Genomic DNA, 57,671 nt, shown 5'->3' on the forward strand with positions numbered 1-57,671 from the left:
ACACCCTATAATCGATCCACAACAAGTTGCTTCTCTAAGAGCGCGATATACAGACGTTCGATCCATCGAATGAACCAAACCGCCCACATATCTCTTCAGTAATTATCAATGTCAAAGAGCGCTAAATCAACAAAAGCCAACCTAGACAGAGCCAAAAATAAAACCGATGCGCTAAATCTCTCCAGCGCGCCCGCTTAACTTAAACCTCTGATTTTCCTAAACTTCCCAGCTTCTCAGCCGCTCCGTCCGTCCCCTCAGCAACCTCGTCGCTTCCGGTAAGGGGGGTTCTAAGGTTACCAACACAAAGCCGCAAGACCTTTTTATGGTTTAATATTCATTAATCGAAAAAATTCGATTAACACATTAATATCATTATATTTATTTCAAGGCCCAGCTTCATATTACTGTCACAAGGCATAGATTTCGAGACATTCGGAGCGCCGCGAGAGGTGAATCGGGCGTCATATCCCCCTGTGCCACAGCAAACAGCACTCAAATGCGAGTCGGGTTGAGGTGAATCGCCGGATAAACTCACACATCCCCCGATAAAAGAGAATCGAACTTAGGCTTTGAACTCTAGGCAGACAGAAATGCTCTTCATAATCACGGTCTATGTCGGTCAAAAAACACCTACATATATATGTAGCCCCAAACACGCACAGACACCGTGGCAACGGCGCCTTGAAACAGACCAATCCCAACTGCTTTCTAAATTTGCTTGCCCTTGCCAGTCTGCTATCAAGACCTCTCAGTCTGAATGCACGCTTGGGATAGTATGCCACACCACTCGTATCAATTTTCATGGTCGCCCAAATGTGGTCTGTGCCCCAGCACAGCGTCGGCGCAATTACACTATGACGCGGTTTGCGAATTGCGCGCTGCAATCACTGCGGGGCACTCAATCAACTTGCGACGCGGGCATCCGATTGCACTGAAAGATGGCAAGGCCCAGTTGTTGTGTGAAACGGCAGGCAGCACGGGTACGCCTAAGGTGATCGTACGCAGCCAAAGATCATGGATCGCAAGCTTTGATACCAATCGCGAGATGTTTGGCATCACCCCAGATGACTGTGTGGCGGTGTTTGGTGCGCTCGTGCATTCATTGGCGCTCTATGGCGTGGTCGAGGCCGCGCACATTGGGGCAGATATTTGCATGCTGGCAGACCTGCGCCCCAACACGCAATGCGATCAACTGATCCGAAACGGCGTTACAATTTTGTACCTCACCCCAACACAGCTGCGGCTATTATGTGCCACGCAGACCCTTATGCCCAATGTGCGCCAGATCATCGTTGGCGGCGGCATTGTACATGACAGCTTACGGCATGAGACCCAAAAGAGCTTTCCAAACGCGGCGCTGACGCAATTCTATGGCGCCTCGGAAACCAGTTTCATCACCCTCGCGAATGATACAACCCCTATGGGTTCGGTCGGCGCGCCCTACCCGCATGTGACACTAGAACTCAGAACACAGGATCAAATCCGCTCTGCATGCGCTGGAGAGATTTGGGTGAAAAGCCCCTATCTGTTTGCCGGCTACGCCCAAGGCGATGGCCGCGATACGCAGATCAAAGACGGTTTTGTCACCATCGGTGAATTTGGCCGCATGGACGACGATGGCAATCTGTTTTTGCTGGGCCGCAAAAGCCGCATGGTCACGATCGCCGATCAAAACGTTTTTCCCGAAGACATTGAACGCTATATTGCGGACAGGTTTCTGCCCAAAGATGTGGTTGTCATGGCAGAACCTGATCCGTTGCGCGGGCATCGTTTGATAGCAATCGTGCAAGGCAGCACCGAAACCGAAGATACCATGTTGCAGGCCTGCCGCGCCCATCTCGGCCCTTTGAAATCTCCGCGTCGCGTGGTGTTTATCGAACACCTGCCCTTGCTGCCGTCTGGCAAGCCCAATCTCATCGCCCTGAAACACTGGCTGGACACACAAGAATGACATGCTCTTATATCATCGCCGCCAAACGCAGTGCCGTGGTGCCTCGTGGCGGAGCCTTTGCCGCATTGGCCCTGCATGACATCGCATCCCCTGTGGTCCTCGATTGCTTGGCTGCGGCAAGTATTGCGCCGGAACAGGTCGACGAAGTCATTGCGGGCAACGCACTGGGTGCTGGTGGTAACCCCGCGCGCCATATCGCATTGGCCGCGGGGCTATCAGAACAGGTCGGCGGGCTGACGATTGATCGGCAATGTTGCGGCGGACTGGATGCGCTAAATTTGGCGGATGCGATGATCCGTGCAGGACAAGCCAAAATCATCATCGCAGGGGGCGTTGAAAGCTATTCACGCGCACCACTCAGAGCTGAAACATTTGCCGACGGACGCCCCGCACGCAGCTACACACAAGCGCGATTTACCCCTTGGCCAGACCGCGACCCAGCCATGCAAGACGCCGCCGCACGCTTGGCGCTCCAGCTGGGCATTTCACGCGCAGACCAAGATGCATGGGCGATCTTAAGCCATCACAAAGCACGCTTGGCGCAACACCGATTGTCGCAAGAAATCACCTCTATAAATGAACAAACATCTGATCCATTCACCCGTAATTTAACGCCAGCACTCGCGGCACGGGCCAAGCCACTGTCTGACACAATTACGGCAGCGAACACCTGTGTTGCTGCCGATGGGGCCGCGTTTTGCCTTGTCGTGTCCGAAGACATCGCAGCGCACTATAAAGGACCAAAAGCACGCATAATCTCAGGGTGCACAGTGGGTGGCACGCCTGACATGCCCGGTTTGGCCCCCGTCGCTGCGATCAAGAAGGTGCTCGGGATGGCACGGATCACGCCAGACCAATTGACTGTATCTGAAATTATGGAAGCTTATGCCGTGCAGGCCATCGCTTGCATCCAAGGGGCGAACTTACGCGAAGATACGATCAATATTGGCGGGGGCTCTTTGGCGCGCGGACATCCGATTGGCGCGTCTGGTGCCATCAATGCTGTGCGATTGTTTCACGAGATCACTCAGCACGGCGGGCATGGGTTGGCTGCGATTGCCGCCGCTGGTGGACTTGGGACAGCCCTGCTTTTGCACGCATAGCCAATTCGGCCAACCCAGTGTCAATGTGGCCAATCTAGTCGGCCTGAAAACCACGGAAACTCGCAAAGGTTTCCAAAGCATCGCGCTGGGTGCGAAATTTATTCACAGGGGCGTTCGTGTCTTCACGTCCCAAAGCAACACCGCAAACCACCAATTCATCTGGCGCCAGTTTCAAAGCTCTGTGTACAACGGGGCCAAAATTGGCGATTGCGCCGATGCCGGTCGTACCGTAGCCCAAATCCTCAGCCGCCAAGAATAACGCCATCAAAGACATGCCCAAGTCCATGAAACAGCCTTTGCCCATGTCTTTGTGGATGGTGACAACGATGCCAACAGGTGCATCGAAAAAGCGGTAGTTTTTGTCGAACTGTGTGCGGCGCCCCGCAAGATCGCGGCGTTCAAGACCCAGCGCTTGATACAATGCAAACCCAGCGGCTCGCTGTTTTGCCTTAAGCGTGGCGGGCATGGGATTTGGGAAATAGGAATATTCTGACGTGATCGGCTGAGTGTACGCCGCGGCGGTCAAAGCCTGCGACACATCCGCAAGCGGTGCCCCTGTCAAAGCATAAAATCGCCCCGGCTGTAAATTGGCACCGCTGGGCGCACATCGCGCGGCTGTCAAAATCCGTGCCACATCACTGCGTGGCACGGACGCCTTCAGATAGTGGCGCACAGATTTGCGCGATCTTAGAGCGTCTATGATCGCGCCATCTGTCATACGCGGGACAAAACGCTTTTCGGACGCGCTTTATACAAAGCAACTGTCACAGCACCAGCCACGATGGCTTTGATCAAATCACCTGGAATAAATGCCGTGACCAACATTGTGGCCTCAGGAATGGTTTTGTTCAGCGTGTACGACATGCCGATCACGCCAAAGATATAGACAACAATGATGCCCCCCACGACCGAAGCAATCGCAGCCGTGACGCCCAACGAGGCAAAGCGCAGCTTTTCAACCATCAGGCCTGTCACAAACGCGCCCAAAGGCCAGCCGATCAAAAAGCCCACAGTTGGTGATGCAAACACCCCAAGACCGCCGCGCCCGCCAGCCAACAAAGGCAAGCCGAGGGCAATCAACAGCAAGAACAACAACGTGGCCAAAGTCCCACGCTTGGCGCCCAAGACAGTGCCACACAGCATAACGCCTAGAGTTTGTGCCGTAATTGGCACGCCAAAACCAAGCGTGAATTTCGGGATCAACCCAAGGGCTGCAATTAGCGCTGCAAAGAGAGCTATCAGTGTCAAATTACGTTCCATCGTGCGTCCTTATATGTCTCGTTATTCTAACCCGCCGCGTGCCTTTATGGCATCCGCAACGTATTCTGCATCATCAAGTGCCAACACGGCAAAGGGCACGACAATGCGCCAATTGGGCCGTTTGTGCGCCCGAGCACGCCACGCATAAGACAGGTACGTGCCCTTTTGCGCTAGGACTGGTGTAAAGCGCACCACCAACGCGATGCCAAGTTCTAATTGCATTGTCCGCACGCCGATACGGCGCAACGGGGCGGCAAGATACCGGACCACATCTATCATATCTGAAAGTTTTGTCGTGAGCGTCACCAGATTGGCCAAGGCCACGGCGCTAAGCAAACGCAGTGCGATAACGCTGCCCATCTCAAGATCGCGCGTCACAGCATGCCAGATCAAAACGATCGCAACAAAAGGCCACAGCACCCGAAGCCTGCGCAAACCAAAGCGTAAAAACGTTGTGCCCGCCATGGCATAAATTCCTAGCGTCATGGCAAAAATAGCCATATGCGCCCATAGGCTTGTCAGCGCGAACAAAACCATCGTCGCGGCACACAGTCCCAAAAGCTTTGGCCCAGCCCGCCAGCCGTGCGCACGAGTTTCAATCGGTGAATTGAGCGAGATCATCGGCCTCTCCAATTCTTTCCATCTCACCGATGAAGGCTGGCAAAACTGCCTCTGCGGAGCCTTGCATACGCAAAGCCCCCTCATCAATCCACAAGACACGGTCGTAAGATTTCAGATGCTCAGGGTCGTGCGAAATGTGAATAATAGCGGAATCGATTTTAGTGAAAGCCCGCGCAAGCTGCATCTTTGTTGGCAGGTCCAGACCGGAAAATGGTTCGTCCAAGATCACAATTTTGGGGCGCATCGCCAAAATAGACATCAAGCACACCAGTTGCTTTTGGCCTTGCGAAAGTTGATGCACCGCCGCTTTGGCCCAATGCGCGCGATCAAAATCTACCAGAGTTTTGCGCACCAAATCTGCGGCGTCTTTTTTACTGTGACCTTGCTGCAAAAGCCCAAAGGCGATTTCTTCTTCCACCGTTGGGAAAATGATTTGATGATCTGGATTTTGAAACAATATTCCGACCGTATTGATCGCTGCTTTGCGGTTTTTGGCGGGATCAATTCCACCGATTTCAACATGCCCCGATGTGACCGCAACCAACCCAGAAAGCACACGGGCCAGCGTTGTTTTTCCCGAACCATTGCGCCCGACAATACCAATACGCCGTGCGTTTTCTCGCACGGTCACATCGCGCAAAATAACCTTGTTGTCTTGCGTGAGGCACACATTTTGCAGCGCAAAGGTGACTTGGTTTTGGGTCTCGTTGATCATATTTTTGTACAAAGCAGCATTGATCGAAATGAGCAACTCCGTTTTACGCGGGCCACCGCCAAATTTGATCAGATCAGGCTTTGAAACCATCAAGTGACGTCATATATCCAAGCGCTTTGCGTCAGTGTTAAAAGTCGAGCCCAAGATCCACCGTGCGCGCGGAATGCGTCAGAGCGCCCGATGAAATATAGTCGATACCCGTTGCGGAAATCGATGCGATGCGGTCAAGCGTGACGTTGCCGCTGGCTTCGGTTTTCATGCGACCATCGACCATGGCCACAGCTTTGCGCAACATGTCGTTATCCATGTTATCCAGCAAGACAACGCTGGCTCCACCGACTTCAAGAACCTCAGCCAATTGATCCAGACGGTCCACTTCAATCTCGACCGCCATCATATGACTGGCATGGGCTTTGGCGGCTTCTAAAACCTGACGCACACCGCCTGCTGCGGCGATATGATTGTCTTTGATCATGATGGCATCGGACAAAGAATAGCGGTGATTGAACCCGCCGCCGTGCAACACGGCCAGCTTTTCGACAAGGCGCATATTGGGCGTGGTTTTACGCGTACAGGTCACGCGTGCTTTGGTGCCTTTGGTCTGAGCTACGAACCCAGCCGTTTTGGTGGCAATCCCAGTCAGGCGCCCCGCATAGTTCAACGCAACACGTTCCGCGGACAAAATTGACGCGGCAGAGCCCTTGATCGTCATCAAGCTATCGCCTTTTTTGCAAGGCTGACCATCGGCAATCAGCACCGCAACCTCAAGGCTTGGATCGACCAAACGAAATGCCAAAGCCGCAACCTGCAGACCAGACACAATCGCGTCTTCGCGGGCGTTGATATGGGCGTCATACGTGGTATTTGCAGGGATCACAGCACGGGTCGTGACATCGCCATAACTACCTAAATCCTCAAGCAACGCGTTGCGTACCATTGGTTCTAAAATGAGATCGGGAACTGTAGAAAAGCTCATGCAGCATCCTTTGCAATTTGGGCACGCAGCGCCAATGCCTCGGACAAAAGCACAGTCGAACGCTTGCCTTTGCCTGGAAATGTATCGGGGAAATCAGAGCGCTCGTGCGCCCCCCGGCTTTCTTCGCGCAGCAAAGCGCAAACGGCAATCATCGTGGCCGTGGCGCACATGTTTAGAAACGATGGGCTGTCCGCATGAGCCGTTTCCAACCCATCAAGAATGCACAGCGCTTGCTTCAAACCATCCGCCGAGCGCACAACTCCGACCAGCGAAGTCATCGTTTGGCGTAGGGTCATCACCGCATCGGGATCAGGGGCGACACCGCCAGTTTCAAACTGAATATTCAAGGGCGTGTTTGGCGTATTTGTCACAATGGCGGGCACATCAGCATTGATGCCCTCGGCACAAATGCGCGCGTAAACCAGCGCCTCAAGCAAGCCATTTGACGCCAAACGGTTCGCCCCGTGCAGACCGGTCGAAGACGCTTCTCCGCAAACCCAAAGCCCATCAAGGCTCGCGCGCCCATCGGTGTCAGTGGCAATCCCGCCCATGTGATAATGCGCAGCTGCGGCCACGGGGATCGGATCAACAGCTGGGTCAATTCCATTACGTGCGCAAGCCTCTGCCACGGCAGGGAATTGCGTTTTCACATGCGCACCCAGCGCCTGACGAGTGTCAAGCATAGGCCGCAAGCCACTTTGCGTTTGCGAAAAGATGGCACGCGCAACGACATCTCGCGGCGCAAGTTCGGCATCTGGATGAATGGCTTGCATAAATCGCTCACCATTTTTGTTGATCAAAATAGCGCCTTCGCCGCGCAACGCTTCGGTCGCCAAGGGGGCAGGATCTTCGCCCACGTCCATTGCGGTTGGGTGGAATTGCACGAATTCTGCATCCGTAATTACAGCACCAGCACGGGCGGCCATACCAATGACTTGACCGCGAATGCGTGGGGGATTTGTGGTCAGCGCATAGAGCCCGCCAGAACCGCCACCCGCCAATAAATACGCAGCGCCGCGCAGCATAATCGGGGCTGATCGACTGACATCAGAATCTTGGATTGCGATACCTGTGACTTTTCCGTCGCTTGTATCCAACCCCACGGCCATCGTGCCCTCAAGCACTTGGATAGAGGGCGTGTCGCGCACTTGTTCGATCAGCGCTTTCATGATTTCTGCGCCAGCTTGGTCGCCTTTGACGCGCACAACGCGGGCAAAACTATGAGCTGCCTCACGCGACAAAACGTAACCGCCATCATCCGTGCGATCAAAGGGCGCGCCCAAACGGGTGAGATCCAAAATGTAATCGCGCGCGTGGCGTGTCACCAGATCAGCGACCTTAGGGTCCACTGTGCCAGCGCCCGCTTTGACTGTGTCGGCAGCGTGATTTTTGGGATCGTCTTTTTCATCCATCGCGGCAGCAACGCCACCTTGGGCCCAAGCAGAACTTGCCCCCTCGCCCAATACCTCGGGTGAGATCATCACAACAGGCCGAGGGGCCAATTTAAGTGCAGCGTAAAGCGCGCCAAGGCCCGCGCCAACAATGACAATTCGGTCTGTTGTGATCTCTTTCATGGTTTACTTTACAACCCCAGTTCGCGGGACAAATCGATCATCCGCGTCACAGACAGTTTGGCTTTCTCAGCCATATCGGGATCAATTTCGACTTGGCCTTCCATGGTGTGCAATGCGTACAGGATTTTCTCAAGTGTGATTTTTTTCATATATGGACAGGCATTGCATGGCTTGGCGAATTCCACCTCGGGCAATTCATCTGCGATATTCGCAGCCATCGAGCATTCGGTGATCAGCATCGCTTTTGCGGGTTTATTGTCATGCACCCACTTAATGATACCACTGGTGGAGCCTGTAAAATCGGCCTCTGCCACGACTTCGGGTGTACATTCAGGGTGCGCGATAATTTTAACTTCGGGATCATTTTCGCGGTAAGCGCGCAAATCATCAGCTTTGTAAAGCTCGTGCACGATGCAAGACCCCGGCCAAAAGACGACCTTTTTCTTAGACAGGTTCGCCACATTTTGCGCCAAGAATTGATCCGGCGTCATGATGACTGTATCGCTTTCCATCGCATCAACGATTTGCACAGCGTTCGAAGACGTACAACAAATGTCTGACGCGGCTTTCACTTCGGCGGTGGTGTTGACGTAAGACACCACTGGAGCGCCGGGGTATTTGGCGCGCATTTCTTCGACGCCCTCTGCCGTGATGCTTTCGGCCAAAGAACAACCAGCGTCCATGTCAGGCATCAAAACGATTTTATCGGGGCTGAGAATTTTGGATGTCTCAGCCATAAAATGTACACCAGCTTGGACGATCACATCGGCTTCAACTTCGGTGGCTCTGATTGCCAATTGCAAGCTATCCCCGACAAAATCAGACACGCCATGGAAGATTTCGGGCGTCATGTAGTTGTGACCCAAGATCACCGCATTGCGTTTGACCTTTAATTCATTGATTGCTTTGACATAGGGCGCATAAATGGCCCAATCCACTGGCGATACAACGCGGGACATTTTATCATAGATGTCTTGCATAGACGCCGCCAATTCTGGCGAGGGAGCAAGATCATAGTGATCAGCGAGAACAGTTTTAACCTTGGGCATATCGAGCACTGGGACAGTCTCCGTTGATGGCAGTTCGTCCTTAAATAAGGTGTTTTCAATCGGAAGCCCACTCTTAAAGGGCATTTTGTTCAAGAGTGTCACAAAGGCACTCAAGGGCATGACAAATACCGCCAAACGGCTACCCCCGCACGCAAGAAAATCCACGCTTTGTTTGCCCCTTTTTACTCGCATTTTTAAAGAGTTGGCGTATAAATGCCGCAAAAAGAGCGTGGTCACTTTGTGAATATTCCCATCCGCATCCCGCAAAAAACGCCTCAAACGACTTTGGCTTTGGCTATAGGCACAGCTGGCGGTGCCAGCTTTTGGGCGCTCAACCTGCCTTTGCCTTGGATGCTTGGGTCCATGTTGGCCTGTTTTTGTGCCGCTCTTGTCAAAGCCCCTGTGCACGCCCCCAGTGCGCTGCGACCCTATGTCATTCCTATCATTGGTGTGATGCTTGGGTCAGGATTTGACACTCAAACTTTTTCTCACTTGCTTGAATGGGCACTCTCGCTGGCTGGCTTAATTGCCTATATCGCCATTGCCGCTGCTGTGGTTGTGCCATTTTACATCAAAGTAGGGCGTCTTGATCCCGTGACCGCATTTTTTGCCGCGATGCCGGGTGGTCTGAATGAAATGACAGTGATCGGCGGAGAACTGGGCGGGGACGAAAAGCGGATCATCCTATCGCACGCAGCACGTATCGTCGTGTCTGTGTCTTTAATCGCTGTCTATTTCAGGTTGGTTTTGGGATATGACGTGTCGAACACAAGCTTGCCAAATGGTATTGATGCCACTCTTAGCCTCAAAAATGGCGCTATTTTACTGGGTTGTGCCGTCATGGGCGTCTTTATGGGGAATGCTTTAAAACTGCCTGCCGCCAACTTACTGGGGCCACTGATCCTATCGGCCGGCGCACATATGACTGGCCTCACACACTCGGCCCCGCCCCCTATTTTGGTGACGTTTTCGCAGGTCATTTTGGGCACCATGATGGGGTGCCGCTTTATGGGCGCCAAACCCCGACTGATCATTGAAACTCTCGCACTCAGTGCTGGCGCGACGACTGTGATGCTTGGCATCTCTTTGATTTTTGCCGTCACGCTGCACAGTCTTTTTGGTCAGACAACCGAACAAGTTCTACTGGCCTATGCACCAGGCGGATTGACTGAAATGTCGTTGGTCGCCATCGCGATGGATGCAGATGTTGCCTATATTGCACTGCACCATCTGGCACGCATCGTCATTTTGGTCGCCATTGCCCCCACTATTTTGGCACGGTTGGCGCAGTATTTAAAACACTGACGCCGCAGCCCTAGGCCAAAACGACAGCCATGCGGCGCAATGCCAATTCATATCCTTGCACTCCAAATCCAGCCATCACACCGTCAGCGCGCAGCGAGACATAGGAATGGTGGCGAAAGGATTCGCGCTTGTGCACGTTGGAAATATGCACTTCAAACACAGGGCCCTCAAACGCATTAAGCGCATCCAAAATAGCCACTGAAGTGTGCGTGTAAGCCCCGGGATTGATGATGATGCCCGCCGCCTGTTCGCGTGCTTCATGGATCATTTCAATGATGCCACCTTCGAAATTGGACTGTTTCAGTTCAATGGTCAGCCCCAAATCCGCCCCTAAGGCGGCACAGTTGGCAGCAACATCATCAAGCGTGTCATACCCATAAATCTCAGGCTGGCGTTTGCCTAAAAGATTCAAATTTGGTCCATTTATAATAAATACCTTTTGGGTCATGTAGCGCCTCATATTGTTTCAGGCCACAAGCGGCCCACGCCTTTATGGCGCGAGAGCAAGCTGTTCGGCAAGAGCGGTAATTTCAGTGTCAAAATGAGACCGCAAAGCAAGGCACGCGGCTTGCTCATTGCCCGACAAAACATTGGATGCAATTTTGGCATGCACACGCCAAGCGTTTAAATATGAGGTGGATGACGGCGCAAGCTGACGACGGTAGCGATCTTGCAAGTCGTGCAAGTTCATACAAAACGCAATCAACATCGGCATGTCGCAGCCACAAACCAAAGCCTGATGAAACTCAGTGTGTGCGATGGACCACTTTTCTTCAAAGTGCGGGATGGTTTCGTCGCGCGAAATGGAATGAAATTCGACCGCACATGATCTCACCTTTTCGATCCAATCAGATCCACCATGCGCCATAGATTCGCGCAAAGCAAAGATGTCGACCTCCCGGCGCAGTCGTCCGATTTCGTTAATTTCGCTAAGCGTGAGGGGCGCAATTGTTGAACCACGTTGATCTTGAGTTTTGACCAACCCATCCACAGCGAGACGTGTCACAGCTTCACGCAAAGGCGAAAGCGATACCCCATACTGATCGCGCAACCTATCCAAATTGACTTTCTGGCCCGGCTTTAGGTCACCACGTAAAATCGTAGCACGCAAACGCGCGGTCAGGTCACTCGCCCGTGTCGTTTTTCCACCAGGCGTGACTGAACAACGCCGGATGTATGCTTTGTAATTATCTAACATCAATACTCTATTTTACCCAACGACGTGGCATCACGCGCTCATTTTTTGCAGCGCTGTCGTCAGAGCCTTTCTAAATTTGGGTCCACCACGCCGCGCCAGAACTGCCTTGCAATAGCGTGCAATCATCCAAGGGCGTCCGTCTTTTTGCAGCCTGTCTAACATTTCACGCTGAAATCTTGGTTCTTCACGACGCGCTCTCAACATTTTGTAAAATGCTGGCTCAGTCAATGTTCCCGCAATGGATTGCTCAACAATTGGCTTTAAAATACCGAGTTTGATCCACATAGATGCAATTCGATGCCCAAAATACCGACAGCGCAACTTTACAACGTTGTCACCGCGAAATAACGCAGCATGCATTGCATCCAACGGTGCCAATGGATCGTAGAATACGAATACCTTTTCTGCCGTTTTTATCATGTCTGGTGCATATCCATAGGCGTTTGAAAAATCACGCCTCCACGCCTTATGATAGCGCGTTTCCCAACTGGCATCTGTCCGTGACAATGTAGCTTGGGGCGAAATAGCAACCACAATCGCCCCCGGACAAGCCGCCGAAAATGCCGCTGCAGCGTAGCCCCCCATTGAGGCACCGTAAAACACCACCCGCTCAAAACCATCGAAAAACCCGTCTGATTTCAGTCGATCAAAAAAGGCATAAACATCTTCGTCGCGATACCACGTCCAATCATGTGCCATCAGTCCAAGCATCGACCATCCGCGTTTAGTAACGAAATCATAGCCCCATGGCATCTTGTCTGCGCCACCTTCAAAAACGTGATCCAGATTTTCAAAGGTGACAATCAAAGTGCTGCCACGCTTGATATGCAGCGCTGTGTGTAGTTCACCAAGCTCTTGGTAAAAGCCTTCTGCCGCGCCAAGCGTGCGCATCGCATCGCGCCAGTCCGCCTTTTCACTCGTATCAGCGACATCCATCACGCGTCACTCTCAGCGCCAAACAAACTGGCCGCGTTTTCAGAGATCGTGTCGCGACACTGTTTGACGAATTGTTTCTCGACCAAAAAATCACGACACAACTTGTCCATCGACGCATCGCCTTTGAGCGCAGCAAGGCCAATTTTAGCTTGGAACTTAGGATCATCCACAGGTGATTTGGCATTGGGTTTTTTAGGCGCAATGGGCGCTTTGGCGGGATCAATACCGTGCTTTGCCAAAAGACCGTGCATAAAAGAGCCACGGCGTGGCACGTTGTTTTCTTTTTCTTCAAGACGTGGCTTCATCCGGCGGGCCCAAAAATGGACGCCACGGGTGTCATCTGTAAAGCGCTCTTCGACATTAAAGCGACTTTGAATCATGTGATTGCGGTCAGGAAAGCTCACGGGATAAAAGGCGGGTTCGGGCAGCGCGTGTTCAATTTCGCCAGTGGCAATCAAGAAATGCGTCACTGACGCAGGCCCTGTGAACCCCCAATTTTGCGCTGTGATGTGAACAGGACGCCCCGCGTCCCGCTCGGCCTCAAGTTCACGGATCTGCCAGTCTTTAAGCCAAGGCGCTATGGCGTATTCATCTTTGAAAAAATCAAGCAGCGCGTCTAATGTTTTGCTGTCACGCGGCAATCCCAAAACGGCATTGCACACAAGCCCCTCTTTTTCCCAACCATAAACATAAGGCGAGGTGTAATCAAAAGGACGATAGCAATACATATCCGCATCGACCCAAATCTTGTCCGTCTGCTTTAGCAAATTGAGCCGCCACATATCCGCATGGATCGCAGGGCTGCCAGTGCGCGCATGGCGCAACATCGGCTCACCGGGATAGATGTCTTCCGCATCAGCGGTCTGCACGCCCTCGGGCACATTTGGGATCGGTTCATAGGAATACAGCGTTGTGTGATGGCCCGCGTCTGCAAAGCTTTTAAGACACAATTGTTCAAGCCAACTAAGACGCCCGCCAATCCACAATGACGCAATTTCGGGAAGTTCTGACATAACCTGTATCCTCGGGCGCACACTGCCCTTTTACCTATCTTTACGTAAGCATATCACCATAAACCATGACTGCTTTAAGGGTAAATCTTAACCATACGGCCCCCATCCGTCCAGCACCCATGGCACCACTCAAACCGTGCAAAAATGTGCCGAAACCTTGACTTTAGCATGTTGATATGAAAGCAATTTAGGAAAGATTGTCAGACATAAAGTTTGAATAAAGCCGCGCATCGGTCGCAGGTAGGTCCGGGGTAATTGGTTTGAACACAGTTGGGATCACATGCATCCGCGACGAAGGGCCTTGGGTGCTCGATTGGATCGCACATCACTTGGCGGCTGGCTTTGACCACTTCTTGATCGCATCACACGACTGTACAGATGGCACAGATACGCTGTTGAATGCGCTCTCTGCTGCGGGGATTGTAACACATATCCCGTTCTCACCTGACAAAAGTGCCTCGGTGCAATGGCAGGCAATGAAACTATTGAGCCGACACAAGCATTACAAAACAGCTGATATTGCCTTGTTTTTTGATGTAGATGAATATCTCGTTCTGGATGGTTTGCAGATAAGTGATCTCGTGGGCGATGCTGACGCTGTGCCACTGCGTTGGCATCTGTTTGGCCACAGTGGGCACAGCACATGGGACGATAGCCCTGTTACGAAACGCTTCACCCATGCCGCGCCAGATGGCATTTCACTGCCACTCGCGCATTTTTTCAAAACCCTGCACAGACCATCCGCATTTCGCGAGTTGGGCATCCATCGCCCCAAAGGCAAAGATGCCACTTGGGTCAGTGCTTCGGGGCAACATTTACCCCCCGCATTCGCAGCGCAGCAATCGCGGATCAATCTATTTGGTGTCCCCCATCACGATGAGCGCGCATGGCTTAATCATTATTCCGTGCGTTCCATCGAAGAATTCATTTTGAAATCTGCGCGGGGTCTGCCTAACCACACGGAAAAACGGGTCAAGACAGGGTATTGGGCCGAACGAAATTTCAACACGGTCCAAGATTTGCGCATTCAACCGATGACTTCTGCAGCACAATCCGCGCGGCAAAGCCTTGATGCGTTTAACACCTTACATGAAGCCTGCGTGACACATCATCGTGCGGCTCTTACTGCGCTTAAAGCCAAAAAACCTGTGGTTGACTTGATTTGGCAGCTTGAACTTTTAGCAGGATCAACGCCGCCCACACGGTCTCAACTGAATGCCCATATCGGGCGGCTGAAACCCCTTGCCTCTGAGGATCAAAATGGCTGAACTCATCACGCGCCGCATCGAGGCGAAAACCTTTGGCAACATTACACTTTTAGATGCTGTCTATGCGCCAAGCGATACGGTCGATCTGTTTTTTGATCATACAAGCTTTCTAGCAAGCTCTATCGCAACAGACATTTTTGACGATGGAAAATTTCAAACCGTTGGCAATGCACCTTGGATCGTTGGTACGCCCAAATCAGCGGTGATCACCGCGACTTTGGCCGGACAAGACCGCCACATCACCCCGTGCCAGCCAGAACCCGATCTGATGGCAGGACGCAATGTGGCCTTGGCCACGCGCAATGGCGAAACGGCAGCTACAGTGCTTGAATGGCTCGCCTTTCACGTTCAACACCAACAGCTTACAGGCGCTGTGATTCTGAATCGCGCTGCGCCAAATACTGACCTCGACTTTTACACCGACCTAAACGATGGCTTAGCCGCAATGCAGGTGGATTTGACTGTCGTTGTGGTCGACGCAACAGTCCCATTGGGCAATCGTACATCCCCATCAGAAAGTCACCCTTTTGCGACCCCCGATGCGCCGGGGAAAGACCGCATGGCCATCCCAAATCCTGATCCATGGGGATCGCCGTTGGCGGATGTATTGATCTATGAAATTTTGCGCCGCCGATATTTAGAAAATGCACGCGGCGTGGCGAACATAGAGGTATACGACCTAATCCCGCGCACTGGTGACAAGACCGTGTTCGATCTGGCGCAAAGCACGCAAAATGGCGTTGTGCAACTGGCGGGCAGTCAATGCTACCCGTGGCGCGCGCGAGATTATGATGCTGTACGCTTTGCTGATCATATCTGCGTCCAGTTTGACGAAAAAAAGAAACGCGGGCGGTGGTGCGTGGCCCCAGCCGAACTGCCCGATGGCGCCGTGTTCCGGTTGATCCGTGTTGGTGGCGCTGAAGCCAAGGTGAGCTATCCGTTCTTTCGCTATATGGGCCTGCGCCATGTGGCTAAAACTGTATCAAAGATTGTCCCCAAAGCGTCTCTCATTGAGAATGCGCAACTGATTGAAATGTCCAACAAAGAATGGGGCTACAAGCCGATTTTCATGCCGACCGAAGACGTAATAAAACCACCGCGAGGTGATAATTCGGTGGCCATTGTGACCTGTATGAAAAACGAAGGTCCGTTCATTTTGGAATGGATCGCTTATCACCGCGCCATAGGGGTTGAGGGATTTTTAGTCTACACCAATGATTGCACCGACGGCACTGATACGCTTTTGGAATTGCTGCAACAAAAAGGCTATGTGCAGCACCGCAACAATGCGTTTCATGGTACGGGGCTAAAACCGCAACACCATGCGCTGCAACAGGCCGAAACCGAAGATATTTACACCAATTCCGATTGGGCGATCTCCATGGATGTCGATGAATTTATCGATATTAAAACGGGCAACGGAACCATGACAGCGCTGTTTGATGCCCTGCCTGATGCCAATTTGATTTCGTGCACGTGGCGGTTGTTTGGCAACAATGACATGCATGAATATGCAGACAAATTTCTGCTGGATCAATTTACCAATTGCGCGCCTGAGTTTGCCAACAAACCGCACCAAGCGTGGGGATTCAAAACTCTCTTCAAAAACATCGGTCTGTTCAAAAAGTTGGGCGTGCATCGCCCCAAAGGGTTGAAGCCACAAATCTGGGACAAAATTCGCTGGTACAATGGGTCAGGCAAACCAATGCCGCGCGAAGAATACCGCAACGCATGGCGATCTAACGCAGAGACATACGGTTATGATTTGGTCCAGCTCAACCACTATGCCGTGCGCTCTGCCGAAAGTTTTCTGGTCAAACGGGATCGCGGGCGTGTGAACCATGTCGATCGCGATCAGGGCTTGGCGTATTGGTTCCGCATGAACAACAATTACGTCGAAGAACGCTCAATCCAGCGTATGATCCCCAAGCTGCAAATCGAATACGATAAGATGTTGTCTGACCCAGATATCGCTGCCCAACATGCGGCCTGTGTCACAGCACATCGCGAGAAAATTGACGCTCTGCGTACCACGGAAAACTATTCTAAGTTTTACGGCGAACTCACAGGGGCGCGCATGGAAAAGCTAGCACGGATGCATCATCACTTTGGCGCGAATGTCTTTTTGATGGGGCCAGGGTCTGTACCTGACACGATAATCGAAGCAGATCACGATGAAAAATTCTTCTTCACTGTTGAGCGCGGGGAAACTGCGCACTAAAATAGGCGTGACACATGTCACTCATCACAGGTACCAAAGTTAGGTCGTATTATGCGGATATCTCTTCACATCGGCGCACATTACACACGCACGCCACGCCTTATTGGTACACTGAAATCAAATGCACGCGCCTTTGGACGGTTGAAGATTTTATCTCCAGATCCAGATAATTACCGCCCAGTTCTGACTGCAGCATTGAAGCGTCTTGATGGTTTGCCACCGATCCGTGAGGAAGAAGACGCCATTTTGGCCGAAATTCTGCAAGACAACACCGCAACCCAACATCTGATTATGGTCAATGAAAATTGGGCGGGCGGGCGCAACATGATGTTTCAAGGCGGACAGCTTTATACGGACATTGGCCCTACGGTGTCACGCATTGTCGAATTGTTTTCACAGCATGATGTGCAGATCTCAATGGCAATTAGAAATCCTGCATTTTTGATAAGCTCGGCCCTGACATCCTCAGCATCCCCACTGTCATTGAAATGGTTTTTAGACGCAAACGACCCGATGAATTTATCATGGGTGAGCCCCGTAAATGATCTACAAAAAGCGATGCCCAACGTGCCTATCACCATGTGGTGCGAAGAAGACACGCCGCTCATTTGGCCTCGTATTATACGTCAAATCGCAGGCATGGCCGAAGACGCCCCCATTCGCAGTACCTTGGCCGCAGTGGCCGAGGCGCTTCAACCCGAAGGGACAACGCGGCTCAGAGCCTTTTTGCGCAATCATTCTTTGTCCACGCCGCAACAGCATGAACGAGCTGTGCTGGCATTTTTAGACAAATATGCGAATGAAACCATCACAAACACAACCTGCGACGTGCCCGGATGGACGGCGCAAACCGTGCATGATATGTCTTTGAATTATGAAGATGACATTGCTGAGCTTTCGCAGCGCGAAGGAGTGAATTTCATTCTTCCCGTGACCCAAGACGCCCAGTAATCTGAGGCCTTGGATCGTCAGAAAAAAAGCCAGAAAGCCGACTTTTTCCCAAAGAAAACCACAGCCACTAGATGCTAAAGTGCGCCTTTTGTTGCCGCGCGGATCGCTGCAATGTTGTCCCCATATGGGGCAGGATTGCGCACTGACCCACCTTTAAACACGGCAGATCCAGCGACCAAAACATCAGCCCCTGCAGCGGTCACAAGTGGCGCTGTGGTTGGATCAACGCCACCATCAATTTCGATATGAATCGGGCGATCCCCAATCATACTGCGCAATGTACGAACTTTTTCGATCTGTGACTGAATGAATTTCTGCCCACCAAATCCAGGGTTTACAGTCATAATACACACCAGATCGACCATATCTAAAAGAGAGCCAATGCCTTCAACCGGCGTACCGGGGTTGAGCGCGAGCCCTGCTTTGGCACCAGCCCCCCGAATGGCTTGCAGTGTACGGTGAATGTGCGGGCCAGCTTCCAAATGCGCTGTGATGAAATCAGCGCCGGCCTCGGCAAAGGCATCGATATACGGATCGACAGGAGCGATCATCAAATGCACATCCATGATCGTTTTAATATGCGGGCGTATCGCTTTGCACATGTCCGGCCCAAAGGTGATATTTGGCACAAAGTGACCATCCATCACATCAACATGAATCCAGTCCGCGCCTTGGGCTTCGACGGCTTCGATCTCTTGACCGAAATTTGCGAAATCGGCAGCCAAGATAGATGGCGCAATCTTGATGGATCGATCAAAAGAAGATGGATTTGACATGATGTCCTCTTTGGTTTTGGTGTGCTGTTCGGGCTGTATTGGGTTCGACACTGGCTGTCATGCGGTACGTCTCAGCGCTATTTCCGCAGATTGGAAAACCATCCTTTGACACCGCGGGCTTTGCTGCGCGCGCTATCGGCAAAGGCGTCGGCCTTGTCATCCACCGCATCCCATGCCTCGCCAGCATCTTCGACCAGTGGATCAATAGTGCGTTCGCGAAATTGCACCCACATGCGCCAGATCAACAAAAGTACGATGGCGAAAAAGGTCAAGATGATGATGTTTACCCATGGCACGACTTTGGCGTCAGCGCCGGACACAGGCTTGATCGCGATGGCATTGGGGAAAATCGACAACACCTCGTTGCGCCATCCGTAATGAGTGATCGAATACCATTCTGGATTGGCTTTGTTAGAAACCGCGTCAGACGCTTCTGTGTACAAGCTTGAGGTGTCGAACTTGAAATAAGGCGGCCAGCCCCAGCCTGTGTCCTCGTTGCGGTATTCCATGGTTTTGCCGTTGGTTTTCACAGTTTGGATAAACTGCACATCACGCGTGGGTTCACCGGATGACCAAAACATAGCCCTATTGCTGGCAATAATAGTGCGTTCTGTATTGGTGCCAACCACGCGCACGATATCATGCTGCGGCAATGTATAGTGAACAAAACTGCCCACTATAAGCACGATCAAAGCGATCAAGGTCCATTTCACATAGCGCATCTTTTGCAGCCTCACATAAAGTTCATCATATAGAAAACCACGCAAAACGTGATCAACGGCAAGATATAAACCCCAAGTAACAGTTTGGGGCGAATGGACTGGGCATAGTCCTTCATGCCCTGCTCTACATAATCATCGCGTATGCCATTTGAACCCATCTCTTCCCATTCTTTTTCCAACCGCTCGCGGGTCAATGAACGCACATAAACGCTCAACAGCCCGTACAAAACAGTCAGGCCGACTAAGCCTATTAGAAAGAATTTTAGAAACCCAAGCATTGTGGCCCACACCGTGATGCGCTGGCGTAAAGCCAGCTTTTGCCATAGGATATCCGTTCAGACATCAAAGCACGAGGGGCTAGTACAATTATTCTACCTGCGTGTCATTTCGCCCGTGCTGGCCGATAAAACCCCTTTGCCGCATTTCAAACCCGCCATTTCACACCCTATTGCAGGAACGCTTTGCGCATGACCTCTGCCAATCGCGCAATACCTAAGTCGATCTTTGCCTCGTCAGACATAGAAAAGTTCAAGCGTATCGTGTTTGTCGTCGCCCCATCTGCATAAAACGCAGAGCCCGGCACAAAGGCCACCCGCGCGTCCAACGCTTTTTCCAGCAGATCACGCCCATCGACTGATTTAGGCAAAGTCACCCAAACGAACATGCCCCCTTGGGGTTTTGTCCATGTCACGCCATCAGGCATGTGTTTGTCCAAAGCCGCGAGCATGGCCGCAAGTCGCGCACCATAAACGCCCCGAAGGGTTTCAACATGAGACGCGAATACAGAGCGTGCCACATGATTGACCGCAATCTGATTGATCGTCGCGGTTTGCAAGTCGGCAGCTTGTTTCAGCAAGACCATCTGAGCAATCACAGGTTTCGCCGCAACAACCCAGCCCACCCGCAAACCGGGCGCCAAAGTTTTGGAAAACGAACCACAATAGATCGTGCGGCACGCCTCAAGAGTGCCTTTTTGCGCAAATTCTAATGCAAGAAGTGAGGGCACATCATCGCCAGCATAGCGCAAAGCCTGATATGCGCCGTCTTCAATCACAGCACAATCCAAAGCATCTGCCTGCGCCAAAACCGCCAAACGTTCAGTGCGGCTTAAAGTTTTCCCTGTGGGATTGGCAAAATCAGGTGACAGATATGAAAACTTCACACATCCACCTGCGGCACGCGCCGCATTTTGAATTTCATCAGGCGTTCGATTTTCACCAGCGTTCAACCGATCAAAGCGCGGCTCATAGGCGTTGAATGCCCCCAAAGCGCCTAAATATGTCGGCCACTCGACCAACGCGGTGTCGTCTTTATCAAGATAGAGTTTCCCCAAGTAATCAAGCGCTTGCTGTGACCCTGCCGTAATGATGATGTTATCTATATCGCAGGTCACACCCAGCGTTTGCATATAGTCTGCAATCCATGTGCGCAGCGGACCGTAACCCTCTGACGCCGCATATTGCAGCGATGTCCCCGCTGATGTCTCATCCAGCGCAAGGCTCATCGCTTTGGCAAAGGCATCGCGTGGGAAATGCGCAGGATCGGGAATACCGCCCGCAAAAGAAATGATATCAGGCTGATCCAATAGCTTAAGAAGCTCTCGGATTTCCGATGCTTTCATTGCTTTGGTGCGTTGTGCAAAAAGATCACTATGGGCCATGTGCCTCTCCCTTGAATTGGGACAGGAGTGCATCATTTACACTTTTATGTCAACTATGCTGACATAATTTTCAATTCACAAATCTGAAACAAAAACTTTGCGCTCCTGTTAACATTTAAGCGCACACCCCACCCATATTTTGGACAAGGGGATCCTCAAATGAAATCGAATTTGCTATTTGCAGCCTCCAGCCTCGCGCTCATCGCAGGCGCGGCGCAGGCTGACATGACATTCAACCGCATCGCATCCTTCGAAACCGTGACCAACATGGCCGCTGGCGAAGACACGGCGCGCGAGACATCCGCAGAAATCATCGCAGCGTCAGCTGACGGCATGACGTTGATCTACACGGATAGCCCTTTGAAATCTGTCGGCCTTGTGGACATTACAGATGCCAAAAACCCACAGCCTTTGGGGAATATCGCTTTGGATGGTGAACCGACCTCAGTTGCGGTTGCTGGGCACTTGGCTTTTATCGGCGTGAACACATCCGCAGATTACATCAACACCTCTGGTGATCTGGTCGTAATTGATATGAACACCAAATCCATTGTTTCCAGCTGCCCCCTTGGTGGCCAGCCTGACAGTATTGCGATTGCCAAAGACGGGTCGTTCTTGTCCGTTGCCATCGAAAACGAGCGTGACGAAGACTTGGGCGATGGCCGCACAGGTCAGATGCCAGCAGGCTTTCTTGTGATGGTTTCCGTCACAGACGGCGCGCTAGATTGTGCCACGACCAAAACCGTCGATGTGACAGGTTTGGCCGAAATCTCTCCTGAAGATCCAGAACCCGAATTCGTCGATATCAACGAAAACGGCGAAACGGTTATGACTATGCAGGAAAATAACCACATCGTCATCGTGTCCAAAAACGGCGAGATTTTGAATGATTTCTCTGCGGGTACCGTAGACTTGACCGAAATCGATACCATTGATGAACGTGCGGCCCTGACATTTACAGGCAGTCAAACAGATCGCAAACGCGAACCTGATGCGGTCAAATGGATTGATGCAGATCACTTTGCCATCGCCAACGAAGGCGACATGGACGGCGGCTCACGCGGCTGGACGATCATGAACAAAGATGGGTCCGTCACATATGAAGCGGGCAACACATTTGAACATGCTGTGATCCAAGCAGGTCACTACCCTGACAAACGTTCCGATGCCAAAGGCGCAGAGCCAGAATCAATCGAAACGGGCGTCTTTGACGGCATACCTTATGTGTTTGTTGGCGCAGAACGGGCATCACTTGTGGGTGTCTACAACGTGTCCAATCCAGCTGCGCCAGTGCTGGAACAGGTCCTGCCTTCAGGTATCGCGCCAGAAGGCTTTGTTGCGTTGCCTGCTCGCAATCTGCTGGTGTCAGCCAACGAAGCTGATTTGATCGAAGACGGCGGCGTGCGTGCCCATGTCATGGTGTTTGAACGCAGCGATGCGCCAGCACAATACCCAACACTAACCTCTGCGGGTGCAGATGAATTGATCGGCTGGGGTGCAATTTCCGGCATGGTTGGCGATGCTGACGTGGCCGGAAAACTCTACGCCGTGAACGACAGCTTTTATGGTTACCAACCAACGATCTTTACCATCGATGCGACGCAAACTCCTGCGAAAATCACCGATGCTTTGCGCGTCACACGTGGCGGTCACATTGCCCAAAAGCTGGACATGGAAGGCATCACGCTTGACGGAAAAGGCGGATTTTGGATTGCTTCCGAAGGTCGCACAGACCGTGTGATCCCACACGCGCTGTACAACGTGAACGCCAAAGGCGAGATCGAAACAGAGATCGCTTTGCCTGCAGAATTGCTTGCCGTTGAAAAACGTTTTGGGTTTGAAGGTATCACTAAAGTTGGCGACACGCTTTGGATGCCCGTTCAACGCGAATGGAAAGATGATCCGAAGAACACAGTGAAACTTGTATCTTACAACATCGAAACCCAAGAATGGGGTGCCGTGCGCTATGAAAAAGCCGAGCCAGAAAACGGTTGGGTTGGATTGTCTGAAATCGTTGCATCAGGTGATTATTTCTATGTCGTAGAGCGCGACAACCAAATCGGATCAAATGCGATCATCAAAAAAATATACCGTATCCCAGCGGCAGATATGGTGCCTGCACCTCTTGGTGGTGATCTGCCTGTTGTGTCCAAAGAAGAGGTCCGTGACTTGGTTCCCGACCTCAAATCTTTCGGCGGGTATGTTGTTGATAAAGTCGAAGGCCTTGCTATCGATGCTGCAGGTGAAATGTTCGTATCCACCGACAATGACGGCGTAGATGACAGCTCTGGCGAGACATTCTTTTGGTCCATCGGCAAGATGTAATCTGGCTTTTACAGCCCTTAAAACAAAAAACGCCCGGAGAATTCTCCGGGCGTTTTTCATTCAAAATGGGTCAGATTTTTTAGACATCGATCGTTTCGATGGCCTGCGTTTCAACCGCTTTTTTAGAGGCAATTTCAATCCGTCGTGGTTTCAGCGCCTCAGGCACTTCGCGCAGTAAATCGACATGCAGCATACCGTTTTCATGGCTTGCCTCAGTCACCTTTACATGATCGGCAAGATGGAAACGACGCTCAAACGCGCGTGTTGCGATCCCGCGATGCAAATAGGTTTTGTCTGTTTCACTGCCGTCATCATTGGGCTTGCGCGCAGCAATGATCAACGCATTCTCACGCTGTTCAATCACGATATCATCGGTTGAAAACCCCGCGACAGCCAGCGAAATACGCCAAGCATCTTCGTCGGTTTTCTCGATATTAAAAGGGGGATAGCTGGGTTGGCTGACATCTTGCCGTATCACCCGATCCATCAGATCAGTGATTTGGTCAAAGCCAACAGTGGCACGGTGTAGTGGTGTAAGGTCAAAATTTCGCATGGGTATCCTCCAGTGAGCGATCCAAATCTATGCCTTCCCATCGGGGACAGGCGGGTGTCGAACCTGCTTAGCAGCGCCCGACACATTAGATTTGGGGATGGAGGATTACGCTTTCAAGTGTCTAGTCTGCGATTGTCCCAACCACACTTTGCACATCATTCAAGTCTTCAAAAACGGAATCTACCTCAACCTTTTTGAAAAATTTGCGTCCATTTTTGGCCATCGCCAACAATTGATCGAGCGGTCCATCAAGCGATGTGCCCACAGATACTTTTTGGCCACGGAAATTTGCTTTTGCCGAAATCACCGATACAATTTTAGGACGTCCACTGGTCATTGAAAAAATAGGGGCACCAGAAGATCCATAATCAACATCACAAGACGTCACCAAAACACCGCCTTGGCGCGCCAAAACATGGCATATTTCTTGCAGTGACGGGCTATTGGCACGATCATGAGCATAAGACACCACACCAACGGCTTGCCCCTTTTCAGGGCGATGTGAAGTAGGGAATGGCAAAACCGTTCCGTCTTTGACAGGCCTATCGAGCTCGATCAAAGCAATGTCATTTGTCAGCCGATCATGGCGGTTTCCATTGTCCAAAACGAAATCTGGATGCACAAAATAACGTGACACGTTGCGGTAAGCTTGGGCATGCCCATCACGCCATCCCGCACGAAATTGAATCGCATCCGTTTTGTGACGTTTCTTGGTGTCGATGTCATATAAACAATGTGCCGCTGTCAAAACCAGTGAAGGCGAAATCAAAGAACCGGTGCAAAAGCTCCGACCTCCAAAATCCAAACGACCAACCGCTTCCCACCCGCGGCTGTCGTCCCCTGTCCTAAATGTCTTAAGCTGGCTATCCGCGTGAACCTGACCAGCGAAGCAAGTCAAGAAAAGGATGGTCAGTAGATGTTTCATATACGTCCCCAAGTCCGTGTCTAGATTGATGATTAATGACACATCAAGGCACTATTATGTCAGATTCGTGCACAATTTGGACGGCTTTTTTCCCCCCGTTGCCCAATCCAGCAGTTCAACAGTATGGACAATCGGAAGTTGAGTACCCGATCCTATCTGCATGATGCAGCCAATATTACCTGCAGCCACCACATCTGGTGTTTTTGCTTCTAAGGATTGAACTTTACGCTGTTTCAGTTTTCGCGAAATTTCAGGCTGTAAAAGATTGTATGTGCCCGCAGATCCGCAACACAAATGACTGTCACGCGGTTCAACCACGGTGAAACCAACGCGCTTAAGCAGAGTCTTTGGGTCGGATTTAATCTGTTGCCCATGTTGCAGCGAACAAGCTGCATGGTAGGCCACGGTTAAATCTTGGGTCCCCTGCGCCAAATCCAGTTGCATCAATACTTCTGAAACGTCTTTTGCGAGCCCCGCAATTTTGCGAGCGTCCTGCGCCAAATCGGTATCGCGCATCATATGTCCATAGTCTTTCAGCGTCGTGCCGCACCCTGATGTGTTGATCACAATGGCATCCAACCCGTCCACGTTGACCTCAGCCATCCAAGCCCGAATATTATTGGCCGCCGATGCATGGGCTTCAGCCTCGCGACCCATATGATGCGTGAGCGCGCCACAGCAACCAGCACCTTTGGCGACAACAACCTCGCACCCATGGCGCACGAGCAAGCGAATGGTTGCATCGTTGATATTCGTATCAAGCGCTTTTTGTGCACAACCTGTCATCAAAGCAACCCGCATTTTGCGCGTCCCTTGGGCTTTAAACACTTGCGGATCATCGTTGCGAGACACTGGCGGAATGGTTTTTGGGGCCATGTCCAACATTGCACGCAAACGTGGATCGGGAATCAAATGACGAAAAGGCCGTCCTATTTTGGCACCGAGCAATGCCAGTCGAAACCGCCCAGGATACGGCAAGATTTTGGCCAGCGTCCAGCGCAACAACCGATCCATCAACGGGCGTTTATAGGTTTTTTCCACATGAGCACGCGCGTGATCAATCAGGTGCATATAGTGAACCCCCGAAGGGCAAGTCGTCATACACGACAGGCAAGACATGCAACGATCAATGTGTTTGACCGTTTTCTCATCCGCTGGACGATCATTTTCCAGCATGTCTTTGATCAGATAAATCCGACCACGTGGGCTGTCTAATTCATCGCCCAAAACCGCATAGGTCGGACAAGTTGCAGTACAAAACCCGCAATGTACACAAGCGCGCAAGATTTCATTTGATCGCGCTGTCGCCGAATCTTTGAGCTGTAAGTCGGTGAAATTGGTTTGCATCAGCTCATCATCCCGCGATTGAATTTTTGCATTGGATCGAATTTTTCCCGCAACCCAGCGCTTATTTTTGCCACCAGCGCATTCTCGGGATGAAATACGCCCAGCGCCTGTTTCGTCGCATCACTGGCCCGTACAAGCGTGGCATGTCCTGCGGTCATTTGTGCCCGCACATCTGTGTTCGGCTGGGTCAAAAGCCACAATCGCCCGCCCCCCCAATCATAAATAACATCAAGGGGCTGCACGGCCTCAACCAGTTTGGGAGCATCCGATGGCTTGACTGAGACGCGCCACACATCCCCCGTCATGGCGTGGAAACGATCGACATCCCGAATGGCACGCCAGATATCAGCGTTGGCAGTTTGATCCCATTCGACGGTGCTATGACCAAACCGTTCAAGCGCGTTTTGCAGCGCTTCAATGCGATAGCTGACAGAGCTTTCAAAACCTTCAATACGGATCAACGTGCGTGCAAATGCCCCGTGCCTGTCAGCGCGCACATGGGCAGCCCCCGTCACACTGAACGGCGTGCCCAACGCTGCAGACATTGCGGTAACGGCATCGACTTCATTCAAGTTTTCAATCGTCAAAGTGGCTGTCATTTCGGGAATAGGTTGGGTTTTCAAACTCACTTCGGTGATCAACCCAAGCGTGCCATGGCTGCCTGCCATAAGCTTGACCAAATCAAGCCCTGTGACGTTTTTCATCACTCGCCCACCATTTTTAATCAGGCGTCCCAGCCCATCAACATAAGCCACACCAAGACAAAAATCGCGGCAAGCACCAACCGCGACACGGCGTGGACCTGAGGCATTTGTAGCGACCATACCGCCAATTGTACCGGCGTTATTGCCAACCTTGGATTGCCCAAGCAAGCCTTGCATATGAGGTGGCTCAAACGCCAAACACTGACCTTGGTCACGCAAAAGAGTTTCAATTGTATCGCGCGGCGTGCCCGCAGAGACAGTCAGCGTCAGCGCGCTGGGATCAAAGTCCCACAACGCATCTGGGGCATTCAACTCTTGCCCTGCGGCCAGGCCAATTTGACTAGACCCATGCCCACGCGGAACAACGATGTTTCCTGCGCGGATCTGCGCGGCAAGATGGTCTTGCTGCTGAGCAAACGTAGTATTTGAAACAGCAAGAATACTCATAGCTGCCCCCTCCGGCTCGCAGACGTGGCAAGCGGGAATACTTTAGCTGGGTTCAAAATCCATGCGGGGTCGAACACATCTTTGACGTTCATCTGTGCCTCTAAATCATCCAGCGTATACTGGTGTGTCATCAGGTCACGTTTTTCAATGCCCACACCATGTTCCCCCGTCAAACACCCCCCGACATCGACACACAGCCGCAAAATATCAGCGCCCAGCGCTTCGCATTTTTCAAGGTCGCCCTCTTTGTTGGCGTTGTACAAAATCAACGGATGCATGTTGCCGTCACCTGCATGAAACACGTTGCCCACACGCAATCCATATTCACTTGCTAAGGCTGCAATGCGTTTAAGCACATACGGTAATTCACCCACAGGAATCGTGCCATCTAGGCACATATAATCGCCAAGTTGCCCCATCGCGCCAAAGGCAGATTTGCGCCCAAGCCAAATGCGCGCGCTTTCCTCGGCACTTGTGCTTTCGCGGATTTCAACAGGATTATGTTGTTTCGCAATTTTGACAATGCGAGCCAATTGGTCGTCAATTTCGGCTTCAGACCCTTCGACTTCGATGATCAGCAAAGCTTCGCAATCGGGATATCCGGCTTTGGCGAAATCTTCTGTTGCGCGAATACAGGGACGATCCATAAATTCAATCGCCACGGGAATAAGTCCCGATTTGATGATGTCAGACACGCAAGTCCCTGCAACCTCGTTGCTGTCAAACCCGATCAACACAGGTCGCGCACCTTCAGGTTTGGGCAAAATCCGCAAAGTGGCTTCTGTCACAAGACCAAGCTGCCCCTCAGACCCGCAAATCACCCCAAGTAAATCTAGTCCGCTAGCATCCATATGCGCGCCCCCGATCTCGACAATCTCTCCATCAGGCAGCACCATGGTAACACCCAAAAGATTGTTGGTCGTCACGCCGTATTTCAAACAATGTGCACCGCCTGAATTCATCGCGATGTTGCCAGCAATAGCACAAGCCAATTGGCTTGACGGGTCTGGCGCATAGAAAAATCCATCGCCTTCAACTTCGCCTGTCACGGCCAGATTGGTGATACCAGTTTGAACTTTGATCGTGCGGTTTGGGTAGTCGACCTCTAAAACATCGCGCATCCGTGCCACGCCCAAAATCACAGAATCTGCTGTGGGCAAAGACCCGCCAGCAAGCGACGTGCCTGCCCCGCGCGGCACAACTGGCACGCCCATCTCATGGCAAATGCGCAAAACCTGCGCCACCTCTTGGGTGCTGCTGGGCAAAACCGCAACCAAGGGTGGGCAACGATAGGCCGCAAGTGCGTCACACTCATAGGCTTTCACTTCTTCAGGCGCATCGATAACGCCTTGTGCCCCTATGGCCGCCCGCAGTTTGGCCACCAGTGCAGGCTTGCGCGAGACAATGGCAGCATTTGGGATAGGCATTTCCATGAGGCGACTCCGTGTTACATATTATTGGTAAGTTTTTATAACCAATTTTTTCGTATGACAAGTTAAACACAACGCGTATATCCAAACCTATGGAATTACTGAATCAATTGCGCTTTTTCACCTCACTTGATGCGATCGCTGTAAGCTACTTACTGCTCTCGTGGATGGTTCTTGGATATATTATCGAAAGCCCGCCAAAGTCGCGTGTGTCTACATCTGTGATCATGGCAGATTATCGGCGTAAATGGATGGTTCAAATGATCACGCGCCAACCGCGCATTTTTGATGCCGCAGTGCTGGACACCCTGCGCCAAGGCACCGCCTTTTTCGGATCGGCCTGTTTGATTGCGATTGGTGGTGGGCTTGCTGCAATATCAAATACCGAACGCTTGCGTGGCGTCGCACAAGACCTGACCATAGATGTCCCTGAAATCATTTGGGAAATGAAAATTTTGCTGGCACTTATTCTCATTACGAGCGCGTTTTTGAAATTCATCTGGGCAAATCGTTTGTTTGGCTATTGCGGCGTAGTAATGGCATCGGTGCCCAATGAAATTGACGCAGCTGAAACTTTACCACGTGCAAAAAAGGCAGGCGAACTGAATATCGCAGCGGCCCGCGCCTTTAATCGGGGATTGCGCGGCATCTATTTTGCTTTAGGCGCACTTGGTTGGTTTCTAGGGCCAATTGGCCTGTTGATCACCACAACGATGACAGTGTTTATTTTGGTGCGGCGCGAATTTGCATCAGCATCACGTGAAGTGCTTTTACAAGACGAAACCTGACACGCTTTCTTGTTCACTTGCGCCCTTCACGCAGCCACATAAAGATGATCCAGCCAGACAGCACCAACAACCATACCCAAGCAGGCACAAGTGGCAGTTTGGATGTGGACACTGTCGTATAAGCCGCGCGTGGCGTAATACCGATCCAGCCACGCCCTGCAGCTGCGCGCCCTTCAGATACACGGCGCAAATCAGGCAACCCCGAGGCAATTTCAATCACCCCACCACGCGTTTGGCCAATGGCCTCGGCCATCAAAGCAGGCGTTGCGATAGTTTGTTCAAATTCACGCGGCGCAGCAGGACCAAAAACCACAACAGCTGTTTTGTCATCTTGACGCAAACGATACAGCCCCATCTGTGTGCCAACCACCTGTGCCTCAAAAATTCCGGGCGCAGTTTGCTGCATATCGGCTGTGGTCTCGCTTCCATCAGGTGCCACGACGGTCACAGCACGCGGATCATTGCTAAGACTGCGACGAACCACGTTGATCTTAACGCCATTGGCCGTTGCCAATAAAGCCTCTTCCTCAAGTTCTGGCTCTTTCATCATCCAATGAGCCAACCGCCGTAAAAGTTCTAATTGCGGGCCGCCTCCTTCGACGCCACGGGTCCACAACCATGCGTGATCTGATCCAAGCACGGCCACACGACCCTTGCCCACACGATCCAAAACCAAAAGCGGGCGTCCCTCTACGCCTGTCATAATAACCTTGCCAAAGGTGGCGACAGGATCAAGGTCGACATGACGGAACCAACGCCCCCAATTGGGCACCGCGCCGTCTGTTACTCCGCCCAAACCTTGGGTCACGGGGTGCCGATGGCCTAGCTGTGAAATCTGCGGCGTGAAGCCTTGCTCAAACACACGCCCCGAGGGACGCGTCGGGATAACCCGCGACAAAGCAGACCTGTTCAAACTGTTTGCTGAGGCAAAATCAGGCCCCGCAGAAAACAAAACCGCGCCGCCTTTTTCGACATACCGCACAATGTTTTCAAGGTAACTGGCGTACAAAATACCACGCAACTTATAGCGATCAAAAATGATCAAATCAAAGTCGTCGATCTTATCCATAAACAACTGCTGCGTCGGAAAAGGGATCAAGGACAGTTCCGTCACCGGTACGCCGTCTTGCTTTTCTGGCGGGCGTAAAATTGTGAAGTGCACAAGATCAACCGAAGTGTCAGATTTCAACAGGTTGCGCCATGTGCGTTCGCCATTATGCGGCTCGCCGGACACAAGCAAAACCCGTAACCGATCACGCACACCGTTGATTTGGACCACGGCAGAGTTATTGCGCTCAGTCAGCTCGCCATCCGTCAGCGGCACCGAAAATTGCAGCGTATTCATCCCACCATGCGGCAGCTTAAGCGGCACCTGCACCGCGCGACCAACAGGCATTTCCAAAACAATATCATCGCCACCATCAATGGACACGATCAAAGGCGACATTGCTGGCAAGCCTGTAGGCACGCGGCCCTGATCTTCGATTTTCAAAGTGAGCGTGATCTCTTCGTCTAAGATCGCAAAAGCAGGTGCATTTTCGACAATCAGACGACGATCCCAATCAATGGGCTGCCCCGTCAGCAAAAGATGCAATGGCGCTGGCAGATCGATATCAAGCCCCGCATCATGCACCTGCCCGTCGGACACAACAATCACGCCAGCCAAGCGGCCTCGTGGCTCATCGGCTAAGACTGCCGCAATCCGCGTCATCATCAAAGAACCGCGATTGTCGGTGCCATCCGTTAGCGATACGATACGCAAAACGGTGTTTGACATCCGCGCGACTTGGGCCGTAATTCGCGCCTGCGCAGCATCTGTTTGAGCAACTCTATCAGACAATGTTTGCGACGCTGTTTCATCAATGACCAACACGACAATATCGGTCAAAGACGTGCGTTCTTCGCGTAAGATAGCAGGGTTGGCCAAGGCTGCCAAAAGTCCCATAGCTGCAAGCAAGCGTAGCGGCCAACCTGTGAAGCCACGCCAAGCGGCAAAGGCCAAAACGAAAAAAATCCCAAGTGCAAACACAGCCAAAATCGGCCATGGCACAAAGGGGCTAAAGGTAAGGTCGGCCATCATTCCCCTAGCCTTTCCAACAATGCAGGCACGTGAATCTGATCCGATTTATAGCTGCCGGTCAGCACATAGAGGATCAAATTGATCCCAAACCGATATGCCATCTCGCGTTGGCGTTCTCCTGCATAGCCAGCCCCCACTGGGCGCACGGCGCGACCATCATCAGCCACAGCCCAAGCCGAAGCCCAGTCATTCGCACCGATGATCACAGGGCTGACATTATCATTGAGCGAGCGAAACGGCATGCCTTCAATAAATTCGGTTTCAGTGGCGGATTTTTGCACCCACAAATCAGCGCCGACATAGCGGCCAGGGAACTCTTGCAACAAATAAAAAGAACGGGTGAGTACGTGGTCTTGCGGCACAGGTTCCAAGGGCGGGACATCCAATTGCGCGGCAATGGAGCGCAATTTACTGCCCATAGGCGTCACCCGCCCAAACCCTGAAATATCTCCGTCGCGCGTGTCAAAAAAGATCGTCCCGCCCGTGCGCATATAAGCATTAAGCTTGTCATAGGTTTGCGCGGAAAGGGCCGTTTGACCCTGTGTGATTGGCCAATAAATAAGAGGAAACACACCAAGCGGGTCTGTTGCCAAATCCACACCGATCGGGGCTGCAGGTTCAACAGAGGTCCGCGCAGCAAGGGCTTGGGACACACCCAAAAGACCTTGGCGCGACGTCGTATCAACTGCATCATCCCCTGTCACAACATAGGCCAACGTCAATTCAGAACTGGCGGTCTGCAAAAACGCATCGGACACCTGTTGGGCATGGATGGGATGCGGTGCCATAATCAGCGGCAGACAGACTGTACCCGCAAAAATCGCAGCACGTCCCATGCCTATCATGCGCCCAGTCAGAGCCAAAGTAGCGAGCATATCAACCGCCAACGCAAAGAGCGCCGCAATCAATAGAAACGGTTTTAAAGATGTTTCAGATGTCACTTCGGACGTCAGAATGGTCACTGATTGCGGCCACTGTGCAGGCAGAAAAATATCGCCTTTTTGAATGACATTCAACGCAAAGGTTCGCAAAGGGGATTGGTAAAGTCCTGCGGGTGTGCGGGATGAGGTCCGCGCGGTTGAAAACACTTCGCCCGACACCGAAGGTTTCAAGCCTGCATCATAAAGGTTCCCGAACCCATCCAATAAGCGGATCGGGGACAAAACCTGCCCCGTCAATTCTTCCGTCTCAGATGACGTGATGTTGGACGCCTGTGTCAAACGCTGCAACATGGACAAGAACAACCCAGATAATGGCAAGGTCGACCACTGCGCGTTGGCAGTCACATGGAACAAAACCACTTGCCCCTGCCCCACGGATTTGCGCGTCACCAAAGGCGTGCCATCGGCCAAACTTGCAATCACACGCGCAGATAGATCAGGGTCAGGTTGCGCCATAATCTGTGAAGATACCGTGACATCTTTGGGAATGTCCAAACCATAAAACGGTGATTTTTCCGAAAACTCTTGCAACTGTTTGGGTTCCCCCCAACTCATCGCGCCGCCCAATGAGCGCCCCCCAGCGCGCAAACGCACGGGCATCAACGGATCAAGAGCGTCTCGCGACACATCTGAGGCCGCCAGTTTCGGGCCGGAAAACCGCAACAGCACGCCGCCTTTGCGCGTCCAGTCCAGCAAATCGGTTTCTTCGCCACCAGAAAGCTGTGCGACATCTGCCAGAACAATCACATCTGGATTGGCTGCAATAACATCTGAAAATGCGCCTTCGATCACGTCTGAACTGGCACTAAAAGCTGTGCGCAGATAATGAAGTTGCGATAAAATATCCAATGTGCCGTTGTCATTATCACCTGAAATCAAAACCACTTCAGGGCGTTTTAGATTGTCCCCAACCAATTGCACCGCAGCAGCTGAGCGCATGTTTTCAATCTGAAAGCGCGTGACACGGTTCATTAATTCAGGGCGTAACGCAAGATGAACAGGTGTTATGCTTTCCTGCGAAACAACATGCGCTTGTCCTAAAACGCGCTCAACGCCCGCAGGATCAGGCCCCATAGCCAGCACTTTAAAGTCCCTGTCATCGGTCACGCCAAATTGATGAACATCTAAAGAAACCCCGTTTTCGTCACGCTCGACAGAGCCAAGCGCCAGAACGGATTGCGGGGTTTCGATCACCTGAACCGCACCCTTGCTTTGCAACGCAGCAAGCACCTTTTCACGGCCCGTGTAGGCAATGCCATCTGACAGCCAAAGAGTAGATGCTTTACGATCAAGCGCCTCAATGGCCGCAGCCAAAGCATCAGCATCAGGGGCAAATGGTGCAGGCACACGCCCAGCCAATCCCGCACGCCATTCTCGCGCGGGGGCAAACGTCAGACCTCCAGCGGGCACATCCGTGGAAACAGCAAAGGCCACAAGCCGATCCCCGCGCTCAGCCTGTTCCAAAATCTCATCAAGGCGTGCCATTTGTGTCGGCCAAACAGGAGCATCAGCCCAAGTGCCATCGACCAATACAATCAAAGGGCCGGTGTCTTGTGTTTGTGGTTTTGGGTTCAAAATCGGCCCTGCGAAGGCCATGATAAGCGCAGATACCAACCCCAAACGCAGCAACAAAAGCCACCACGGCGTGCGGGCCGCTTGGCTGTCTTTATCATTCAATCCAAGCAAAAGTGCCACGCCAGAAAAGCGCACAGAGTTTGGCGCTGGCGGCACTGCGCGCAGTAAAACCCACAACAAAGGCAAGACCAAAAGCCCGCACAACAACCAAGGATTTGCAAACCCGAGTGGGCCAATTGTCCACATCAACGTGCGCCCTCCAGCGCTTGATACAACCAAAGCAGCGGAACGCGCGCTGGCGTATCCGTATGATGGCAGATGAATTGCCACCCTGCCTGCGCCGCTAAGTTTTGCAGTGTCGCCTTGCGCGCATTCAAACGCGTTTTGTAGCGCGTTTGTAAATCATCAGCACGCATCGTTTCATGAGATACGCGGCCATTCATCGAAGTGAATACAGTGCGGCCTTTGTACGGAAATGCTTCTTCGGCAGGATCCAAAATTTGGCACAGTGCACCGCGAACACCTGCGTTTGCCGCGGCTTCAAGCGCTGCTTCTATGGGCTCAATCGGCCCCAAAAAATCAGATAAAAACACGGCCTGCGCGTGAGGCACAAAATGTGACACATCTGGCGCACTGTGTTCCGCGTCAAGCGGTAGACACAGGCCCTCAGCAATGCGTCGAAGCTGTTGCGGCCCGTTGCGCGGGGGCGTGTCGTGATGACACAGCGCCACACGTTCGCCACCTTGCATCAACACAATCGACAAGGAAAGCGCAAGCAACGCACCACGATCAGATTTTACTGTACCGTTTTTCAGTGATGTGAATTGCATAGAGGCGGACTGGTCACACCAAAAATACACGGATTGTGCCGCTTGCCATTCTTTTTCGCGCACAAAAACAGCGTCTGATTGCGCCGACCTACGCCAATCAATTGCGCGTGCTGGATCACCCGCTTGCGCGGGACGGTATTGCCAAAATTCGCTGCCATTGCCAGCCCGCCTGCGCCCATGCCCGCCCATCATTAGCGTTTGCGCCAGATGATCAGCCTCGGCCAAAAGCGCGGGCATGGGGGCTGCGAGCGCCTCAGATCGTGTGCGAAGATCGTTTGACTTATTCACGCAGCGTTCCGGTTTTGCAAAGCGACACGTGCCGCAGCGTCGATCAATGCCCCAAGATCATCCCCGCGCGCACGGGCTGCGAATGTCAGCGCCATGCGGTGCATCAAGACGGGACGCGCCAGTGCCAAAACATCATCGGGTGATGGCGACAAACGCCCATCCAACAAAGCACGCGCCCGCACGGTCAACATCAACGCTTGCGCCGCACGCGGTCCCGGCCCCCAAGCGACAGAGTTGGACACAGCATCAGCGGCATCACCTGTATCTGGCCGACAAGACCGCACGAGATCAAGAATCATCTCAAGCACACTTTCCCCAACAGGCATTTGGCGCAGCAATGCTTGCCCAGCGATCAGTTCATCGGCGCTAAGCACTTCATGCGCGATGATTTCATCACTGCCAGTGGTGGCCAAAAGGATTGCGCGCTCGGTTTCGCGGTCAGGATAATCAACGTTAATTTGCACCAAAAAGCGGTCCAACTGGGCCTCGGGCAGTGGGTAGGTGCCCTCTTGCTCCAGTGGGTTTTGCGTGGCAAGCACATGAAAAGGCGGTTCCAAATCATGGGCTTGGCCCGCGATTGTGACGGATTTTTCCTGCATCGCCTGCAGCAAAGCGGACTGTGTGCGCGGCGAAGCACGGTTGATTTCATCGGCAAGCAAAAGCTGGCAAAACACTGGACCTTTGACAAAACGAAATGCGCGCGTGCCATCCGTCGCAGTTTCAAGCACTTCAGAGCCTAAAATATCGGCAGGCATCAAATCCGGTGTGAACTGCACGCGCGCCCCTTTGAGACCCATCACTGTTGATAGAGTGTCTACAAGTTTGGTTTTCCCAAGCCCTGGAAGCCCAACCAAAAGAGCGTGTCCTCCACAAAGCAGTGCTGAAAACACCAGATCGACCACTTGCTCTTGGCCAATGAATTCGCGGGTGACCGATGCCTTGGCTTTGGCCAATTTTGCGCCAAGATCTTCTATTTGGGACACAAGGTCATTTTGCGACATGTCTTCACCTATCCTACTAATCTGTGCACTATTAGAAACAGGTCTGAGCGAAAGCATAAATAGACAATAGGCGGAATGCCTAGATATTGGAGTGAATTTCTCGTGAGTGTCTCAGCAGATAGCATCGCATCCGCAATAACCGCCGCAAAGGGCCGTGGTTTGCCGCCAGTCGACAAATGGAATCCGCCCTTTTGCGGGGATCTCGACATCCGCATCGCCAAAGATGGTACGTGGTTTTATTTGGGAACGCCCATTGGGCGCGTGCGTCTTGCACGGTTGTTTTCCACGGTTTTGAAAAAAGAAGGCGCACAGTATTTTCTGGTCACCCCCGTCGAAAAGATTGGGATCACCGTCGATGATGCGCCGTTTTTAGCCATTGATTTTGATGTGACAGGCAAAGAACAAGATCAAGTTTTGACCTTTCACACGTCGATGGGCGATAGCGCCATATTGGATGCTGACCATCCTTTGCGTGTGGCAACACGATCTTCGGGCGAACCCGCGCCCTATGTGGAAATCCGTGCAGGACTTGAAGCCCTAATTGATCGCAAAAGCTTTTTTAGGCTGGTGGATTTGGCGGTTGAACACGAGATTTCAGGCGTAACTTACTTGGGTGTTTGGTCATCAGGCCAGTTTTTCGCGCTCACATCCCCTTAAACGAAAACGCGCCGCCCGTTAGGCGACGCGTTTTTAAAATAAGAAAACTGCGCTCAATCGCCCAATTTAGCGTGAACCTCGTCCAAGTCGATTTCAGAGATCGGGAACTTATTGCCCGGATTTTCAAAATCATATTTGAACAATTGAAAATCACGTTTGTAGATTTCCCAGACCAAGTGCTTGGACAGATCATCAAAGTAATCTTCAACGGGGTGAAGACGCTTTGGCCCATGTCCTTCGGATTCGTTGAAACGCGGGATGTTGGCCAAATCGACTTTGTGCCGTGTCTCAATAGAATCGAGCACATCTTGCATGCCATCGTTGAACGTTTCTGTGTAGAAGATTTTATCGTATCGCCCACCATTAACGATAAACGTCGAAACATGGCCCGACATCGCAGACCAATGAATGTCAGGGTCCATAGGACGACGCCACCGAATGGTGTCACGCACAAACAAAAGAAAACGACGGAATGATGCGATTTGGTCAAACTCTTGTTTGCCGTCATCACCGCCCACTTCAATCCCGTATTTTTGCACGAGTTGCGGCACAAGATTACCACGATAGCGTTTGCCATTGCGTTGAATGCCACACACTTTATCGAAGAACGACGACAAAACCCGTGTGTAGGGATTGCGCACACAAGTGAATGCATAAGAGTTGTGCGCCTGTACATTTTTTTCGATCAGAGGCTGACTGTGTTCTTGTGCCCACTTGTGCATACGATCTTTGCTGTCGTGGATATCCCCGTCAAAAAATTCACCGTGATCCGAGTAAAACATGATCTGACCAATGGTCGAGCACGCACACTTAGGCACAACGCGGTACACCACGCTTTCGCTTTCGGTCATCCAAGTTCCTGGAAAGCCCATATTGCCCACTTCTCCTCAAGACTGCGCACAAGCATCGTTTTATGCTTTAAAAGCAAATTAGGCTTGTTTATTCAACAACTGGTTACGAATATATGCAAACAATACTGCGATAATGAGGATACGGTTTCCAAAATGGCACGAATTGCATTCATTCTTCTATGCCACAAAGACCCAGAAGCTATTGTTGACCAAGCCCGTCGTCTGACCGCGACAGGTGACTACATTTCAATCCACTTCGACGCACGGGGCGGCCGCGCGGCCTTTGACCAAGTGCGCCAAGGTCTTAAAGACAACCCCAATGTCACCTTCGCAAAGAAACGCATCAAGTGTGGATGGGGCGCGTGGTCGTTGGTGCAAGCATCATTGTATGCGGTTGAGGCGGCTGAGGAGGCTTTCCCACGTGCAACTCATTTTTACATGGTGTCAGGCGACTGCATGTCGATCAAAAGTGCCGAATACATACATGATTTCTTAGATAAACAAGACGTTGATTATATCGAAAGTTTTGATTTTTTTGAGTCTGATTGGATCAAAACCGGCATCAAAGAAGAAAGGCTGACGTGTCGTCACTGGTTCAATGAGCGCACGCACAAAAAACTGTTCGACAAAAACCTTTGGCTTCAACAGCGTTTAGGGCTTAAGCGCGACGTGCCATCCGATATTCAAGTCCAAATTGGATCGCAGTGGTGGTGTTTGCGACGCCGCACGATAGAGTGGATTTTAGATTTCACTCGTTCCCGCAAAGATGTGATGAAATTCTTTCGCACCACATGGATTCCTGATGAGACTTTTTTTCAAACTCTGGTCCGCCATTTGGTGCCTGAAAATGAAATTAACGCACGTACACTGACATTTTTAATGTTCACCGATTATGGTATGCCTGTCGTTTTATACAATGACCACTATGACTTACTGGTCACGCAAGACTTTATGTTTGCCCGAAAAATTTCGCCTGATGCCACGGAGTTAAAGAAACGTTTGGGCGATTTATTCGCGGCCAAAGGTGTTGAGTTTCAAATATCTGGCGAAGGGCGCTCCTTGTTCAAATTCCTAACGGATCGCGGCCGTGAAGGGCGACGCTTTACACAGCGGTTTTGGGAAACAGAAAGCTCGCTCGGGCGCGATCGCGAACTTTTAATGATCGTATGCAAAAAGTGGCACGTCGCCAAACGGCTTGTAGCTAAAATCAAAGAGCATACCGATGTCCCGTGTATCGAATATTTGTTCAACGAAGAAGACACACCTCTGCCCGACCTTGGTGGCATTGAGAAAAGTCTGGAAAAACGCACGCGCCATAGACGAGCGTGGGTGCGGATGCTGTTTGATTACTTTGAAACGAACCGAATGGTCGTTTGCTTGGATTCAGACGCGCTTGATCTCATTCGCGATTTTTACAATGATCGCTCAAGCACGCGCTTGCTGGAAATTGACTGCGCATTTTCTGACAGCTATTTGGAAGGACATGCCAAACGCGTCGGATTGGCGGGGGATCAAACTCCGCAAGATGCAATGGAGCGTCTGCTGCCAACGATCCGCGCTGATATCACCCACGAACATGACGCCATTCGCGATGCCAAATTTGAGAATATTGAACGTATTTCACAATCAAATACACCAGAGGAAAACGCGCACGCCATTGCAAGGTTCCTTCAAATTTCAGATGAAGACGCGTTGAAAATCGCAAAAGCCGACCACCTGTTTCACGACTAAGTCAAAGGACTTCCCATGGCCTACACCTATGACGACCAAAATATCTTTGCTAAAATTTTACGTGGCGAAATCCCATCAACCCCCGTGTTTGAAAGCGAACATACAATCGCTTTTCCAGATATTTCACCGCAAAAACAGGTGCATATCCTTGTGATCCCCAAAGGGGCGTTTCGCTGCTATGATCACTTTGTTACCTCAGCCAGTGACGCCGAACAGCTTGATTTTTTCAAATCGGTCGCCTTGATTGCCAAGCAAACTGGCACATCACAAGCCCACGGCGGGAATGGTTACCGACTGATCACCAACTCCGGTCCAGACAGCCACCAAGAAGTGCCGCACTTCCATGTGCATCTTCTGGGCGGCGAGCCATGTGGCCCTTTGACAGCAGGTTGATCTAAAGAATTTAAACATACAAAAGCCCCGACCGCACAGATCGGGGCTTTTGCTATTTAAGCCATAAATCAGTGTCGCGCTTATTTTCCCGAAGTTAGTTCAACAAAGACATCTTCAAGATCGGGGTCTACCGTGCGCACATCGCCGATAATGATCCCCGCCGCTTTCACAGCATCCAAAATCACATTCGCTGACGTCTTGCCACGCGCATACGAAAACGCCAACGTGCCGTCGCTCTTGCGGTCCAACGTGACACCTTGCGGCAATTCAAACTCTGCGGGGGCCACGCCCTCGGGCTCGATCAGCAAAGTTTTGGCATCCATCGCCCCGATCAAATTTTTCGTCGTATCGCGCGCAACTACATTGCCGTGATTGATGATCGCGATTTCATCACACATTTCTTGCGCTTCTTCCAAGTAATGCGTGGTCAAAATGATCGTCGTTCCATGTTCTTTGTTCATACGACGCACATTGGTCCACAGCATCTGGCGCAACTCGATATCCACCCCAGCGGTCGGTTCATCCAGCACCAAAATTTGCGGATTGTGCACCAGTGCCTTGCCCAACAAAAGCCGTCGACGCATCCCGCCAGACAGCGTACGAGCATAGGCTTCAGCTTTGTCAGTCAAACCAATCAGTTCAAGGATTTCATCAGACCGGCGGTCTTTTTTAGGCACACCATATAACCCCGCCTGCACCTCTAAAGCGCCGCGCGGTGTAAAGAATGGATCAAGGTTCAACTCTTGCGGCATCACACCGATTGCGGCCCGCGACTGACGCGGGTTGACGTCTTGGTCAAACCCCCAAATCTTGGCCTGCCCCGAAGTTTTCACAACAAGCCCTGCTAGGATATTAATCAACGTCGATTTGCCCGCACCGTTGGGGCCAAGCAACCCAAAGATGGACCCTTTGGGAATCGTCAAATCGATCCCTTTGAGCGCCTCTTTGTCAGGGGCTTTGCCCTGACCACGATAGACTTTACGCAGGCCTTTGATCTCAATGGCATTGCTTGTCATTGTCTCTCCTTCTTGCGTAGGATTCATACGCAGATCATCTCGCAACCCCTTGCTCGCAGCCGACGGATCGCTATCATGGGTTGCTGACATAGGCTGAACAAACGCGTTCGGCAACAGTGGCAAACTGCGGACCCCCTGTGCATCACAGGTACAGGTTGCGCCAGACCAAAAGTGAGCGATCAAAATGACGAACAATGCCCCAGAAACCGAAATCGTTTCCACTTGGAAAGTTTCCTGTGATGGCTCTGAAGGGGCCTTGGGCCACCCCCGCGTCTGGTTGGTGATCCCGCATGACACTGGATTCGTTGAATGTGGATATTGCGACAAGAAATTTGTGCATACGTCGTCCAAGCTGGAAAATGAAATCTAGGCACCCCGGCACAGTATCGATTTCAATACTCAAAACTATGTCAAACAGCCGGTTCTTGCATCGGCTGTTTTCGCATGTTTGGTGGGCGATTTTGCGCGATCACGCCTTGCGGTTGGGGCACCTCTTCGTGCTATCAAAGCGGGACATATTTATACAAAGGCGGCGCGCATATGACATTCGGCAAGGGACATCACCTTCACCTCATTGACGGCTCCGCTTTTATTTTTCGAGCTTATCACGCCCTGCCCCCTTTGACGCGCAAATCTGATGGCCTGCCTGTGGGCGCTGTCTCTGGGTTCTCGAACATGCTGTTTCGCTATATCGAAAACAACAATGGCGCCGATGCCGCCACACATGTCGCCGTGATTTTCGACTATTCAGGCAAAACATTTCGCAACGAAATTTACCCACAATACAAAGCACACCGCCCGCCCGCGCCAGAAGATTTGATCCCTCAGTTTCCACTGACCCGCGAGGCAACGCGTGCATTCAATGTATCCTGCATCGAAATCGAAGGGTTCGAAGCTGATGACATCATCGCAACCCTGTCATGCCAGGCGCGCGACGCAGGGGCGCGCGTGACCATTATCACGTCAGACAAAGACATGATGCAACTTGTGGGCGGGGGCGTGGAAATGCTCGACCCGATGAAAAATAAGCGCATCGATTCTGAAGGTGTTGAAGAGAAGTTCGGCGTTGGGCCGAATCGCGTGGTTGATGTGCAAGCCCTTGCAGGTGACAGCGCTGATAACGTGCCGGGCGCGCCGGGCATTGGTATCAAAACCGCCGCATTGCTGATCAACGAATACGGTGATTTGGAAACGCTTTTGTCGCGTGCAAGCGAGATCAAACAACCCAAACGCCGCGAAAGTCTGATCAACAACCAAGAACTGATCCGTGTGTCCCGCGACTTGGTCCAGCTTGACTGTGACATGAACCTGGATTTCACGCTGGACAGCCTTGAAGTCCAAGTTCCAAACGTAGAAGACCTCGTGGGGTTCCTTGCCAAAATGGAATTTCGCACCATGCTCAAACGCGCATCTGACCGTTTTGGCATCGATGCGCCCAACCTGCCTGACGCACCAGCGGGGGGCGGTGGGGCTAGCATCGCGCAGCAAGCTGCCGTGCCAGACGCCAAACCATTTGACCTAGATGCCTATGAGCACGTGCACACCATCGGCGCGCTGGAACGCTGGATCGATGCCATCTATGAGCGCGGCTATGTGGCTGTCGACACTGAGACCACAGGTCTGGACGCGATGCAGGTCGATTTGGTTGGCATTTCTCTGTGCGTTGAAGCTGGTCAGGCCTGTTACATTCCCATCGCGCATAAAGCTGGTGATGATGATCTATTTGGCGGCGACAGCTTGGTCGAAGGCCAACTGCCGATGGATTTGGTGATCGATACCTTGCGGCCCATGCTGCAAGATCCGAGCATCGTGAAAATCGGTCAAAACATGAAATACGACGCCAAGATTTTTGCGCGTTATGGCGTCACTGTCGCCCCCTATGACGACACGATGTTGATGTCATACGCGCTGCACGCGGGCATCCACAATCACGGCATGGATGCCCTATCGACGCGCTATTTGGACCACACGCCGATCCCAACGAAAGAACTGTTGGGCAGTGGTAAATCCATGATCACCTTCGATAAAGTTGAGCTGGGCAAGGCAATCAAATACGCCGCAGAAGATGCAGATGTCACTTTACGTTTGTGGCAAATTTTCAAACCCAAACTGCATGTTGAACAAGTCACCACAGTCTACGAAACCTTGGAACGTCCTTTGTCACCCGTGTTGGTTCAAATGGAACGCAACGGCATCAAAGTTGATCGCGATGTGCTGTCGCGGATGTCCAATACATTCGCACAGAAAATGGCAGGCCTTGAGGCCGAAATCCAAGAACTTGCGGGCCAACCGTTCAACGTGGGGTCCCCCAAACAACTTGGCGAAATTTTGTTTGATAAAATGGAATTGCCCGGTGGCAAAAAAGGCAAAACAGGCGCCTATGCTACAGGTGTTGATGTGCTCGAAGACCTTGCGTCTGAGGGCCATGAATTGCCCGCACGCGTGATGGATTGGCGGCAGCTTTCCAAACTGAAATCGACCTATACAGATGCGCTGCAGACATTTATCAATCCAGAAACAGGGCGTGTTCACACGTCCTATATTCAAACGGGTGCAGTGACTGGCCGCATGTCGTCGTCTGATCCAAACTTACAAAATATTCCGATCCGCACTGACGAAGGTCGCCGCATTCGCGAGGCTTTTGTAGCGGATGCAGGCAAAAAATTGATCTCGCTTGATTACAGCCAGATTGAACTGCGTATCTTAGCTCATGTGGCGAAAATCGACAGCCTGAAACAAGCGTTCCGCGATGGTCACGACATTCACGCTATGACCGCATCAGAAATGTTCGGCGTGCCAATGGAAGGCATGGACCCGATGATCCGCCGGCAAGCAAAAGCGATCAACTTTGGTGTTATTTACGGCATTTCAGGCTTTGGTTTGGCACGCAACTTGCGTATTCCGCGCAAAGAAGCCCAAGGTTTTATTGATCGTTATTTCGAACGGTTCCCCGGCATTAAAGAATACATGGATGAAACGGTCGCGTTTGCCAAAGAGCACAAATATGTGCAAACGCTGTTTGGTCGCAAAATTCACACACCGGAAATTGCCGCAAAAGGCCCGCAAGCTGGCTTTGCCAAACGTGCTGCAATCAATGCTCCTATACAGGGCACAGCGGCTGACATCATTCGTCGCGCCATGATCCGTATGCCCGCTGCACTTGCCGATTTGCCGCAAGATGTCACCGCGAAAATGCTACTGCAAGTGCATGATGAATTGATTTTTGAGGTCAATGACGACGCCTGTGATATGGTCATCGAGATCGTTAAAGACGTCATGGAAAACGCATCTGAGCCCGCCGTGAAACTAGATGTACCCATCGAAGTGGATGCGGGGATTGGAAACAACTGGGCCGAGGCACACTAGATATTTCTTGGCACAAATACTCATAAAAAGGGCGCATCAGATGCATTTGACGCGCCCTTTTCAGTCTAACTGTCGGCTCTTTAGATAAGGCCAGCTTGTTGGAACAGCTCTTTCAGGTCAGCCTCTGGGCGTGGTCCAATGTGAGAAATCACTTCAGCTGCAGCCACACATCCCATTTTTCCAGACACCTCAAGGCTTTGTCCTGTGGCATACCCGTATAAAAACCCAGTCGCAAATTGGTCGCCTGCGCCTGTGGTATCAACTGGCTGAACGCGCTTAACAGGGACAACGACTTCTTCTTCGCCTTGCACCAAAACGACACCTCCGCCGCCCCGTGTACAAACAACAAGTCCACATTCAGCAGCGGCAATTTCAAGTGCTGAGGACAGATCGGTCTCGTACAAGCTTTCCCACTCGTGTTCATTCCCGATCACAAAATCCAACTCTCTCACAAAAGTACGGAAATCATCACGATGACGATCAACACAGAACGGATCGGACAGAGAAATACCCACTTTACCGCCCGCGGCTTTGGTCAGTTTCACGGCGTGGTTAAAGGCTTGTTTGCCTCGGTCTTTGTCATAGAGGTAGCCCTCAAGAAACATGATCTCAGCACTTGATGCGGCAGATTCGGTCACATCGGCAGATGAAATTTCGGATGAAATCCCCAGATACGTGTTCATAGAGCGCTCACCATCTGGCGAGACGAAAATCATCGACCGCGACGTCGGCAATTCACCCCCAGCAACAGGTGGGTTCACAAAAGCAGTGCCATCCGTTTCCATCTCAGCCGCATAAAAGCGCCCCAAGGCATCATCATGAACACGGCCAATAAAGCCCGTTTTCAGGCCAAGGTTGCCAAGGCCCGCCAGCGTGTTGGCCACAGAACCACCGGGTGTTTGCACACGGTTTTCCATAGCGCCATAAAGCACCTCACCGCGGGTTTGTTCGACCAGCTGCATGATGCCTTTTTCAATTCCCATCATTTCTAGGAAATTATCATCCGCTTGAGTGATCACATCCACAATGGCGTTGCCTATGCCGACAACTTGGTAGGTTTTAGTCAAGGTTCTTCTCCTCAAAGGCGCAGATGTCTCGTATCAAACAAGTGCTACACAAAGGTTTACGCGCCTTGCAGGTATAGCGACCATGCAAGATCATCCAGTGATGGGCGTGTTGTTGAAAGGGGGCTGGGATATGATCTTCGATGGCGCGCTCGACTGCGACAACATCTTTGCCAACAGCCACACCAGACCGATTACCAAAGCGCATGATATGCGTGTCCACCGCCTGTGTCGGCACATGCCACCACATGTTCAGCACGACGTTGGCAGTTTTACGGCCCACACCTGGAAGACCTTCCAATGCGGCCCGTGATGACGGTACAATACCGTCATAGTCATCGACCAAAATCCGCGCCGTTTTCATAACGTTTTTAGCTTTTTGACGAAACAAGCCGATGGTTTTGATGTGTTCTGTTAAGTTTTCGATACCCAAATCGAGCATTTTTTGTGGGGTATCGGCAACTTTGAACAGCTCTTTAGTGGCCTTATTCACACCCACATCAGTGGCCTGCGCAGACAGAGCGACAGCCACGACCAGCGTATATGCATTGGTGTGATCCAATTCACCCTTGGGTTCGGCGTCAACCGCGCGAAACCGTGTAAAGATCTCGGTGATTTGATGATAATCGAGTTGTTTAACCATGGGGCGCTTAATGCCTTTTTGTGGCCTTAACAGCAAGGCTCAGGTTTTTATTAAACGGATAGTAAATCGCCAAATGCATTTCACGCTTTGCCCAAGTTTCGGGTCGCGTGCTTTAAATGTTTCGCTAGACTAACCCAATACGCAGATTGGGGCCGCTATGACCGTTGAAGACCGTTATCATTATCACGTTATTCGCCGTGCGATTGCACGTATAGATGCGGCTGATAAACCATTATCGCTTGAAACACTGGCCCGTGATCTTGGTATGAGCCCTGAACATTTTCAAAAAGTGTTCTCAAAGTGGGCTGGCGTCTCGCCAAAGCGATACCAACAATATTTAACACTCGACCATGCCAAAACCTTAATGAAATCTCGGCAAACGCTTTTGAATATCTCACAAGACGTGGGACTGTCATCCGCTGGGCGCTTGCACGATTTGTTTTTGCGTTGGGAAGCCATGACCCCCGGAGATTACGCCCGCAAAGGCAGTGGGATAGATATTGCTTTTGGCTGGTGCGATACACCCTTTGGCGAAGCGCTTGCGATGGCGACGGATCGTGGCCTGTGCGGACTTGCATTCACGTCTGAATTTGGTCGCAACGCCAGTTTTAACGATCTGAGTGCGCGCTGGCCCGAGGCGACATTTGTTGAAAACCCCGCACGTGTGCTGCCTCATGTTGACGCAGCGATCAATGGTGGAACAGCCGATTTGCATCTTATGGGCGGGCCGTTCCAGATCAAAGTGTGGCAAGCACTTTTGTCTATCGGTGCGGGGCAAGTCACCACCTATGGCGATATTGCCGCCGCGATCGGCAGCCCCAAAGCTGTGCGGGCCGTAGGAACAGCCGTGGGCAAAAACCCCGTGAGCTGGCTCATCCCCTGCCACCGGGTCTTGCGAAAATCAGGGGAACTTGGTGGATATCATTGGGGCTTGCCCGTCAAGCGCGCCATGCTTGCCTATGAAACTCTTCAAAAAGAGCACTATAAGCACGTGCAGCAATAAGCACGTTTCCGCCAGTTTTTCGCCCCAAGTCGTGATGTGACTGCGCATGCACCACAACCTACGTTAAAAGACCAACAAGAGAAGTTTAACAAAAGGTAGTCTCATGAAGACCCGTACCCTTATCGCCCTTCCACTTGTTGCAATCGTCGCTTTGGCGGGCTGCACAGAACCCGGCTATATGAACGACCCAAATTCAAAAACCCAAAAAGGTGCCATCACTGGTGCGCTGATTGGTGGCATCGTTGGCCTAGCCCAAGGTGACGGCGCAGGCAAAGCCGCCGCTGGTGCTGTCATCGGCGGTGCTGTTGGCGCTGGCATTGGCAATGCTCTCGACAAACAAGCCGCTGATCTGCGCCAAGACTTGGGCAACGACAACGTGACCATCGTCAACACAGGCTCACAGCTTATTGTGACCCTGCCGCAAGACATCTTGTTTGCAACCGATAGCGCAGTTGTACGTGCTGGGCTTCAGTCAGATTTGGGCGCTTTGGCGCGCAACTTGCAAGACTACCCATCAACAACCGTGCAAGTGGTCGGACATACAGACAACACCGGATCTGCAAGCTACAACCAAGATTTGTCCACACGCCGCGCGTCGTCCGTATCGGCCATCTTGATTGCCAATGGAACAGCATCTTACCGCATCCAATCTTACGGTCGGGGCGAAGACGCACCTGTGGCCACGAACCTTACAGCCGAAGGTCGGGCGCAAAACCGTCGCGTCGAGATCGTTATTTCCCCAAACACCTAAGATATCTCACACATCATTTAAAAGGCCGGCAATGCGTCCGGCCTTTTTTAATGGCCAGATGCGTAACGTGGTCATATAAATTGACCAATCATATCTTTCACTCTCGGAGTCGCGATGCCCTTTCAAAAAATCCAATCTGAAAAATTGGCACAAAGTGTGGTCAAGCAGGTCGAACTTTTGATATTACGTGGCATTTTACGTCCGGGCGAACGTTTGCCCGCAGAACGTGATTTGGCCGAACGGATGGGCGTGTCTCGCCCGTCATTGCGAGAAGCCATCGGCGAGCTGAGTGAAAAGGGTCTGCTTGAAACACGCGCCGGTGCAGGCGTTTATGTGGCAGACGTTTTGGGATCAGCATTCTCACCAGCCTTGGTCAAACTTTTTGGTGATCACGATGAAGCAGTGTTCGACTACATTGCCTTTCGTCGCGACATGGAAGGGCTCGCGGCACAGCGCGCCGCCACCGTTGGGTCCGATACAGACCTTCGCGTCATCAACACCATTTTTGAAAAAATGGAGGCGGCTCATCCAAAGCGCAACCCAAGCGACGAAGCCCGTCTGGACGCCGAATTTCACCTGTCGATCATTGAAGCCAGTCACAATGTGGTCATGCTGCATATGATGCGGTCAATGTTTGATTTGCTGCGTGAAGGTGTGTTTTACAATCGCTCGGTGATGTTCAAGCAACGGACCAACCGTGCCGACCTGTTGGACCAACACCGCGCCATCAATGACGCCCTGCAAGCCCGTGCACCACAGCAAGCCCAAGCTGCAGTGATGGCCCACCTGACCTATGTTGAGGGCGCGCTTAAAGATCAGCAGAAGTTTGAAAAGAACGAAGAAATCGCCAAATTGCGTTTCGATCACGAACAAAAACGCTAATTGATATAAGCGCGCAGTAAATGCTCTACGTTCACTTTTCTGATGCAAATACGCAAACAAAAACCCCCGCAGCCTAAGGCAACGGGGGTTTGTAATTTCAAAAGATGCAATGTTGCTTAGTGAAGCTTTTCGCTTACATCAACGATCGCTTCATCGATCAGTTTGTTCGCATCAGTCACTGTCATTTGTTTTGCAATCACATCTTTGGCTGCAGCAATAGCAACAGTTACAGCTGTGTTGCGCACATCACGAACAGCCGCAGCTTGCGCAGAAGCAATCTGATCTTGAGCAGAAGCAAGGCGGCGCGCGATGGAGGTTTTGATGTCCTCTTTCGCTTTGACCGCATTTGTATCTGCATCAACTTTAGCTTGTGCCACAATCGCATCAGCCAAATCTTGAACTTCACGCTGCTTGCGCTCGTAAGATGCCAAAATGGTTTGTGCTTCTTCGCGTAGGGCACGTGCTTCTTCAAGCTCGGATGAGATCCCTTCAGCACGTTTGTCCAACATGCCGCTGATCAACTCCGGTACTTTTGCGTAAAGCAAGATACCAACGAAAACGAGAAAGCCGAGCAAGACGATAAAGTTCGTATTGTTAAACGACACGAAAGGACCAGAAGCAGCAAAAGCTGGTGTCGCAGCAACCGCGAGTGTCAGGGAGAGAAGTGCTTTTTTCATGGCCTTACCCTTTCAAACGAGCGTTGATGGCTGCGGTGAGCGTCTTTGCGTCGGCTTTTCCGCCAAATGCAGCAACAAGTTCTTTAGCAGTATCTTTCGCAACAATTTTAACGCTGTCTGCTGCGTTGTCGCGAATGTCTGCGATGGCCGCTTCAGATTCAGCTGCTTTTGCTGCGATTTCTGCATCGGCTTTGGCCAAGGCAACATCCAGTTCAGCCTGAATGGCGGCGTTGGCTTCGCCTGAAATACGCTGAGCTTCGGCTTTGGCCTCTGCGAGCGCTTTGTTATATGCGTTTTCCGCGTCTTGAGCTTTGAGCTTGAGCTCTTCAGCGGCGGAAATGTCGTTCATAATTGTGCCGGACCGCTCTGCAAGCACCGAAGAGATGCGTGGTAGTGCAACTTTGGACAGAACGAAATAGATCACGACAAGCGTGACGAGAAGCCAGAAAATCTGGTTTGGGAAATGTGCAAGTTCAAGCTGCGGCATTCCTGCTGCGCCTTCAACTGCCCCATGTGTCTCTGTCGCCATGGTGTCCTCCTGGCTATAAGTCATTCCCACCGAAGAAACGGAGAGAGCCAAAATTACGCTAGGGTGGATCGGTTAAGACCCACCCTGCCGTAAGGATGTAGTTGGTCTAATTTAGACTGCGAACATCAAGAGAAGTGCAACGAGGAACGAAAAGATCCCCAAAGCTTCTGCAAAGGCCATGCCGATGAAGAGTGTAGCAGTTTGTGATGCAGCTGCAGATGGGTTGCGCAATGCGCCTGAGAGGTAGCTGCCAGCAACATTACCAACACCGATAGCTGCGCCACCCATGCCGATTGCTGTGAGACCTACACCGATGTATTTGCCGAGTTCTGCGATATTGCCTTCCATGGGGGTATCTCCTTACGTTGGAATTGGCTGAAAAGTTAGAGTTCGGACCTGATCCGATTAGTGTGCCGGATGCAGCGCGTCTTTAAGGTACACGCAGGTCAGAATGGTGAACACGTAGGCCTGAATAAAGGCTACGAGAATTTCAAGGCCGTACATTGCTGCAATGGCCGCGATAGAAACGGGTGCGATCAGTTTGATGGCCGCGAAGGTCGCGAAAACTTTGATCACAGCGTGACCAGCCATCATGTTGCCAGCCAAACGAATAGAGTGGCTCACAGGACGCACAAAGTATGAAATAAGCTCGATGATTGCGAGAACAGGGCGCAGCGCGAGAGGCGCAGATTTCACCCAGAACAATTCAAGGAACGCCGCACCGTTTTTGACAAAGCCAAGAACCGTGACAAAGACAAAGACGAGCAAGGCCAGAACACCTGTCACCGCAATGTGGGTTGTAGGTGTAAAGGACACGGGTAAAAGGCCCAAAACGTTTGAGAAGGCGATGAAGCAAAAGAGCGTCATGACATAAGGGAAATAACGCACAGCGTCTTTACCACCAACATCTTCAAGCATCTTGTAAACAAAGCCGTATGTCAGCTCAGCGATAGATTGACCTTTAGATGGCACAATCGCGCGCCCGCTAGACCCAACAACCAAAAGCAAAACGACACCAAGAACAGTCAAACCCATCCAAAGTGTGGCGTTGGTGACAGTGTACCAGTGAATGTCGCCACCAAAGAGTGCTTTGATTTCGAATTGATCCATCGGATGGAACGCAAGACCACCATGGCCAGTTGGCACAAGGAAAATCGCGATCACGATAAGTGCGAGAATTGCAAAGAAGATCACTTTGCCTGTACCACCTGATTGTTTAGCTTGATCAGACATGTTCAATCTCTCTCGTCATCTGCAGCCTGCGCCGCGTTATCATCTGACGCAGTTGCCTGCGCATTCAATTTCGAGGCTTCCGCCTCTTGTTCCGCTTGGATAGTCTGGGCTGTGCGCATCATCGTTTTGACGCCCGCAGCAAGACCAAATCCAACCATCAGCACAATAAAGATGGGCGTTGTGCCCAAGAGCGCATCAAGCCCCCATCCTATGCCGAAACCGATCAAGAGACCGGCCACCAATTCTATCACCATCCGCCATGCCATATTGGCCTGAGAAAAGTGTTCTTCGCCGCGGGAGCTTTTAGGCGCTTGCGCCTGTTTCAAACTTGCGATCCGCTCGTCCAAGGCTTTTAGGCGCTTTGGGTCATGCGGGTCGGTCATCGTTGAAGGCCCCTTTGGCAGTTGGCGGCAAACTAGGCGTAGGGTGGGTCAGAGTCAATATAGGATTGGCGCCGTCAATAATCGAATAAGGTACTGAATAATAACAATATTAAATCAATCACCAAACTACACGACATCTCAAACTGGATACGCAAACCCCATTTCAAGCCCCCACACTATATTCAACCAAATGGTTGACCAACAGGCCCCGCCCTTTTAACTCTGATACCTATGACCAAAGCCCCTGCCCCCCAAACCCTTGATCTCATATTTGCCGCCCTTGCCGATCCCACACGGCGCGCGATCCTTGAGATGCTGTTGGAGGACGACATGGCCGTCACTGACGTGGCCGAACCGTTCGAGATGTCTTTGGCAGCGGTCAGCAAACACCTGACACTATTGATGCGTGCAGGGTTGATCGCTCAAGAAAAGCGTGGGCGGGTGAAATGGTGCAAACTCGAACCCGACGCCATGCGCGCATCGTCTATTTGGATGCAAGGCTTTGGCCAGTTCGAGGCGCTCGATTTGGACGGGCTTGAGCGGTTTTTGGAAGCGGAGTTGGGTGAGGACGCAGGCTAACGTATTTATGCTACATGTCTCGCAGCATACACGCCCAGCTATTCCTCATGCTTCAACAGCAGAAACAGCGCCAAGATCGTCAAGCCAATGCCGACAAAAACCAAACCAGACGGCACACCGTTGCCCAGAGCGACTTCCCATAGGATCACCCAAGAGGGCGTCAGATAAGTATAGGCCATGACCTTAGCGCTGTCCAAACGCACAGATGCAAAGGTCAGCAACGTGGCGGTCATGGTGGTGGCAACAATCGCGGTATAACCCATAGCGATCCACACGATGCTGGGCAGGGCCAGCCAATTGGTCGCCACTATATTAGAGGCCCCAAACAACAGCACCACAAGTGTCGTGGCGACCAAGATGAAAAAGATAAATACCGGCGTGCGCTCACCACGGCTGAGACGCGGCACCAAAGGCGTGTACAGCGCATGGGCCACAACACCCGCAAAATAAATCATCTCGCCACGCCCGACCTCAAAAGCCAAAAATGCCGAAAGGTCCGCGCGAAACACCACCCAAAGCGCCCCAGTCGCGCCAACAGCCAGCGCAAAAGCGATGCGTTTGGTGGTAATCTGGCGCATGATGAAATAGCCGAACACCGCAGACAGCACGGGCGTCAAAGTAAATAACGCCGAAGTCGCAATCGGAGCCGCCGTTTTCAGCCCCGTGAACATCATAATAAAGTAAAACGCGAACAAGCCACCCAAGATCACATAACGCCAAGGCGCAGCCATGGCTGATCGGTTGATCCCACCAGTCGCCATCGCCAAAACGCCGACAGCGCATGTCGCGATGATAAAGCGCAGACCATTAAAGGCGATCGGTGTGATCGTTTCGGTTTTCATAGCCATGCCGCCCAGCGAAAAGCTGCCAGCCACTAAGCAGGAAAAGATGAGCATCGCCAAATGCCCATTACGTCGATCCAAATCGGCCTGTGACCTAGTCAAAGGACCATTCCTTGGACCGCTCTTTGAGGTAGCTCAAAAAGGCTTGGACTTTGGGGGTTCGGTGCAAGTCGACGTGGGTTACGATCCAGTTCGGAGCGGTCCATTCAGCATCGTCCGGCAAAATCTGGATGATATTTTCGTCTCTCGCCGCGAATTCGTAGCTTATAAAGCCTGCGCCAGCCCCCGCCATAACCGCTTCAATCGTTGCTTCCAGTGTGGAAACGCGAAAGCTGACCTGTTCGGGAGTGACGTTTTCACTCAACCAACGCATCGTCGGCGCGCGGTGTGCCAAATCGTCAAAGCCGACAAATCGCATCTGCGTGAGCAAGTCCTCGGGTGCGGGCATGCCAAAGCGGTCAATATAAGATTGGTGCACAAACAGACCGAATTTTTGTTCGACAAAGGGCTGAACGACATTGTCAGGCTCTTGTGGTGCCGCGCCTGTGCGGATCGCAACATGGGCTTCACCGTATTCCAGCCTAAACACCCGCTCTCCGGTTAAGTACCGTACGATCACATGGGGGTGCAGGGTTTGAAAATCCGCCAAGATCGGCGCGATCATTCTAGAAATTCCAGGCAAAGACGTCACGATCAACTCACCGCTGACATCTTCACCGCGCCCTTTGATCCGGTTCACCAACTGGGAAAACTGGTCGTCTGTCGCCTGCGCGACCTTTAACAGATCCGTGCCAGCCTCGGTTGATGTGTAGCCGCGCGCATGTCGCTGAAACAGTTTCACGCCAAGCGTTTGCTCAAGCGAATCGATATGACGGATCACCGTTGCGTGGTGCACGCCCAAAACTTGCGCTGCCCCCGAAACAGTGCCCATCTTAGCCACTTGAAAGGCTGTGCGGATTTCATCCCAATTTTCGATATTCATAACAATCTCAATATGTGCACGCGTGAACGAAGTTTCTCATTTTGGCGTCATATGTTCAAAAAGACAAGCACACGCGTCGTCTTTTATCACGAAACCTATGGTTCAAACCGGTGCCTCAGCAGAGCTTTAGAGGCTGGTCTTTACAAACGTGCGTCCTCAAAGGCGTTCAGCCACAGCGCATCAATCTCGGCGATGATATTTGGATCAAACGTGTCAATGTGTTCCCAATAGCGCCCAGAGGGCACGACATAGGCCATTTTTTGTTCCAACATCTTCGCTGACTGCGCGACATCAGCATTATATGGCACACTGCTTTGCGGAGTATTCAAATCTGCCAAAGTTCCGCGCGGATAGGGCAGGACGCTTGGCTCTGTACTCAAATTAATCAAAGCGCAATCTTGCTGCGCCGCGCAAATCTGCAGGCGCCGCGCCTTTGCCGTCAGAGACACCAAAGTGGGATCTTTGCGCAATGGATCAGCCGTGCCTGTGCCATAAAAATGCGTTGGACCGCTTGAGGGGTACACCATATCGCAGGCAAAGACGTACAGATTTTGGGGACGAAACGCATCCAACGCCCAATAGGCAGCGGTAAATGCCATAGTCCCCCCAGCATAAACAAACCCGCCATATTTGTTTTGCGCGTCCACATATGTATCTGCCCCAATTTGAACGCGCCCTTCGGGAATGGTCTGAGGGCGACGCTCAGCAGGAAAATCTTCAGGGTGAATGAAGTGCGTCCATTGAGGCACCGCACGCCACGCATTGTTTATAACAACCACGGCATCAAAGGCGCTTGTGTCCCACTGTGCAACTTGCGGCGCAGATGGCGCACTTCCGACAATCAATATATTGCGCACGGTCATGCCCTTTTTCGTTATTCAAAGTATTAACCTTAGATAAAGCGCGGCCTTGCGAAGTCCAACACTCATATCACGCCGTGCTTTGCTTCCTCAGTCTTGACTCCTAGTCCTGCCCCGCGTAATGCAAGCGCAACTCTCCGGAAGCACATAGCCTTCCGGTCCCATGGCATATGCCGGGATCGCCCTCCGTCAGCGCGTTGCGCCCACGGGGGCGCTCATGCTTTGAACTGCTTTTGTTTCGCATAAGTGTTCTGGTTTGGCCCATCTGCCTTGGTTTATCGCCGCTTCATGCACACATGAGGCACAACAGTTTTTAGGGTCTTAGGAGGGCCGGCATGTTTGAAAATCTATCCGAACGCCTGTCCGGTGTTTTTGACAAACTGACAAGCCAAGGTGCGCTGTCTGAAGATGATGTCAAAACCGCGCTGCGCGAAGTGCGCGTTGCCTTGCTTGAGGCCGACGTTTCCTTGCCTGTTGCCCGCGATTTTGTAAAAGCCGTTGAAAGCCGCGCCACAGGCCAAGCCGTGACCAAATCTGTCACGCCGGGCCAGCAAGTGATCAAGATCGTCCACGACGAATTGATCAATGTGCTCAAGGGCGATTCTGAAGATACCGAGCTTTTGAAAGTCGATAACCCACCTGCCCCGATCTTGATGGTCGGTTTGCAAGGTGGTGGTAAGACCACGACGACTGCGAAACTCGCGAAGCGCCTGAAAGAAAAGCAAGGCAAACGCGTGCTTATGGCCTCGCTCGATGTCTACCGCCCAGCGGCGATGCATCAGCTTGAAGTCCTAGGTCAGCAAATCGGCGTCGATACATTGCCAATCGTTGCGGGTCAAAAACCTGCCGACATCGCCAAACGTGCGAAACAGCAAGCAATCATGGGCGGCTATGACGTCTACATGCTCGACACCGCTGGTCGCTTGTCTATCGATGATGAATTGATGGCCGAAGTCGAAGCTGTCCGTGATGTCACCAACCCACGCGAAACATTGCTCGTGGTTGATGGTCTGACGGGGCAGGATGCCGTAAACACGGCGGAAAACTTTAACAATCGCATCGGCATTTCCGGCGTTGTTCTTACCCGTATGGATGGTGACGGACGCGGTGGTGCTGCACTTTCTATGCGCGCCGTCACTGGCAAACCTATCAAATTTGTCGGCCTTGGCGAGAAAATGGATGCGCTCGAAGAGTTCACTCCTGATCGTATCGCGGGCCGTATCCTTGGCATGGGCGACATTGTTGCACTTGTTGAGAAAGCCCAAGAAACCATTGAGGCCGAGCAAGCAGAGCGCATGATGCGCCGCTTCACCAAAGGCCAGTTCAACATGAACGACATGAAAATGCAGCTCGAGCAAATGCTCAAAATGGGCGGCATGGAAGGTCTCATGGGAATGATGCCCGGCATGGGCAAGATGGCCAAGCAAGTCAAAGAAAGCGGTTTTGAGGACAAAACCATCGCGCGCCAAATCGCGTTAATCCAGTCCATGACTAAAAAAGAACGCGCCAACCCTGCTTTGCTGCAAGCCTCGCGCAAGAAACGCATCGCCAAAGGTGCTGGTCTTGAAGTGTCCGAATTGAACAAACTTTTGAAAATGCACCGTCAAATGGCGGACATGATGAAAAAGATGGGCAAAATGGGCAAAGGCGGCATGCTGAAACAAGCCATGAAGGGCATGATCGGCAAAGGCGGCCCTCAAGGTCTAGAAGACATGGACCCCGCGAAAATGGCCGAAGCCACCAAAGCGCTGCAAGGTTCTATGCCACGTGGCATGGGCCTGCCCGGTTTGGGTGGCGGTATGGGATTACCCGGCAATCTGACTGGTCTTGGGAAAAAGAAATAACCATGACCACAGCGCCCACCATAGAAACCCAACGCTTGCGTCTTCGTGCGCATGTCAGCGCAGATTTCGACGCTTACGCCGATGTCTTTGCCTCGGCACGCGCGGGTTACATGGGCCAACTCAAACGTCGCCAAGCTTGGTTCAGCTTTTGCTCTGACGTGGCACAGTGGTCTTTGTTTGGTCACGGGGCATGGGCTGTTGAACGTTTGGATGACGACGCACTTGTCGGCCAAGTTGCATTGCTGAAACCAGACCATTTTCCAGAGTTGGAATTGGGTTGGATGATGACCGAAGCAGGCGAAGGCAAAAGCTATGCCTTTGAAGCGGCACAGATGGCCCGCGATTTCGCTTATGCAGAGTTGGGGCGTGACACTCTGGTGTCCTACATCGATCCAAACAACACGCGCTCTATCGCCTTGGCCACACGCCTTGGTGCACTGCGCGATGATACAGCGGCACGTCCTGATGGCGAAACGCTTGAAGAAACGATCGTCTATCGCCACCCAGATGCTGCGGCATTGCTAGAGGGTGATCACGATGGCGGAATGGAGGCTTACGCATGAGTGATCCAGTCAAATTGGCCCAAGACGTGCTGTCAGAGCACCGTGAAAGCATTGATCGCTTGGATGCGATTTTGATCTACACGTTGGGCGAACGCTTTAAGCACACACAGGCCGTCGGCAAACTCAAAGCCGAATACGACCTGCCCGCCTCTGACCCAAACAGGGAAGAGAAACAAATTGCACGGCTCGAAGATTTGGCAAAACGCGCCGATGTCGATCCAGAATTCGCAACGAAATTCCTGAAGTTCATTATTCAGGAAGTGATCAAACACCACGAACACCACAAAGA

56 protein-coding genes (1 of these 56 running past the window's edge) are annotated in these 57,671 nt (G+C 51.9%); 20 read left to right on the forward strand and 36 right to left on the reverse strand.

Features of this window, described 5'->3' with window-relative positions:
* Window positions 1–775 precede the first annotated feature (775 nt).
* Complete coding sequence (locus BM025_RS08865) at window positions 776–1,951, forward strand: AMP-binding protein (protein WP_170842163.1); 1,176 nt, start codon at window positions 776–778, stop codon at window positions 1,949–1,951.
* Window positions 1,948–3,054: a thiolase family protein gene (locus BM025_RS08870; protein ID WP_085848413.1), complete on the forward strand. Its 1,107-nt coding sequence runs from the start codon at window positions 1,948–1,950 to the stop codon at window positions 3,052–3,054. Before BM025_RS08865 ends, BM025_RS08870 begins: the two co-directional genes overlap by 4 nt.
* A gap of 34 nt (window positions 3,055–3,088) precedes the next feature.
* On the opposite strand, the gene BM025_RS08875 is transcribed toward BM025_RS08870, so the two are convergent.
* From BM025_RS08875 to nadA, 7 genes are read right to left on the reverse strand one after another with little or no spacing between them, the layout of a single operon-like run.
* Window positions 3,089–3,772 carry a nitroreductase gene (locus BM025_RS08875; RefSeq protein WP_085848412.1) on the reverse strand — a complete coding sequence of 228 codons (684 nt, stop codon included), beginning with the start codon at window positions 3,770–3,772 and terminating at the stop codon, window positions 3,089–3,091.
* Window positions 3,769–4,314 (reverse strand): biotin transporter BioY, encoded by a 546-nt coding sequence (locus BM025_RS08880; RefSeq protein ID WP_085848411.1) that lies wholly within the window; start codon window positions 4,312–4,314, stop codon window positions 3,769–3,771. The genes BM025_RS08875 and BM025_RS08880 overlap by 4 nt, the downstream gene beginning before the upstream one ends.
* A 21-nt stretch (window positions 4,315–4,335) precedes the next feature.
* On the reverse strand, window positions 4,336–4,935 hold the full coding sequence (locus BM025_RS08885; protein ID WP_085848410.1) for an energy-coupling factor transporter transmembrane component T family protein: 600 nt from the start codon (window positions 4,933–4,935) through the stop codon (window positions 4,336–4,338).
* Window positions 4,910–5,740 (reverse strand): energy-coupling factor ABC transporter ATP-binding protein, encoded by an 831-nt coding sequence (locus BM025_RS08890; RefSeq protein WP_244515589.1) that lies wholly within the window; start codon window positions 5,738–5,740, stop codon window positions 4,910–4,912. Before BM025_RS08890 ends, BM025_RS08885 begins: the two co-directional genes overlap by 26 nt.
* Window positions 5,741–5,777: 37 nt before the next feature.
* On the reverse strand, window positions 5,778–6,626 hold the full coding sequence (gene nadC, locus BM025_RS08895; protein ID WP_085848409.1) for a carboxylating nicotinate-nucleotide diphosphorylase: 849 nt from the start codon (window positions 6,624–6,626) through the stop codon (window positions 5,778–5,780).
* Complete coding sequence (locus BM025_RS08900) at window positions 6,623–8,200, reverse strand: L-aspartate oxidase (RefSeq protein WP_085848408.1); 1,578 nt, start codon at window positions 8,198–8,200, stop codon at window positions 6,623–6,625. The genes nadC and BM025_RS08900 overlap by 4 nt, the downstream gene beginning before the upstream one ends.
* An 8-nt stretch (window positions 8,201–8,208) precedes the next feature.
* Window positions 8,209–9,249: a quinolinate synthase NadA gene (gene nadA / locus BM025_RS08905; protein WP_370738057.1), complete on the reverse strand. Its 1,041-nt coding sequence runs from the start codon at window positions 9,247–9,249 to the stop codon at window positions 8,209–8,211.
* A gap of 213 nt (window positions 9,250–9,462) precedes the next feature.
* On the opposite strand from nadA, the gene BM025_RS08910 reads away from it, so the two are divergent.
* Window positions 9,463–10,554, forward strand: a complete 1,092-nt coding sequence (locus tag BM025_RS08910; protein WP_085848407.1) for an AbrB family transcriptional regulator — start codon at window positions 9,463–9,465, stop codon at window positions 10,552–10,554.
* Window positions 10,555–10,564: 10 nt separating this feature from the next.
* Here BM025_RS08910 and aroQ read toward each other — a convergent pair whose 3' ends face one another.
* From aroQ to BM025_RS08930, 4 genes are read right to left on the reverse strand one after another with little or no spacing between them, the layout of a single operon-like run.
* Window positions 10,565–11,002, reverse strand: a complete 438-nt coding sequence (gene aroQ, locus BM025_RS08915) for a type II 3-dehydroquinate dehydratase (RefSeq protein ID WP_085848406.1) — start codon at window positions 11,000–11,002, stop codon at window positions 10,565–10,567.
* 42 nt (window positions 11,003–11,044) lie between these two features.
* Window positions 11,045–11,752 carry a GntR family transcriptional regulator gene (locus BM025_RS08920; RefSeq protein ID WP_085848405.1) on the reverse strand — a complete coding sequence of 236 codons (708 nt, stop codon included), beginning with the start codon at window positions 11,750–11,752 and terminating at the stop codon, window positions 11,045–11,047.
* A gap of 30 nt (window positions 11,753–11,782) precedes the next feature.
* Entirely contained in the window at window positions 11,783–12,688 is a 906-nt protein-coding gene (locus tag BM025_RS08925; RefSeq protein WP_085848404.1) for a hypothetical protein, read from the reverse strand.
* Window positions 12,688–13,701: a glycosyltransferase family 32 protein gene (locus BM025_RS08930; protein ID WP_085848403.1), complete on the reverse strand. Its 1,014-nt coding sequence runs from the start codon at window positions 13,699–13,701 to the stop codon at window positions 12,688–12,690. Before BM025_RS08930 ends, BM025_RS08925 begins: the two co-directional genes overlap by 1 nt.
* Window positions 13,702–13,961: 260 nt before the next feature.
* Between BM025_RS08930 and BM025_RS08935 the strand changes: the two genes are divergently transcribed.
* Genes BM025_RS08935 through BM025_RS08945 form a run of 3 tightly spaced genes read left to right on the forward strand, consistent with a single transcriptional unit; the run spans window position 13,962 to window position 18,141 of the window.
* Window positions 13,962–14,969: a glycosyltransferase family 2 protein gene (locus tag BM025_RS08935; protein ID WP_244515575.1), complete on the forward strand. Its 1,008-nt coding sequence runs from the start codon at window positions 13,962–13,964 to the stop codon at window positions 14,967–14,969.
* Complete coding sequence (locus BM025_RS08940; RefSeq protein ID WP_085848402.1) at window positions 14,962–17,190, forward strand: glycosyltransferase family 2 protein; 2,229 nt, start codon at window positions 14,962–14,964, stop codon at window positions 17,188–17,190. The genes BM025_RS08935 and BM025_RS08940 overlap by 8 nt, the downstream gene beginning before the upstream one ends.
* Before the next feature lie 51 nt (window positions 17,191–17,241).
* A complete protein-coding gene (locus BM025_RS08945; protein WP_085848401.1) occupies window positions 17,242–18,141 on the forward strand; it encodes a hypothetical protein in 900 nt (299 codons plus the stop codon).
* 74 nt (window positions 18,142–18,215) lie between these two features.
* On the opposite strand, the gene rpe is transcribed toward BM025_RS08945, so the two are convergent.
* The 4 genes from rpe to BM025_RS08965 all read right to left on the reverse strand — a co-directional run bounded on the left by rpe (window position 18,216) and on the right by BM025_RS08965 (window position 21,299).
* Window positions 18,216–18,917, reverse strand: a complete 702-nt coding sequence (rpe, locus tag BM025_RS08950; protein ID WP_085848400.1) for a ribulose-phosphate 3-epimerase — start codon at window positions 18,915–18,917, stop codon at window positions 18,216–18,218.
* Window positions 18,918–18,994: 77 nt separating this feature from the next.
* On the reverse strand, window positions 18,995–19,639 hold the full coding sequence (locus tag BM025_RS08955) for a DUF1523 family protein (RefSeq protein ID WP_085848399.1): 645 nt from the start codon (window positions 19,637–19,639) through the stop codon (window positions 18,995–18,997).
* An 11-nt stretch (window positions 19,640–19,650) separates the two neighbouring features.
* Entirely contained in the window at window positions 19,651–19,917 is a 267-nt protein-coding gene (locus BM025_RS08960) for a hypothetical protein (protein ID WP_085848398.1), read from the reverse strand.
* A 167-nt stretch (window positions 19,918–20,084) separates the two neighbouring features.
* Window positions 20,085–21,299, reverse strand: coding sequence for an aminotransferase-like domain-containing protein (locus BM025_RS08965; protein WP_085848397.1), 1,215 nt, complete (start codon window positions 21,297–21,299; stop codon window positions 20,085–20,087).
* 159 nt (window positions 21,300–21,458) lie between these two features.
* On the opposite strand from BM025_RS08965, the gene BM025_RS08970 reads away from it, so the two are divergent.
* On the forward strand, window positions 21,459–23,624 hold the full coding sequence (locus BM025_RS08970; protein WP_085848396.1) for an esterase-like activity of phytase family protein: 2,166 nt from the start codon (window positions 21,459–21,461) through the stop codon (window positions 23,622–23,624).
* A gap of 79 nt (window positions 23,625–23,703) precedes the next feature.
* Here BM025_RS08970 and BM025_RS08975 read toward each other — a convergent pair whose 3' ends face one another.
* From BM025_RS08975 to BM025_RS08995, 5 genes are all read right to left on the reverse strand, one after another.
* Window positions 23,704–24,177 (reverse strand): Hsp20 family protein, encoded by a 474-nt coding sequence (locus BM025_RS08975; RefSeq protein WP_085848395.1) that lies wholly within the window; start codon window positions 24,175–24,177, stop codon window positions 23,704–23,706.
* Window positions 24,178–24,298: 121 nt separating this feature from the next.
* Window positions 24,299–25,102: a trypsin-like serine peptidase gene (locus BM025_RS08980; protein WP_085848394.1), complete on the reverse strand. Its 804-nt coding sequence runs from the start codon at window positions 25,100–25,102 to the stop codon at window positions 24,299–24,301.
* Window positions 25,103–25,156: 54 nt separating this feature from the next.
* Window positions 25,157–26,449, reverse strand: coding sequence for a glycolate oxidase subunit GlcF (gene glcF, locus BM025_RS08985; protein ID WP_085848393.1), 1,293 nt, complete (start codon window positions 26,447–26,449; stop codon window positions 25,157–25,159).
* Complete coding sequence (locus BM025_RS08990) at window positions 26,449–27,600, reverse strand: FAD-binding protein (protein WP_085848392.1); 1,152 nt, start codon at window positions 27,598–27,600, stop codon at window positions 26,449–26,451. Before BM025_RS08990 ends, glcF begins: the two co-directional genes overlap by 1 nt.
* Entirely contained in the window at window positions 27,597–29,033 is a 1,437-nt protein-coding gene (locus BM025_RS08995) for an FAD-linked oxidase C-terminal domain-containing protein (protein WP_085848391.1), read from the reverse strand. Before BM025_RS08995 ends, BM025_RS08990 begins: the two co-directional genes overlap by 4 nt.
* Before the next feature lie 89 nt (window positions 29,034–29,122).
* Between BM025_RS08995 and BM025_RS09000 the strand changes: the two genes are divergently transcribed.
* Window positions 29,123–29,818 carry a DUF599 domain-containing protein gene (locus BM025_RS09000; RefSeq protein WP_085848390.1) on the forward strand — a complete coding sequence of 232 codons (696 nt, stop codon included), beginning with the start codon at window positions 29,123–29,125 and terminating at the stop codon, window positions 29,816–29,818.
* A 13-nt stretch (window positions 29,819–29,831) separates the two neighbouring features.
* Here BM025_RS09000 and BM025_RS09005 read toward each other — a convergent pair whose 3' ends face one another.
* The 4 genes from BM025_RS09005 to BM025_RS09020 are packed head-to-tail and all read right to left on the reverse strand — an operon-like array spanning window position 29,832 to window position 36,533.
* Complete coding sequence (locus tag BM025_RS09005; protein ID WP_085848389.1) at window positions 29,832–31,898, reverse strand: hypothetical protein; 2,067 nt, start codon at window positions 31,896–31,898, stop codon at window positions 29,832–29,834.
* Entirely contained in the window at window positions 31,895–34,660 is a 2,766-nt protein-coding gene (locus BM025_RS09010; protein WP_085848388.1) for a DUF4159 domain-containing protein, read from the reverse strand. Before BM025_RS09010 ends, BM025_RS09005 begins: the two co-directional genes overlap by 4 nt.
* Window positions 34,660–35,532 (reverse strand): DUF58 domain-containing protein, encoded by an 873-nt coding sequence (locus tag BM025_RS09015; RefSeq protein WP_370738056.1) that lies wholly within the window; start codon window positions 35,530–35,532, stop codon window positions 34,660–34,662. The genes BM025_RS09010 and BM025_RS09015 overlap by 1 nt, the downstream gene beginning before the upstream one ends.
* On the reverse strand, window positions 35,529–36,533 hold the full coding sequence (locus BM025_RS09020) for an AAA family ATPase (RefSeq protein ID WP_085848387.1): 1,005 nt from the start codon (window positions 36,531–36,533) through the stop codon (window positions 35,529–35,531). Before BM025_RS09020 ends, BM025_RS09015 begins: the two co-directional genes overlap by 4 nt.
* 75 nt (window positions 36,534–36,608) lie before the next feature.
* On the opposite strand from BM025_RS09020, the gene BM025_RS09025 reads away from it, so the two are divergent.
* Window positions 36,609–37,190, forward strand: a complete 582-nt coding sequence (locus tag BM025_RS09025; protein ID WP_085848386.1) for a DUF1285 domain-containing protein — start codon at window positions 36,609–36,611, stop codon at window positions 37,188–37,190.
* Between the two features lie 53 nt (window positions 37,191–37,243).
* Here the strand turns inward: BM025_RS09025 and BM025_RS09030 are convergent, their stop codons facing one another.
* Window positions 37,244–38,062: a sulfotransferase family protein gene (locus tag BM025_RS09030; protein ID WP_085848385.1), complete on the reverse strand. Its 819-nt coding sequence runs from the start codon at window positions 38,060–38,062 to the stop codon at window positions 37,244–37,246.
* Between the two features lie 132 nt (window positions 38,063–38,194).
* Here BM025_RS09030 and BM025_RS09035 point away from each other — a divergent pair, with 132 nt between their 5' ends.
* On the forward strand, window positions 38,195–39,772 hold the full coding sequence (locus BM025_RS09035) for a DUF5928 domain-containing protein (RefSeq protein WP_085848384.1): 1,578 nt from the start codon (window positions 38,195–38,197) through the stop codon (window positions 39,770–39,772).
* Between the two features lie 15 nt (window positions 39,773–39,787).
* Complete coding sequence (locus BM025_RS09040; RefSeq protein WP_085848383.1) at window positions 39,788–40,165, forward strand: HIT domain-containing protein; 378 nt, start codon at window positions 39,788–39,790, stop codon at window positions 40,163–40,165.
* Window positions 40,166–40,245: 80 nt separating this feature from the next.
* Here BM025_RS09040 and BM025_RS09045 read toward each other — a convergent pair whose 3' ends face one another.
* Entirely contained in the window at window positions 40,246–41,181 is a 936-nt protein-coding gene (locus tag BM025_RS09045; RefSeq protein ID WP_085848382.1) for an ABC transporter ATP-binding protein, read from the reverse strand.
* A 184-nt stretch (window positions 41,182–41,365) separates the two neighbouring features.
* Here BM025_RS09045 and BM025_RS09050 point away from each other — a divergent pair, with 184 nt between their 5' ends.
* Window positions 41,366–41,551 carry a zinc-finger domain-containing protein gene (locus BM025_RS09050; protein WP_085848381.1) on the forward strand — a complete coding sequence of 62 codons (186 nt, stop codon included), beginning with the start codon at window positions 41,366–41,368 and terminating at the stop codon, window positions 41,549–41,551.
* Between the two features lie 170 nt (window positions 41,552–41,721).
* Entirely contained in the window at window positions 41,722–44,547 is a 2,826-nt protein-coding gene (gene polA / locus BM025_RS09055; RefSeq protein WP_085848443.1) for a DNA polymerase I, read from the forward strand.
* A gap of 80 nt (window positions 44,548–44,627) precedes the next feature.
* Here the strand turns inward: polA and BM025_RS09060 are convergent, their stop codons facing one another.
* Both BM025_RS09060 and nth read right to left on the reverse strand, forming a co-directional pair.
* Complete coding sequence (locus tag BM025_RS09060; protein ID WP_085848380.1) at window positions 44,628–45,614, reverse strand: adenosine kinase; 987 nt, start codon at window positions 45,612–45,614, stop codon at window positions 44,628–44,630.
* Window positions 45,607–46,254 carry an endonuclease III gene (nth, locus tag BM025_RS09065; RefSeq protein WP_085848379.1) on the reverse strand — a complete coding sequence of 216 codons (648 nt, stop codon included), beginning with the start codon at window positions 46,252–46,254 and terminating at the stop codon, window positions 45,607–45,609. Before nth ends, BM025_RS09060 begins: the two co-directional genes overlap by 8 nt.
* A gap of 157 nt (window positions 46,255–46,411) precedes the next feature.
* On the opposite strand from nth, the gene BM025_RS09070 reads away from it, so the two are divergent.
* The 3 genes from BM025_RS09070 (at window position 46,412) to BM025_RS09080 (ending at window position 48,890) form a co-directional block, all read left to right on the forward strand.
* Window positions 46,412–47,257 carry a methylated-DNA--[protein]-cysteine S-methyltransferase gene (locus tag BM025_RS09070; RefSeq protein ID WP_085848378.1) on the forward strand — a complete coding sequence of 282 codons (846 nt, stop codon included), beginning with the start codon at window positions 46,412–46,414 and terminating at the stop codon, window positions 47,255–47,257.
* Window positions 47,258–47,360: 103 nt separating this feature from the next.
* Window positions 47,361–48,008 (forward strand): YiaD family glycine zipper/OmpA-like lipoprotein, encoded by a 648-nt coding sequence (locus BM025_RS09075; protein ID WP_085848377.1) that lies wholly within the window; start codon window positions 47,361–47,363, stop codon window positions 48,006–48,008.
* A gap of 114 nt (window positions 48,009–48,122) precedes the next feature.
* Window positions 48,123–48,890, forward strand: coding sequence for a FadR/GntR family transcriptional regulator (locus tag BM025_RS09080; protein ID WP_085848376.1), 768 nt, complete (start codon window positions 48,123–48,125; stop codon window positions 48,888–48,890).
* 116 nt (window positions 48,891–49,006) lie between these two features.
* On the opposite strand, the gene BM025_RS09085 is transcribed toward BM025_RS09080, so the two are convergent.
* The 5 genes from BM025_RS09085 to BM025_RS09105 form a co-directional block, all read right to left on the reverse strand.
* The gene (locus BM025_RS09085) at window positions 49,007–49,567 is read right to left on the reverse strand and encodes a F0F1 ATP synthase subunit B (RefSeq protein WP_085848375.1); all 561 of its coding nucleotides are present in this window, start codon (window positions 49,565–49,567) and stop codon (window positions 49,007–49,009) included.
* A gap of 4 nt (window positions 49,568–49,571) precedes the next feature.
* Window positions 49,572–50,096, reverse strand: coding sequence for a F0F1 ATP synthase subunit B' (locus tag BM025_RS09090; RefSeq protein ID WP_085848374.1), 525 nt, complete (start codon window positions 50,094–50,096; stop codon window positions 49,572–49,574).
* 111 nt (window positions 50,097–50,207) lie between these two features.
* Window positions 50,208–50,444 (reverse strand): F0F1 ATP synthase subunit C, encoded by a 237-nt coding sequence (locus BM025_RS09095; protein ID WP_085848373.1) that lies wholly within the window; start codon window positions 50,442–50,444, stop codon window positions 50,208–50,210.
* Window positions 50,445–50,501: 57 nt separating this feature from the next.
* A complete protein-coding gene (locus BM025_RS09100) occupies window positions 50,502–51,329 on the reverse strand; it encodes a F0F1 ATP synthase subunit A (RefSeq protein ID WP_085848372.1) in 828 nt (275 codons plus the stop codon).
* Between the two features lie 2 nt (window positions 51,330–51,331).
* The gene (locus tag BM025_RS09105) at window positions 51,332–51,712 is read right to left on the reverse strand and encodes an AtpZ/AtpI family protein (protein WP_085848371.1); all 381 of its coding nucleotides are present in this window, start codon (window positions 51,710–51,712) and stop codon (window positions 51,332–51,334) included.
* Between the two features lie 231 nt (window positions 51,713–51,943).
* On the opposite strand from BM025_RS09105, the gene BM025_RS09110 reads away from it, so the two are divergent.
* On the forward strand, window positions 51,944–52,291 hold the full coding sequence (locus BM025_RS09110) for an ArsR/SmtB family transcription factor (RefSeq protein WP_085848370.1): 348 nt from the start codon (window positions 51,944–51,946) through the stop codon (window positions 52,289–52,291).
* 38 nt (window positions 52,292–52,329) lie between these two features.
* Here BM025_RS09110 and BM025_RS09115 read toward each other — a convergent pair whose 3' ends face one another.
* The 3 genes from BM025_RS09115 to BM025_RS09125 all read right to left on the reverse strand — a co-directional run bounded on the left by BM025_RS09115 (window position 52,330) and on the right by BM025_RS09125 (window position 54,978).
* Window positions 52,330–53,187 (reverse strand): DMT family transporter, encoded by an 858-nt coding sequence (locus tag BM025_RS09115; RefSeq protein WP_085848369.1) that lies wholly within the window; start codon window positions 53,185–53,187, stop codon window positions 52,330–52,332.
* 40 nt (window positions 53,188–53,227) lie between these two features.
* The gene (locus tag BM025_RS09120; RefSeq protein ID WP_085848442.1) at window positions 53,228–54,109 is read right to left on the reverse strand and encodes a LysR family transcriptional regulator; all 882 of its coding nucleotides are present in this window, start codon (window positions 54,107–54,109) and stop codon (window positions 53,228–53,230) included.
* A 146-nt stretch (window positions 54,110–54,255) separates the two neighbouring features.
* On the reverse strand, window positions 54,256–54,978 hold the full coding sequence (locus tag BM025_RS09125; RefSeq protein ID WP_085848368.1) for a hypothetical protein: 723 nt from the start codon (window positions 54,976–54,978) through the stop codon (window positions 54,256–54,258).
* A gap of 332 nt (window positions 54,979–55,310) precedes the next feature.
* Here BM025_RS09125 and ffh point away from each other — a divergent pair, with 332 nt between their 5' ends.
* The 3 genes in view from ffh to BM025_RS09140 are tightly spaced (at most 2 nt apart) and all read left to right on the forward strand, a layout consistent with a single transcriptional unit that may run on beyond the window.
* Entirely contained in the window at window positions 55,311–56,819 is a 1,509-nt protein-coding gene (gene ffh / locus BM025_RS09130; protein WP_085848367.1) for a signal recognition particle protein, read from the forward strand.
* Window positions 56,820–56,821: 2 nt separating this feature from the next.
* On the forward strand, window positions 56,822–57,382 hold the full coding sequence (locus tag BM025_RS09135; protein ID WP_085848366.1) for a GNAT family N-acetyltransferase: 561 nt from the start codon (window positions 56,822–56,824) through the stop codon (window positions 57,380–57,382).
* Window positions 57,379–57,671 carry the 5' portion of a chorismate mutase gene (locus tag BM025_RS09140; RefSeq protein WP_085848365.1) on the forward strand. 4 nt of this gene lie beyond the right edge of the window, so 293 of the gene's 297 nt are visible here — the first part of the coding sequence; its start codon is at window positions 57,379–57,381; its stop codon lies beyond the right edge, outside the window. Before BM025_RS09135 ends, BM025_RS09140 begins: the two co-directional genes overlap by 4 nt.

Source organism: Pacificibacter marinus (assembly GCF_900109555.1).
GTDB classification, from domain to species: Bacteria; Pseudomonadota; Alphaproteobacteria; order Rhodobacterales; family Rhodobacteraceae; genus Celeribacter; species Celeribacter marinus_C.

Coding starts and splice junctions, on each gene's coding strand:
- BM025_RS08865 (WP_170842163.1), top strand. CDS start 776: ATGCCACACCACTCGTATCAATTTTCATGGTCGCCCAAATGTGGTCTG.
- BM025_RS08870 (WP_085848413.1), top strand. CDS start 1,948: ATGACATGCTCTTATATCATCGCCGCCAAACGCAGTGCCGTGGTGCCT.
- BM025_RS08875 (WP_085848412.1), bottom strand. CDS start 3,772: ATGACAGATGGCGCGATCATAGACGCTCTAAGATCGCGCAAATCTGTG.
- BM025_RS08880 (WP_085848411.1), bottom strand. CDS start 4,314: ATGGAACGTAATTTGACACTGATAGCTCTCTTTGCAGCGCTAATTGCA.
- BM025_RS08885 (WP_085848410.1), bottom strand. CDS start 4,935: ATGATCTCGCTCAATTCACCGATTGAAACTCGTGCGCACGGCTGGCGG.
- BM025_RS08890 (WP_244515589.1), bottom strand. CDS start 5,740: ATGGTTTCAAAGCCTGATCTGATCAAATTTGGCGGTGGCCCGCGTAAA.
- nadC (WP_085848409.1), bottom strand. CDS start 6,626: ATGAGCTTTTCTACAGTTCCCGATCTCATTTTAGAACCAATGGTACGC.
- BM025_RS08900 (WP_085848408.1), bottom strand. CDS start 8,200: ATGAAAGAGATCACAACAGACCGAATTGTCATTGTTGGCGCGGGCCTT.
- nadA (WP_370738057.1), bottom strand. CDS start 9,249: ATGCCCAAGGTTAAAACTGTTCTCGCTGATCACTATGATCTTGCTCCC.
- BM025_RS08910 (WP_085848407.1), top strand. CDS start 9,463: ATGCCGCAAAAAGAGCGTGGTCACTTTGTGAATATTCCCATCCGCATC.
- aroQ (WP_085848406.1), bottom strand. CDS start 11,002: ATGACCCAAAAGGTATTTATTATAAATGGACCAAATTTGAATCTTTTA.
- BM025_RS08920 (WP_085848405.1), bottom strand. CDS start 11,752: ATGTTAGATAATTACAAAGCATACATCCGGCGTTGTTCAGTCACGCCT.
- BM025_RS08925 (WP_085848404.1), bottom strand. CDS start 12,688: ATGGATGTCGCTGATACGAGTGAAAAGGCGGACTGGCGCGATGCGATG.
- BM025_RS08930 (WP_085848403.1), bottom strand. CDS start 13,701: ATGTCAGAACTTCCCGAAATTGCGTCATTGTGGATTGGCGGGCGTCTT.
- BM025_RS08940 (WP_085848402.1), top strand. CDS start 14,962: ATGGCTGAACTCATCACGCGCCGCATCGAGGCGAAAACCTTTGGCAAC.
- BM025_RS08945 (WP_085848401.1), top strand. CDS start 17,242: ATGCGGATATCTCTTCACATCGGCGCACATTACACACGCACGCCACGC.
- rpe (WP_085848400.1), bottom strand. CDS start 18,917: ATGTCAAATCCATCTTCTTTTGATCGATCCATCAAGATTGCGCCATCT.
- BM025_RS08955 (WP_085848399.1), bottom strand. CDS start 19,639: ATGCGCTATGTGAAATGGACCTTGATCGCTTTGATCGTGCTTATAGTG.
- BM025_RS08960 (WP_085848398.1), bottom strand. CDS start 19,917: ATGCTTGGGTTTCTAAAATTCTTTCTAATAGGCTTAGTCGGCCTGACT.
- BM025_RS08965 (WP_085848397.1), bottom strand. CDS start 21,299: ATGGCCCATAGTGATCTTTTTGCACAACGCACCAAAGCAATGAAAGCA.
- BM025_RS08970 (WP_085848396.1), top strand. CDS start 21,459: ATGAAATCGAATTTGCTATTTGCAGCCTCCAGCCTCGCGCTCATCGCA.
- BM025_RS08975 (WP_085848395.1), bottom strand. CDS start 24,177: ATGCGAAATTTTGACCTTACACCACTACACCGTGCCACTGTTGGCTTT.
- BM025_RS08980 (WP_085848394.1), bottom strand. CDS start 25,102: ATGAAACATCTACTGACCATCCTTTTCTTGACTTGCTTCGCTGGTCAG.
- glcF (WP_085848393.1), bottom strand. CDS start 26,449: ATGCAAACCAATTTCACCGACTTACAGCTCAAAGATTCGGCGACAGCG.
- BM025_RS08990 (WP_085848392.1), bottom strand. CDS start 27,600: ATGAGTATTCTTGCTGTTTCAAATACTACGTTTGCTCAGCAGCAAGAC.
- BM025_RS08995 (WP_085848391.1), bottom strand. CDS start 29,033: ATGGAAATGCCTATCCCAAATGCTGCCATTGTCTCGCGCAAGCCTGCA.
- BM025_RS09000 (WP_085848390.1), top strand. CDS start 29,123: ATGGAATTACTGAATCAATTGCGCTTTTTCACCTCACTTGATGCGATC.
- BM025_RS09005 (WP_085848389.1), bottom strand. CDS start 31,898: ATGATGGCCGACCTTACCTTTAGCCCCTTTGTGCCATGGCCGATTTTG.
- BM025_RS09010 (WP_085848388.1), bottom strand. CDS start 34,660: ATGTGGACAATTGGCCCACTCGGGTTTGCAAATCCTTGGTTGTTGTGC.
- BM025_RS09020 (WP_085848387.1), bottom strand. CDS start 36,533: ATGTCGCAAAATGACCTTGTGTCCCAAATAGAAGATCTTGGCGCAAAA.
- BM025_RS09025 (WP_085848386.1), top strand. CDS start 36,609: ATGCCTAGATATTGGAGTGAATTTCTCGTGAGTGTCTCAGCAGATAGC.
- BM025_RS09030 (WP_085848385.1), bottom strand. CDS start 38,062: ATGGGCTTTCCAGGAACTTGGATGACCGAAAGCGAAAGCGTGGTGTAC.
- BM025_RS09035 (WP_085848384.1), top strand. CDS start 38,195: ATGGCACGAATTGCATTCATTCTTCTATGCCACAAAGACCCAGAAGCT.
- BM025_RS09040 (WP_085848383.1), top strand. CDS start 39,788: ATGGCCTACACCTATGACGACCAAAATATCTTTGCTAAAATTTTACGT.
- BM025_RS09045 (WP_085848382.1), bottom strand. CDS start 41,181: ATGACAAGCAATGCCATTGAGATCAAAGGCCTGCGTAAAGTCTATCGT.
- BM025_RS09050 (WP_085848381.1), top strand. CDS start 41,366: ATGACGAACAATGCCCCAGAAACCGAAATCGTTTCCACTTGGAAAGTT.
- polA (WP_085848443.1), top strand. CDS start 41,722: ATGACATTCGGCAAGGGACATCACCTTCACCTCATTGACGGCTCCGCT.
- nth (WP_085848379.1), bottom strand. CDS start 46,254: ATGGTTAAACAACTCGATTATCATCAAATCACCGAGATCTTTACACGG.
- BM025_RS09070 (WP_085848378.1), top strand. CDS start 46,412: ATGACCGTTGAAGACCGTTATCATTATCACGTTATTCGCCGTGCGATT.
- BM025_RS09075 (WP_085848377.1), top strand. CDS start 47,361: ATGAAGACCCGTACCCTTATCGCCCTTCCACTTGTTGCAATCGTCGCT.
- BM025_RS09080 (WP_085848376.1), top strand. CDS start 48,123: ATGCCCTTTCAAAAAATCCAATCTGAAAAATTGGCACAAAGTGTGGTC.
- BM025_RS09085 (WP_085848375.1), bottom strand. CDS start 49,567: ATGAAAAAAGCACTTCTCTCCCTGACACTCGCGGTTGCTGCGACACCA.
- BM025_RS09090 (WP_085848374.1), bottom strand. CDS start 50,096: ATGGCGACAGAGACACATGGGGCAGTTGAAGGCGCAGCAGGAATGCCG.
- BM025_RS09095 (WP_085848373.1), bottom strand. CDS start 50,444: ATGGAAGGCAATATCGCAGAACTCGGCAAATACATCGGTGTAGGTCTC.
- BM025_RS09100 (WP_085848372.1), bottom strand. CDS start 51,329: ATGTCTGATCAAGCTAAACAATCAGGTGGTACAGGCAAAGTGATCTTC.
- BM025_RS09105 (WP_085848371.1), bottom strand. CDS start 51,712: ATGACCGACCCGCATGACCCAAAGCGCCTAAAAGCCTTGGACGAGCGG.
- BM025_RS09110 (WP_085848370.1), top strand. CDS start 51,944: ATGACCAAAGCCCCTGCCCCCCAAACCCTTGATCTCATATTTGCCGCC.
- BM025_RS09115 (WP_085848369.1), bottom strand. CDS start 53,187: ATGCTCATCTTTTCCTGCTTAGTGGCTGGCAGCTTTTCGCTGGGCGGC.
- BM025_RS09125 (WP_085848368.1), bottom strand. CDS start 54,978: ATGACCGTGCGCAATATATTGATTGTCGGAAGTGCGCCATCTGCGCCG.
- ffh (WP_085848367.1), top strand. CDS start 55,311: ATGTTTGAAAATCTATCCGAACGCCTGTCCGGTGTTTTTGACAAACTG.
- BM025_RS09135 (WP_085848366.1), top strand. CDS start 56,822: ATGACCACAGCGCCCACCATAGAAACCCAACGCTTGCGTCTTCGTGCG.